A 55,941-nucleotide genomic window follows, 5' to 3' on the forward strand; every position below is an offset into this window, starting at 1 on the left:
GCCAGGGCAGGCGCTTCTTCACGCTCTCGAAAACGCCCTCGTTCAGGTCCTCTTCGCTGGTCAGACCGCCCAGTTTTGCGTAATCGTCGCCCATCTCGTCATCGACCAGTTCGACCACGTCGGACGAGGTGATGATGCCGACCAGCTTGCCTGCATCGTTCAGCACCGGGAGCGAGCGCTCTGCGTAGTCCACGATGCGGTCGATGCAGTCGCTGATCTTCTCGTGGTCGGTCACATAGGGGTACGACCGCGCGATGAGCTTTTCGAGCCGGTCGTCCGCGCGGGCAATGATGAGGTCTTTCAGGTCGATGGCACCATAGAACTTGTCGTTCTCGTCCACGACATACAGGGTGGAGATGTTGTCGTTCTCGCCCGCCTGCTTCACCAGCTCGCTCATCGCCTGCCGGATGGTCATATCCTTCCGGATGGAGATGTAGTTGGTGGTCATGCTGCTGCCGATCTCATCCTCGCCGTAGGAGAGCAGCATCCGGACGTCCTCAGCGGAGTCGCGATCCAGCTGGCCGACGATCTTGGCCTTGTCCTCTTCTTCGAGGTCATCCAGCGCGTCCACCGCATCGTCCGAGTCCATGTTGGAGACGACTTTCGCCGCCTTTTCCGAGGGCAGCTCTTTCAGATACGGCTCTGCATCGTCGAGGTAGGAGAAGATCTCGGCCACCCGCTCGATGCCCAGCACCGGGTACAGCTTCTGGCGCTCGTCCGGCGTCAGCGCCGTCAGCGCATCGGCCAGGTCATTTTCGTGGTAGTCGGAAAGCTTTTCCGCCAGCTCTGCCTGCGGCATACCGCTGTGGATGAGGTTCAGGATCTCTTCTTGGTAATTCTTCTTCTGCATCTTGGTTCCCTTCCTGCCCATTCCGGGCATAAAAAATACACCGCGTCGGTCAAGCTCGACTCCTGCGGTGTATCATGGGCACATGCAGTTCAGGACGCGGCAGACTCATTCGCCTGGCCCGCATCGCAGGAGAAACGTTGTTTGGGGTGATCCGTATGGTCACTGGACATGGAAATCAAACGCCTCCTGAAACTGAGATTTGCCGTTCGGCCTCGTTATGATACTACGGCCGGGCGGATTTTTCAAGCCCTTTTACAAAACTTTTACCGATTCTGAGCCGAATTTCAAGACATAATAAAACCGGAACGTATCGAAAGATACGTTCCGGTTTTTGTCACTTTTTGTATTTTCCGTACCACGCCACCGATACCCGCCACGACACGGCGTACAGCACCAGTGCCGCCGCCAGCAGCCCGCTCACAAGAACCGTCGCACTGGCACCGGAAAAGGCATCCATCAGGGCAATTCCTCCGCCCAGCATGGCCCCCATTCCTGCAAACATCAGCATGTACAGCATTCGGGCTTTTTCCGGACCAAAACGATAATACAGCGGAAGCATAATGCCATTCATCAGCAGTATCGCCAGCACGCCAAACTCCATCCAGATGCTAACCGGGGCATCTGGAAGCGGTTTTCCCAGCAGAACGATCACGCCGCATGACACGCCGCTCAGCCCAACGGAGACCGCTGCACAGATCACCCCGATAAGATATTTTTCCGCGACCTGAATTTTTCTGCTCATTGGCAAGGTCAGGCCGTACTCTGTCCACCCGCTGGAATGATCATATGCCAACAGGGAGACCGGCAGGATGCCCAGAAAAATGGCCGCATAGTTCATGGCAAAGGTAGACGCTCCCGATGCGCTCAGAGTCCAGATCACCAGAACAGCCAGAACTGTAAGGTACATCGTCTTCATGTTGCTTTTTATCTGGTACCAATCTTTTAATAATAAGCCCTTCATGCGTTCTTCTCCCCTTTCACCATCAATACAAACAGTTCCTCGATACTCACGGGCGTCAGGGCGCTTCCAGTGGGCACCCCGTCCCGTTTGACCAGCGCTTCGGCCCCGTAGGGTGTGACCCGCTGGCTGACCACGACGTCCGGAGCCAGCTCTTCCAGTTGAGCGGCGGTGCCGTGCCAGAGGGCGTACTCCTCCCGCAGCGTGTCCTTGTCCTCACAGAGCAGGAGCTTCCCCTTGTGCAGGAAGGCAATGGTGTCGCAGAGCTTTTCCAGATCACTGACAATGTGGGACGAGATAAGAATGGCGTGGTCTTCGTCCCGCACAAAATCCAGCAGCAGGTCGATGAGCTCATCCCGAACCACAGGGTCCAGGCCGCTGGTGGCTTCGTCCAGAAGCAGCAGCTTCGGATGGTGGGACAGTGCCACTGCAAGGCAGAGTTTCATCTTCATGCCGGTGGAGTATTCGTTATACTTTTTCTTAGCAGGCAGTTCAAAGCGCTTGCAAAATCCGGCATAGACCCCGGCGTCCCAATTGCGGTAGATGCCCGCCATCACCTTTCCCACCTGTTCGGCGGTCAGGCAGGTGGGGATGCCCTCGCCGCTCAGCACCACGCCGATGTCCTCCTTGGTGCAGGGGGATGCTTCCAGGTCGTCTTTCCCCAGCACCCGGATGGTGCCGGACTCCGGTGGAAGTATTCCCAAAATCAGCTTCAGGGTCGTGCTCTTGCCCGCACCGTTCTCGCCGATGAGGCCGCAGACCGTGCCGCCGGGCAGGGTCAAATCGATAGGGCCCAGGGTGAAACCCGGATACGTTTTCTGTACGCCGTGCAGTTCCAGTGCGTTCATCTTCATTCCTCCCACAGCAGTTCCAACATTTCGACAAGGTCGTTCTTTGCCAGCCCGCAGGGTGCCGCCAGCCGGACGGCTTCCGTCAGGTGTGCTTCGATTTTTTTCAGGTTCTCTTCCCGGAGCAGTTCCGTGTTTTTCGCCGCCACGAAGAAGCCTTTGGCCGGGATGGCATACAGAAAGCCCTCCTTTTCCAGCTCATCGTAGGCGCGTTTGGTCGTGATGACGCTGATGCGCAGGTCGCGCGCCAGCGCCCGGATGGACGGCAGCGCCTCGTCCGGCTGCAGATTACCGTTCAATATCTCATTTTTGATCTGGGTATAGATCTGGTCATAGATCGGTGCTCCGCTTTTGTTGTCGATAAAAAGATTCACGTTGCTCCCCCTCCGTCTTGTCTGTACATGTACAGTATATACAGATGGCACAGTGTTGTCAAGAGGTAACTGCAAAAAAGCAGCCGCTCCCAACGGGAACGGCTGCTTTTGGTTTTTCTTATGCAGTTCCTGCGAACGGCTCAGTAGGCCACGCCCCAATAGACCATAGCCTTGGCGGGCTTGCCGCAGCAGGGGCAGACATCGCTCAGGTGCTCCTGCGCGAAGGGCATACAGCGGCTGGACAGACCTGCTTCTTCCTTCATCTTCATCTCGCAGGCCAGGTCGCCGCACCACATGGTCTTGATATAGCCGGTGTTGGCCTTGGCCAGCTCCTTGACCTCGTCCATGGTGGTGGCTGCCCAGGTGCGCTTTTCGCGGTTGGCCAGAGCGCGCTCGTACAGGTCCTTGCGCAGGGCCTCCAGCTGGGCCGGGATGGCCGTTTCCAGCTCGTCCAGAGAGACGAAGACCTTCTCGCGGGTGTCGCGGCGGACCAGAACGCACTGGTTCTTCTCCAGATCCTTGGGGCCGATCTCCAGGCGGAGGGGCACACCCTTCATCTCCCACTGGGAGAACTTCCAGCCGGGGGCGTTGTCGCTGTCGTCCAGCTTGACGCGGGCGTACTTGCTGATCTTCTCAGCCAGCTCCGCGGCCTTCTCAGAAACACCGGGCTTGTGGGCGGCGATGGGCACGACCACGACCTGGATAGGAGCCACAGCGGGCGGCAGGATCAGGCCGTCGTCGTCGCCGTGGGTCATGATGATGGCACCCACCAGACGGGTCGAAACGCCCCAGCTGGTCTGGAACGGGTGGTGCAGCTGGTTGTCACGGCCGGTGAAGGTCACGTCATAGGCCTTGCTGAACTTGTCGCCGAAGTAGTGGCTGGTGCCGCTCTGCAGGGCCTTGCCGTCCTTCATCATCGCCTCGATGGTGTAGGTCGCCTCCGCACCGGCAAACTTCTCTTTATCGGTCTTGCGGCCCTTGACAACAGGGATGGCGAGATCCTGCTCGCAGACGTCTGCGTAGCAGTTCAGCTGCTGCTGGGTCTCAGCCTCAGCCTCGGCAGCGGTCTCGTGGATGGTGTGGCCCTCCTGCCACCAGAACTCGCGGCTGCGCAGGAAGGGACGGGTGGTCTTCTCCCAGCGCACGACGCTGCACCACTGGTTGTACTTCATGGGCAGTTCACGGTAGCTGTGCAGCACGCGGGACCAGTGGTCGCAAAACATGGTCTCGCTGGTGGGGCGCACCGCCAGACGCTCTTCCAGCTTGTCCGAGCCGCCCATCGTGACCCACGCCACCTCCGGCGCGAAGCCATTGACCAGCTCGCCTTCCTTCTGCAGCAGGCTTTCCGGGATCAGCACGGGCATGGCCACGTTCTCATGGCCGGTGGCCTTGAAGCGGGCATCCATGTCTTTCTGGATCAGCTCCCAGATGGCCTGGCCGTAGGGACGCAGGATGATAAAGCCCTTCACGCTGGAATACTCGACCAGCTCTGCCTTGACACAGATGTCGGTGTACCACTGTGCAAAGTTCTCTTCCTGGCTGGTGATCGCCTGCACGAGTTTCTTGTTGTCTTTTGCCATTTTCTTTTATCCTCCAAAGCCGTGCGCCAAACGCCCTGCTCCCAGGCCGTTCCGCACGAACTCATATTAAAAGCCCCGCCGCAGCACCGCCGTGTGCAGCGCCGGGAAACGGGGCCTTTTGCAACGTCCGGATCAGCCCTGATGGCTGTCCACAAAGTTCACCACGTCACCCACAGTGCGCAGCGTCTCGATGGCGTCATCCGGCACCTCGATGCCGAACTCATCCTCCAGCGTCATGACCATATCCACGATGTCCAGGCTGTCGGCCTCGAAATCGCTCATGATGTCGCTCTCCATCGTGATCTTGGCGGGGTCGATATCCAGCTGCTCCGCCAGCAGGGCACGAATTTTCTCAAAGGTATCCATTGTCACGGTCTCCTTTTGTCATCGATTCTTTGTTGTCCGCCCCGCGCAGCTGACCGGCCGCGCAAAGCACTCTCTATTTTTTATATCCCATGGGCCGCATCTTGTCAAGCCCTGTTTTGGATTCCGGCACGGATGCGGCGGAAATTTCCGATAAAAATTGCGGAAAGCACAGTTTTCCGCTTGACAGAATCCCGTTTGCTTCTTATGATAATAAGAGGTTCGTTATAACTACCGAAAGGATGAACGCGATGAAGTTCTCATTTACCAAAATGCAGGGCTGCGCCAACGACTATATCTATCTGGACTGCCGGGCTTCCGGCGTGCCGGAGAACATCGTTCCGCTGGCCCGGAAGCTCTCGGCGCGGCACTTCTCGGTGGGTGCCGACGGCATCATCTGCATCTGCGCCCCGGAAACGCCGGGCGCAGACGGCACCATGCGCATCTTCAACGCCGACGGCAGCGAGGCGCAGATGTGCGGCAACGGCATCCGCTGCGTGGCCGAGTGGCTGCATGTGCATGAACCGGCCTGCGCAGCAAAGCCCGTGCTGAAGATCGACACCCGCAGCGGCCGAAAGACGCTGACCCGGATGGGCGAGGAGCTGTGGCAGGTGGAGATGGGGGCCTATTCCACCCGCGCCGCCGACCTGCCCGCCGTGAACATGGGCGAAGGGCCGCTGGTCCGCTGCCCGCTGACGGTGGACGGCAAGACCTGGGAGGTCACCTGCATCAGCGTGGGCAACCCCCACTGCGTCACCCTTGTGCCGGAGGTGGACGGCCTCAAGCTGGAGGCCATCGGCCCGGCGTTCGAGTCCCACCCGAACTTCCCGGAGCGGATCAACACCGAGTTCGTCGAGTTTGTGGACCGCACCCACCTGAAGATGCGGGTGTGGGAGCGCGGCAGCGGCGAGACCTGGGCCTGCGGCACCGGCACCTGCGCCACGGTGGCCGCTCTGGTGGAGCAGGGCCTGTGCCCCGCGGGCGAGGACGTCCATGTGGCGCTGCGCGGCGGCGAGCTGACCATCCGGGTCCTGCCCGGCCGGCAGCTGCTCATGACCGGCGCGGCCTCCACCGTTTACGAAGCTGTTATCGAAGTCTAACGTTAGAAAGAATCGAGGGAACATACAATGAAAATGAATCATCATTACGGTGAGCTGAAGGCAAGCTATCTGTTCGTGGACATCGCCCACAAGGTCGCCGCCTATCAGGAAGCACACCCCGAAAAAGAGATCATCCGCCTGGGCATCGGCGATGTGACCCAGCCTCTGGCCAAGTGCGTCGTCACTGCCATGCAGGACGCCGCCGCCGAGATGGGCACCAAGGAAGGCTTCCACGGCTACGGCCCGGAGCAGGGCTACCCCTTCCTGAAGCAGGCCATCCAGGGCTACTATGCCGGCCGCGGCACCCGGCTGGACGAGGATGAGATCTTCATCTCCGACGGTGCCAAGAGCGACCTGGCCAACGTGCTGGGCCTGTTCGATGTGGACAACACCGTTCTGGTGCCGGACCCCGTCTACCCCACCTACGTGGACGACAACGTGACCGATGGCCGCAGGATCATCTACGGCCGCACCAGCCAGGAGAACGGCTTCCTGGGGATGCCCGATGAGAATGTGAAGGCAGACATCATCTATATTTGCAGCCCCAACAACCCCACCGGCGCCGCTTACACCCGCGAGCAGCTCAAGGAGTGGGTGGCCTATGCCCGCAAGAACAACGCCGTCATCCTCTACGATGCCGCCTACGAGTGCTTCATCACCGACGAGCACCTGGCCCGCAGCATCTTCGAGATCGAGGGTGCCCGCGAATGTGCCATCGAGATCTGCTCCTTCTCCAAGATCGCAGGCTTCACCGGCACCCGCTGCGGCTACACCATCGTGCCCAAGGAGCTGGAGCGCGAGGGCATGAACCTGAACAAGCTCTGGCTGCGCCGCCAGACCACCAAGTTCAACGGTGTGCCCTACGTCGTGCAGCGCGCCGCTGCCGCCGTCTTTACCGAGAGCGGCATGGCCGAGATCCAGCAGAACCTCGACTACTACCGCCAGAACGCCAAGGTCATCGCCGATGCGCTGGACGCATGCGGCGTGTGGTACTGCGGCGGCAAGAACAGCCCCTACATCTGGCTGCGCTGCCCCGGCAATATGAAGAGCTGGGAGTTCTTCGACTGGCTGCTGGAGAACTGCGGCGTCGTCGGCACCCCCGGCGTCGGCTTCGGTGCATGCGGCGAGGGCTATTTCCGCCTGACCGCTTTCGGCGATGCGGAGAAGACCCGGATCGCTGCTGAGCGCATCCAGACCGCCATCCAGGCCCTGTAATTTTTTGCAAGCAAAAAGGCGATGCAGTTTTTGTACGACTGCATCGCCTTTTCTGTTTTTTCCGGTCCGGTCTTATTTCCGGCCCGTCAGCCGGTTCAGCAGCATCACCGCCAGGACCAGCACACCGATGACGAGGATGATGCCGACCATTCCGATCACCATGATGGGCAGAGTGGTCATCCACGAAGAAAGATGAAGCATAAACACACCTCCGTTAAGCCATCAGAGTCAGGATCAGGCCGCCTGCAATGACGGACGCGATCTGCCCCGAAACGTTGACGCTGATGGAGTACATCAGCAGGAAATTCTGGTTGTCCTCTTCCAGGCCCATCTTGTTGACGACGCGGCCGCTCATGGGGAAGGCCGAGATGCCGGCAGCGCCGATCATCGGGTTCAGCTTTTTGCCCTCCGGCAGGAAGAGGTTCAGCAGCTTTGCAAACAGCACACCGCCTGCGGTATCGAAGACAAAGGCCACCAGACCCAGTGCGAGGATCAGCAGGGTGTCGGGCCGGACAAACTTGTCTGCGGTCATCTGCCCGGCCACGGTCAGGCCCAGCACGATGGTGATGAGGTTCGCCAGCACATTCTGCGCCGTTTCACTCAGCACATTCAGCACACCGCACTCCCGCAGCAGGTTGCCGAACATCAGGAAGCCCACCAGCGCCACACTGGCCGGGGCCACCATGCCCGCGATGATGGTCACAACGATCGGGAACAGGATCTTGGTCAGCTGGGAAACGCTGCCCTTCTCGTAGGACATCCGAATGCGGCGTTCCTTCCGGGTGGTCAGCAGCTTGATGACCGGCGGCTGCACGATGGGCACCAGCGCCATGTAGCTGTAGGCAGCCACCATGATGGCACCGAGGTACTGGGAATTGAGGGTGTTTGCCACGAAAATGGCGGTGGGGCCGTCGGCTGCACCGATCACGGCGATGGATGCGGCATCCTTCAGGTCAAAGAAGAAACCCGCCAGGAACAGCGTGAAAAAGATGCCGAACTGTGCTGCCGCACCAAAGAGCATGAGCCACGGCTTTTCCAGCAGGGGGCCAAAGTCGATCATGGCACCGATGCCGATGAAGAGCAGCAGCGGGAACAGCTCGTTGGACATGCCCGCCTCAAACAGGGCCGAAATGGGGCCGACGGTCTCGCCCTGGGTGATGGCACCCGACAGGGGCAGGTTGACCAGAATGGCACCAAAGCCCATGGGCAGCAGCAGGCTCGGCTCCATCTTTTTTGCGATGGCAAGGTAGATGAGCAGCGCACCGATGCCCCACATCACCACCATCTGCCAGGTCAGATTCCCGAAATTGGAAAAGAGCCCGGCGAACGTGTTCAGAAAGTTCATAGTTTTACCTCCTCGTGTTCCGGTGCCAAAGGCAAGAAAAAAGAGACTCCTGCCACAGCACCCTGTCTGTGACAAAAGTCTCAAGCGAACACATGACATCGGGCATTTCTGCCGTGATGACGCTGCCATGCAGCACCCCGCAGACCCTGCGGAGCGCCCCTTACTCCCTTTTATCGGGTCTTATTAAATCAGACTGCATCCCCGCTGTCAAGAGATTTTCCGGATTCTTTGCCAAATTTTGCTTCAGCGCTCGAATGTCGTGCTCAGGGTCGTGGCCCAGTGCTGGCCGGGAGCGAGGCAGGCGGCGGCAGCGCGTTCGGTCCAGGCCTGCGGGTCGTTCTCGGCACCGGGCAGGGACTGCCACGGCTCGATGCAGACGAAGCGGACCGGCTTTGCCGGGGCCGACCAGATGAGGGAATACGGGTAGCCCTCAACGTTGCAGACGATGTGGCGGCCGGTGTCCTTTTCGTAGATGCCCAGCGTCCTGGTGCGCAGGCCCGCCATGCAGAAGCTGTCGTTGGCGAAGAGGTCGTCCGTGAGCGGGATGGCGGAGACGTTTTTCCACCGGTAGCCGCACCTGCCAGTCAGCAGGCCGTTGGGATAAGCGTCCAGAATCATCGGGCTTTCGGGCTGGTCGAAACGGAACTCGTAATCGGTGGTGGTGTGGCTGGCATCAAAGGGGATGCGGAAGGCCGGGTGATAGCCGATGCCGAAGCGCAGCTCCTCTGCGGCGGTTTCGGGGTTCGCGACCGTCAGGGTGTGGTGGACGGTCTTCCCCTCCAGCCGGAAGGTGCTGGTGAGGACAAAATCAAAGGGGAAGCGCTCGGCCTTGATCGCATCGTTCGAGCGCAGTTCCAGCTCAATGGTGTCGCCCTCGGCGCGGAGCAGGGTGTGCTCCAGATCCCGCGCAAAGCCGTGCTGGCCGCCCTTGTAGGTCTTGCCGCCATGGGTGAAGGTGCCGCCGGGCAGTTTACCGGTCCAGGGGAAGAGGATGGGCGCATGACGCTTCCAGACCGCCGGGTCGGCCTGCCAGAGCAGCTCTTCGCCCGCTGCGTTCTTCAGGCTGACGGCCTCCGCGCCAAGGGTGTCCACGGTCAGGGTCAGAAATTCGTTGTGGATGGTTGCCTGCATGATTCGTTCTCCTTTTTTATTGTTATCGGTTGACGATGTGCTCGCCGTTTCCGTCCAGGAAGGTGCGCAGGTTCCGGGTGGTGATGTCCATCAGGTTCTGCAGCGCTTCCTTTGTCGTCCATGCAATGTGCGGGGTGAGGAGGGCGTGGGGCTCCTTCCGGAGCGGGCTGTCCGCCGGGAGGGGTTCGGTGGCAAAGGCATCGGCCCCGTAAAAGCCCAGCTGCCCGCTGCGGAGCGCCGCCGTGACCGCTGCTTCGTCCACAAGGGCACCGCGCGCGGTGTTCAGCAGGATGGCACCGGGCTTCATCTGCGCCAGCACCTCCGCACCGATGAGCCCCCGCGTCTGGGGCGTGGCCGGGCAGTGAAGGCTGAGGACGTCGCTCTCCTTCAGCAGGTCGGCAAACGGCACGAACTCCACACCGTCGGCGGCATATTCCGGCCGGACGGTCCGGGTGCAGACGAGCACCCGCATCCCGAATGCTCTGGCGATGCGGGCCGTCTGCCGCCCGATGCTGCCGTAGCCGTAGATGCCGAAGGTCTTGCCGTACAGCTCCATCTGGGGCAGCAGGCCGTAGCCTGCCGGGATGTCCAGCTGCCACAGGCCGTCCTTGACGGCGCGGTCATACCGCTCGGCACACTGGACGATGGCCAGGAGCAGGCTGAAGGTCATCTGCGCCACGCTGTAGGTCGAGTAGCCGGGCACATTCGCTACGGCCACGCCATGGCGGCGGCAGGCGTCCAGATCCAAATTGTCGGTGCCGGTGGCGATGATGCCCACGAACTTCAGGTTCGGGCACTGGGCCAGGATGGCTTCATCCATCCGGCATTTGTTGAGGAAGACGACCTCGGCATCCCCGATGCGGGGCGCGATCTCCTCATAGGCCGTGCGGACGTAGCTGGTGGTATCCGGGATGAGGGCCTTGACCCCCGACCAGTCGAGGTCGTCCTCGTGCATGACATAGCGTTCCAGAATGACGGCTTTCATCGCTTCTCCTCCAATTCCACGTCCTCGCGGAGCACCTGCCCGATGGGCTGGGCGATGCACAGGTCTGCGCTTTCGTCCGCTGGGGTGGGCTGCATGTTGATGACGACAAGATGTCGGCCCCGGAAATACCGCAGCAGCCCCGCCGCCGGGTAGACCACCAGACTGGTGCCGCCCACGATGAGGGTATCGGCCCGGCGGATGGCCTGCACGGCCCCGGAGACGACCTCGTCGTCCAGCCCCTCTTCGTAAAGGACCACGTCCGGCTTGACGATGCCGCCGCAGTCCGGGCAGCGGGGCACACCGGTGCTGTTGGCGATGAAGTCGATGTCGTAGAACTTGCCGCATCCGGTGCAGTAGTTGCGCAGGGTGCTGCCGTGCAGCTCATAGACCGTTTTGGACCCCGCCGCCTGGTGCAGGCCGTCGATGTTCTGGGTGACGACCGCTTTCAGCCTGCCCTCGCGTTCGAGTTTGGCCAGCCGCAGATGGGCTGCATTGGGCCTTGCCCCTTTCACGATGAGCTTATCGCGGTAAAAACGGTAAAATTCCTCTGGATTTTGTTCCCAGAAGGTGTGGCTCAGGATGGTTTCGGGCGGGTAATCGTATTTCTGATGATACAGCCCGTCCACGCTCCGGAAATCCGGGATGCCGCTCTCCGTGGAGACGCCTGCACCGCCGAAGAAGACGATGCTGTCGCTCTCCTGGATGATCTTTTCCAGCGCAGGAACCATAACAAAAAACGCCCCTTTCCAGCAGATTTGGTTACACGTCCAGTATAACACAAATCCGGCGGAAAGGAAGCGTTTCTTTTGGTTCTCTGGTTCAGCGGCCGTTCTCGGCAAACAGGGTGCCGAGGGCCGCAAAGAGGTCGTGCGGGAGCATCCCGGCCTCGCCGTGCACGGCGGCGGCGCGGTCGGCAGCGGCCCCGTGAAGGTAGACCGCGCAGACGGCGGCCTCAAAGGCAGGCAGCCCACAGGCCAGCAGGGCGCTGGTCATACCGGCCAGCACATCGCCGCTGCCCCCGCGCGACAGGCCGGGGTTACCGGTGGGGTTCACCGCGCACCGGCCATCCGGAGCCGCGATGACCGTCTGCGCCCCCTTGAGCACGACCACGGCGTTCCACGCTCTGGCAAACCGCAGAGCGGTGCCCTCCCGGTCGGCGTGGATGGCCGCAGCGGACAGCCCGGTCAGCCGGGCCATCTCACCGGGGTGGGGCGTTAAAATCAATTCACCCATCGGATGAAGCGTTTTTCCAACTTGCAGCAGGTCGGCGGCGGCGTTCAGGCCGTCGGCATCCAGCACGGCACTGCCCGCAAAACCGGGCAGGAGCGTTTGCACCAGCGTCCGGGTCTCGGCAGCGCGGGCCGCGCTCTGGGCCGTGTAGCCCAGCCCCGGCCCCAGCAGAAGGACGGTCGCCTTCTGGCGCTGGATGCGGGGGATGTTTTCCGGCGCGATGCCGCCTTCGGCCCCGGCCTCGCAGGGGCAGAGGCAGCACTCCGGCAGGCGGGCAGACACCGCCGCCAGCACCGGTTCCACGCTGGCCAGCGTGACGATGCCCGCACCGGTGCGCAGAGCGCCCTCCACCGCCAGCGCTGCCGCGCCCCGGTAGCTGGCGCTGCCTGCCACGGCCAGCACGGCCCCGAAGGTGCCCTTGTGGCTGTCCCGCGGGCGGGGGCGAAGACACGTCCAAACGTACGCGGCGTCTGTTTTCATAAGGTTTACACCTCTCCCTGCAAATAGTTCCGGATCTCCTTCTCGACCTCCTGCACTTCCTGATGGAACATGCGGGCCGAGACGCGGAGGGCACCGTGGCCCAGAATGATGATCTGTTCCATGCCGTCGGAGGTGGCTACGCGGACCCGCCGCCCCTTGCCGATCTCGTGGGTGACATGCTCGATGAACATATCCGCCGTCTCGGCCTCCTTGGTGTAGACAACGTGGATGTTGTGGTATTGCTCGATGACGCCGGGGCTGCCCGGCACACGGTAGGCATCGAACACGAGGATGAGTACACACTTTTTGAACCCCTGATAGTTGCACAGGATGTCCATCAGCTTCTTGCGGGCGGCATCAAGGCTCTGTTTGGAGAGCTCGTTCAGCTCATCCCACGCAAAGATGATGTTGTAACCATCCACCAACAGGTATTCGGGCGCGATCTCCCACTGCTCGGCGTCAAAATCCGGGCGCTCGGTCTTCCGGGTCGGGCGGAATGCGGCCAGCGGGTCCCGCTTGATGGGGCCATAGGTCTGCTCAAAGATCTTCAGCAGCTCGGCGTCCTCTTCCAGCGTGGCGCGGTAGGCGGCCATCCGGCGGGGCCGGGTGGCGGTCTCTTCCGCCGGGCGGGCGGTCTTGCCCCAGCCGCTGTCCACGTGCATGTGGCTGCGCACCTGTTCCCAGGGCACCACGAACCCGGACCCATGGGAGCAGAAGACCGAATCCGCCGGGTTGTCGAGGTCATGTTCCGGCTCGTAGCCAATGGCCGCCAGCACCTCGTCGGTGTTGTGGCAGGGGCGGTAGCCATCCAGCGTCAGACTCAGGTGCCCCCGGCCCCGCGTGTAGCCCACCACATCCATCGGATAGCTGCGCATCGTGGAGGCCGGGGCTGTGCCGGTCAGGGTGGCCGTCTGACCATCCGGGGTCGTCTGGGGCGGGTCGAAGCTGCCGCCCATCTGCTGGATGTCGTTCATCGCGCGGCCTACATTCTCGGCCGGAAGTTCCAGCCGGAAGGCGTACCACGGCTCCAGCAGCTGCACTTTGTGGATCTGCGCGGCCATCATCAGGCCCTGCCGCACGGCGCGGTAGGTCGCCTGCCGGAAGTCGCCGCCCTCGGTATGCTTCAGGTGGGCGCGGCCCGCGATGAGGGTGATCTTCACATCGGTCAGCGGGGCACCGGCCAGCACACCAAGGTGCTGTTTTTCTTCGAGATGGGTCAGCACCAGACGCTGCCAGTTCTTATCCAGCACCTCTTCGCGACAGTCGGCCGCAAACTGCATCCCGCTGCCGCGGGGCAGAGGTTCCAGCTTGAGGTGGACTTCGGCATAGTGGCGGAGCGGCTCATAGTGGCCCACGCCCTCGATGGCCTCGGTGATTGTCTCCTTATATAAAATGCCGCCGGGGCCGAAGCACACCTCCAGCCCATAGCGCTCTGCCAGCAGGCTCCGGAGCACCTCCAGCTGGATCTCGCCCATGAGCTGGACGTGGATCTCGCCCAGCGTCTCGTTCCAGACGACGTGGAGCTGGGGTTCCTCTTCTTCCAGCCGATGGAGCTTGCCGAGGGCTGCGTGGACGTCGGCCCCCTCCGGCAGAAGCACCTGATAGCTCAGCACCGGCTCCAGGACCGGCAGGTCGCCGTCCCGCTCTGCGCCCAGACCCTCGCCGGGGTGGGCTTTGGTCAGGCCGGTGACGGCGCAGACCTGCCCCGGCCCGATGCGCTCGGCCAGCGTATACTTGGCACCGGAGTAGAGGCGGAGCTGGTTGGCCTTTTCGGCCCAGGGCTCCCCGTCCACTTCGCCGGTGAGCTGGGCCTTGACCTTCAGTTCGCCGCCGGTCACGCGCAGCCAGGTCAGCCGGGCCCCCTGCTCATCCTGCGAGATCTTGAACACCCGTGCGCCGAAAGCTTCCAGCGCGGGAGCCGGGCGGGTGAAGCGGTCCAGCCCGGCCAGAAGTTCGTCCACACCCTCCAGCCTGAGCGCTGCGCCGAACCAGCACGGGAAGACATGCCGCCGGGCGATGGCCGGGAGAACGTCGGCATCGGTCAGCTCCCCTTTGTCGAGGACGGTTTCCATCAGCCGCTCGTCGCAGAGGGCCAGCGCTTCGTCGCGGGCGGCCGCATCGGCCCCGAAATCCACAAAGCCGTCCCCCAGCCGATGGTTGAGCTGTTCCAGCAGCGCCTCCCGGCCGGGGCCGGGCAGGTCCATCTTATTGAGGAAAACGAAGGTCGGGATGTGATACCGCCGCAGCAGACGCCAGAGCGTTTCGGTGTGGCTCTGGACGCCGTCGGTGCCGCTGATGACCAGCACCGCATAATCGAGCACCTGCAGGGTGCGCTCGGTCTCGGTGGAAAAGTCCACATGGCCGGGGGTATCCAGCAGGGTGAAGTCGGTGTTTCCTGCCGTCAGCAGGGCCTGTTTGGAAAAGATGGTGATGCCGCGCGCCTTTTCCAGCGCGTCGGTGTCGAGAAAGGCGTCCTTGTGGTCCACGCGGCCCAGCTTCCGGATGGCACCGGCGCGGTAGAGCATGGCTTCGGAAAGGGTGGTCTTGCCGGAGTCCACATGGGCGAGGATGCCCACCACCAGCTGCTTGTGCGGGTTCTCCATGGTCTGCACCCTTCCTTATAAAAAGCTGATGCAGAGCGCCACCACCACCAGCGGCACCCCCAGCACCAGATTGGAGAGCATACTGCAATAGGTACGCTCCTCCGGCTCCAGCTCCTCAAAGGAGACGATCTTCTCGTCGGCATAGTCCATGATGGAGCGGGTGGCGTGGAACTTTTTCTGCGGCTTGATCCCCTTGAACTCTTCGAGCAGGTGGTGGATGGTCAGGCCGTCCAGCCGCATATAGTCCACCCACGCCCAAATGAGCAGCACCACGCCGCACAGAAAGCCAGGTGCCTCCCACATGGAGAAGGTGCCGTCGCTGACATACCGCTCCCACAGCAGCATCAGCACAGCCACGATGGAAGTGCGGGTCACAGTTTTATATAAGATGGGATGAAGCATATAGCCTTTGTACATCGCGCGTAGTTTTTTCATGGTTTGCTCCTTATTCCGATACAGATACATTTTATTGTAGCATGTTTTTATGAAAAAAGATAGCAGAATCGTCCGTGGTGAAAAAACAGTCCACTTTTTTCTTTGGAAGCCTGCCGCTTCCCGCAGCCACCCGGCGCTTTGGATTCTTTTGCATTTTTCCACTGTTGCTTTTCATGCAAAAGCGGCTGTCACCCTTTTGTTTCCAATTCATTGCTTTAATCCATTGACTTCTTTTCAATACAGTGCTAAAATATCCGAAGTGCGACTTTTGCCCTTCCTGTGCATTTTTTCGTGGAGGACAGGCCACACTCGTTCAGGAATAGGAAAAAACGGCGCAGGAAGACCGCCTGTGCCAGAGATCTGGGAGGATCCATCCATGAGTATCAATTTTGAGTCTCACAAGCTCGACCGCCGCAGCTTCCTCAAGGGCGCAGGCATGGTCGGCGCAGCCAGCCTGCTGGCCGCATGCGGCGGCAAGTCCGACAACGGCAGCAGCGCTGCTTCCACCAGCGGTGCCGCAGCCCCCAACACCACCGGTGCCACCCCGCTGAAGGAGTTCATCTCTTTTGAGAGCGGCAACCGTGAGCTGGAAAGCTGGAACATGCTGTACACCCAGAAGGCTGAGGACGCCAACGTCATCACCAACCTGTGGGACGGCCTGCTGAGCTTCGACTGCTACGGCAAGGTCGTGCCCGCCATCGCTTCCAGCTGGGAGCACAACGACGATTCCACCGTCTGGACCTTCCACCTGCGCGATGACGTCGATTGGGTCGATGCCAACGGCGAGGTGAAGGATCACCTGACCAGCAAGGACTTCCTGGTCGGCTTCGAGTGGGTCATGAACTCCTACAAGAACGAGGCCAACAACACCTCCATGCCCAACGATACCGTCGTGGGCGCTGCCGATTACTACGAGCAGACCAAGGCAGCCGGCGACGCTGCCGCCGACATGACCTATGAGGACATGCTGGCTGCCGGTGTCGGCATCGAGGCTCCCGATGACTACACTCTGGTCTTCACCTGCAAGGATCCCTGCCCGTATTTCGACACCGTGGCGGCTTACAACAGCTTCTACCCCGTCGCTCCCGCCCTGCTCGACGAGCTAGGCATCGAGGGCTTCCGCGGCTGCGACAACACCACCATGTGGTACAATGGCCCGTACGTCGTCGAGGAGTATATCCAGGGCAACACCAAGAGCTATATCCCCAACCCCAGCTACTACGATGCAGCCAACGTCAGCCGCTTTGAGCGTCTGACCATCACCATGATCTCCGATGGCTCCATCAGCCTGCAGCTGTACGAGAATCGTGAGCTGGACGAGGTCGATCTGGGCGAGAGCAGCATCGCCACCATCCAGGCCGATCCTTCCAACGTGTTCAACCAGCAGCTGTGCGAGAAGCGCCCCAAGAAGTTCAGCTACTGCTTCATCTTCAACTACGACAAGCGCAAGGCCGACGGCACCGCCGATGAGAACTGGAACAAGGCCATCGCCAACAAGGCATTCCGCCAGTGCTTCTCCAAGGGTCTGGAGCTGTCCAAGTTCTACGCTCGCTACAACCCCATCAACCCGCTGAAGTGCGAGAACGACTTCTTTACCATGAGCGGCCTGTGCTACACCACCGACGGCACCGATTACACCAGCCTGGTCGCTAAGGAGCTGGGTCTGGACGGCGAGAAGTATGATGGCAAGACCATGAAGCGTCTGCGCGCCAACAACGGCGACATCACCGACCTGAAGAAGCAGGCCATGGACGAGCTGAGCGCCATCGGCGTCACCTTCCCGGTGCACTGCTCTTACTATATCCTGGCCGGTTCCACCACCGCTCTGGACAGCGCGACCGTCCTGAAGCAGTGCTTCACCGACAGCTTCGGCGATGACTTCATCGTGCTGGACATTGAGACCTTCGTCTCCTCCACCATGAAAGAGGTCGTGGCACCCAAGCTGCAGAGCTTCGTCCACATGGGCTGGGGCGCTGACTTCGGCGATCCCATCAACTTCCTGACCCAGATCGTCGTCCACGACGACAACGCTTACTACAGCTGCAACATGACCAACATCGAGGGCATCGCCGAGAACGGTGCCGCCGATTACCAGAAGGATCTGGTGGCTGCCTACGAGCAGTTCACCGACCTGGTCAACGAGGGCCGCGCCATCGTCAACGACACCGATGCACGCTACGCCGCCTTCGCAAAGGCTGAGGCCTACTTCCTGGAGGAGAACCTGATCTTCCCCACCGTCTACGATGTGACCTGGTGCCTGACCCACGCCAACGAGTACAGCAAGATCAACGCCATGTACGGCCCCTGCAACTACAAGGCGGTCAACTGGGAGACCAGCGAAGAGGCTTACACCACCGAGCAGTACGAGGAGTTCGCCGCTGCTTTCGATGCAGCCACCCAGGCCTGATCGGTTTTTGAGCGCATTCTAAGTTAAGCACTTTTCCCCCGGCGGGAGCTGTTCGCAAAGCGGATGGCTCCCGCTCTTTTATTATGTAAAGCGTTTCGCACCTGTTCGTTTGTGAAGAACAATTTCGGTTGTTTTGTGTTTCAAAAACAGTGTTAAACTTTTTGCATCCTTCGTCAGACAAAAACAAATATATTTCATCAATTTCCACAGTCTGTCTTTCTTTTTTGAAGAGGTTCCTGTCCATGCTCCATTGACAGCTTATTCTTTTAATGGTATAATAATCAGCGTGTTAAGGTTTTGCGGGAGGAGCACAGGCACAGACAGAGGGGTCTGTATCTGCGCTCTTTTGTATTCCTCAGCAGTACAGGAGATGCGAAGCTCCCGCAAAGGAGTGGGAAACAAGCAGGACAACGTGCCCTGCACCATGCACCGAAGCACGGAAAAAATTTTAGGGAGGATAACACAATGAACATCAATCACGAGTCTCATGCAATCAGCCGCCGCAGCTTTCTGAAGGCTTCCGGCGTTGTTGGTGCCGCCGGCATCCTGGCAGCCTGCGGCGGCGGCTCCAGCAGCTCCACCGCTGCTTCTGCTTCTTCCGGCGCAACCAGCGCCCCCAACACCACCGGCGCTGCCCCGCTGAAGGAGTTCATTTCCTGGGAGGCCACCAACCGTGAGCTGGAGAGCTGGAACATGCTGTACAGCCAGATGGCTTCCGACATGAATGTCACCACCAACCTGTGGGAGGGCCTGCTGAGCTTTGACTGCTACGGCAAAGCTGTGCCTTCCGTGGCCAAGGAGTGGAGCCACAACGAGGACTCCTCCGTCTGGACCTTCAACCTGCGCGACGATGTCGACTGGGTGGACGTCAACGGCGAGGTCAAGGCTCACCTGACCAGCAAGGACTTCCTCGTGGGTCTGGAGTGGGTGCTGAACGCAGCCAAGAACCAGGCCAACAACACCTCCATGCCCAACGAGACCCTGGTGGGCGCTGCGGACTACTACCAGAAGACCAGCGACATGGGCGACGCTGCTGCCGACCTGACCTACGAAGATATGCTGGCCGCCGGTGTGGGCGTTGAGGCTACCGATGATTACACCCTGGTCTTCACCTGCAAGGCTCCCTGCCCGTACTTCGATACCGTGGCTGCTTACACCAGCTTCTACCCCGTCTCTGAGGATCTGATCACCGAGCTGGGCGTTGAGGGCTTCCGTGCCTGCGACTACACCAACATGTGGTACAACGGCCCGTATGTGGTGGAGGAGTTCATCAGCCAGAACACCAAGAGCTACATCCCCAACCCCAACTACTTTGGTGCAAACGATGTGTCCCGCTTCGACCGCTTCACCGTTACCATGATCAGCGACGGTACCGTCACCTTCCAGCTGTATCAGAACCGTGAGCTGGACGAGATGGATGTGGGCGAGAGCACCCTGACCACCATCCAGGCCGATCCCAACAGCGAGTACAATGCTCAGCTGTGTGAGAAGCGTCCCAAGAAGTACAGCTACCAGATGCACTTCAACTACCAGAAGAACAACGAGGACGGCACCCCCGACGACAACTGGAATAAGGCCATCGCCAACACCGCCTTCCGTCAGTGCTTCTACAAGGGCCTGGAGCTGACCAACTGGTATGCACGTACCAACAAGATCAACCCCCTGAAGTGCGAGAACGACTACTACACCATGCCGGGCGTCTGCTACAACACCCAGGGCCAGGAGTACTCCACCCTGGTCGCCAAGGAGATGGGCTTCGACAAGGAGTCTTATGACGGCAAGACCATGATCCGTCTGCGCGCCAACAATGGCGACATCGCGGACCTGAAGAAGCAGGCTATGGACGAGCTGAGCGCCATCGGCGTCACCTTCCCCGTCCACGCTGCTTACCACATCATCGCCGGCAACTCCACCGCTCTGGACAGCGCAACCGTCCTGAAGCAGTGCTTCACCGACAGCTTCGGCGATGACTTCATCGTGCTGGACATCAAGACCTACGTTTCCTCCATCACCCAGGAAGTCCGCAATCCTCAGCTGCAGAGCTTCGTCATCAACGGCTGGGGCGCTGACTTCGGTGACCCCGTCAACTTCGTTGGTCAGGAGATCCTGCACGACGACAACGCCTACTACAGCTGGTACTACTCCAACATCGCCAAGGTCGTCGAGGCCGGCCCCGCTGACTGGCAGAAGGATCTGGTCGCTGCTTACGAGGAGTTCACCGATCTGGTCAACACCGCAAAGGCCATCGTCGATGATACCGATGCCCGCTATGCTGCCTTCGCAAAGGCTGAGGCCTGCATGCTGAACAACGTTCTGGCCTGCCCCTGCTACTTCGATGTGGCCTGGACTCTGACCCACGCCAACGAGTACAGCAAGATCAACGCCATGTACGGCCCCTGCAACTACAAGGCTGTCAACTGGGAGACCAGCGAAGAGGCTTACACCACCGAGCAGTACGAGGAGTTCGCTGCTGCATTCGATGCTGCCACCAAGGCCTGAGTTTTCCACCGCACCCCAAAATAAAAGTTAAAGGTTCGATAACATGTTAAAATACACGGTTAAGCGGCTGCTCCAGTCGCTTGTCACAATCTTTTTGATCGCAACAGCCGTCTTTTTGATGATGCGCTGTCTGCCGACGGACTACTACTTCACTGAGGAACAGCTCATGAAGTTCACCGATCAGCAGAAGACCGCTGCTCTGGAAGCAGCCGGCCTGACCGACCCCATCCCCACCCAGCTGATCAAGTTCTACAACGATCTGTTGCATCTGGACTTCGGCACATCCCGCCGCATCCAGAACGGTGCATCGGTGGTCAAGGTCATCGGCAAAAAGTTCGGCGTCTCGATGCGCCTGGGCCTCACCGCCTCCGGCATCTCTCTGGTGCTGGGTGTGCTGATGGGCATTCTGCAGGCGGCATTCAAGGACAAAGTGTTCGACTGGATCGGCACGGCTTACACCGTGTTCGTCAACGCAGTTCCTTCTCTGGTTTCGTATTCGCTGGTCCTGGTCTTCGGCTCCAAGTACCTGGGCTTCCCCACGCTGTACTCCACCCGCAATGTGAGTGCGTCCAGCGTGCTGCCCATCACCTGCCTGTCGCTGGCTTCCATTGCAGGCTATGCCCTGTGGACCCGCCGCTACATGGTCGATGAGCTCACCCGCGACTACATCAAACTGGCGCGTGTCAAGGGCCTGAGCTCCCGCGAGATCATGTTCAAGCACGTGCTGCGCAACGCCATGGTCCCCATGGTGCAGTATATCCCCCAGTCCATCCTGCTGACGGTCGGCGGCTCTCTGCTGATGGAGCGCTTCTTCTCCGTCCCCGGCATGGGCCCCCTGCTGACCGACGCCATCCAGCGTTATGACCTGAACGTCGTGCAGACGCTGGTCATCCTGTATGCCGTTCTGGGCATCGTGGGTGTTTTCCTGGGCGACGTGCTGATGATGGTGGTCGACCCGCGTATTACTCTGACCGGAAAGGAGGAAGCTCGCTGATGGCTAAGGCATCGGATTTTGAGGGCAAGAAGCAGGACGAACTGTTCTACTTCGTCGAATACTCTCCGGAAGAAGCCGAGCGCATCGGCTATTCCAACTATTCCTACTGGGGTTCCGTCATCCAGAACTTCCTCAAGCAGAAGGTCGCGGTCTTCTGCCTGATCCTGTTCCTGGCACTGAGCGTGTTCTCCTTCATCGCACTGGCCATTGGCAAGTACGATTACACCACCCTGATCTCGGATACGAGCAAGGCATTCATCAACCCGAACAGCGAATACTGGTTCGGCACCGACAACCTCGGCCGTGACTACTGGTGCCAGGTGTGGTACGCCACCCAGGTCTCCATCCGTCTGGCTCTGGTCGTTGCCGTTGGCGAGAGCATCGTCGGCGTCATCTTCGGCCTGATCTGGGGCTACGTCCGCAGCCTGGACCGCTTCTTCACGGAGCTGTACAACCTGATCGACAATGTGCCCTATATCATCTATATGACCCTGATCGCCCTGATGGTCGGTCAGAGCTTCTGGATCATGGCCATTTCGATGATCGCCATCAACTGGCTGTCCATGGCGCGCCGTGTCCGCAACATGGTCTTCATGTTCCGTGACCGCGAGTACAACCTCGCTTCCCGCTGCCTTGGCACCCCGCTGTGGCGTGTTCTGACCAAGAACATCCTGCCGTATCTGGTCTCTGTCATCATCCTGCGCATGGCGCTTTCCATCCCCGGCACCATCAACCTGGAGTCTACGCTGTCCTACCTGGGCCTGGGTCTTGGCATCGACACCCCGTCTCTGGGCCTGCTCCTGAGCAAGGTGCGCGGCTTCTTCCTGGATTACCCGTACCTGCTGGTCTTCCCTGCATCCATCGTGTCCATCATCTCGATCTCGTTCTACATCATGGGCAACGCTTTGTCGGATGCGGCAGACCCGCGCAACCACGTTTGATAGATTGGAGAGAGAAACGTAAATGGATAGAAAACCGATTATCTCTGCCAAAGACGTGGAGATCACTTTCAGCCTGCGCGGCCGCAAACTGAACGCCATCCGCAAGTGCTCGCTGGACCTGTATGAGGGCGAGACCCTCGCCATCGTCGGCGAGTCCGGCTCCGGCAAGTCCGTGTTTACCAAGACCTTTGTGGGTATGCTGGATGCCAACGGTACCATCACCGGCGGCTCCATCCTGTACGAAGGCCGCGATATGACCAAGTTTACCGAAAAGGACTGGCTTGGTGTTCGCGGTAAGAAGATCGCCATGGTCATGCAGGACCCGATGACCAGCCTGAACCCGCTGAAGAAGATCGGCAAGCAGATCCAGGAGAGCATCGAGCATCACCAGGGCCTGAAAGGCGAAGCCGCCAAGAAGGCCGCCATTGAGATGCTGGGCAAGGTCGGCATCCCCGACCCGGAGCGCCGCTACGAGCAGTATCCGCACGAGTTTTCCGGCGGTATGCGCCAGCGTGTCGTCATCGCCATTGCAGCGGCCTGCCGCCCGCAGATCCTGATCTGCGACGAGCCGACCACCGCACTGGATGTGACCATCCAGGCGCAGATCCTGCAGCTCATCCGCGATCTGCAGAAAGAGCTGGGCATGTCCGTCATCTACATCACCCATGACCTGGGTGTTGTGGCCAACGTGGCAGACCGCGTGGCCGTCATGTATGCCGGCCAGATCGTGGAATACGGCACCGTTCAGGAGATCTTCTACGACGCATGGCATCCCTACACCTGGGCGCTGCTGCAGGCTCTGCCGCAGCTGGGCACCAAGGGTGAGAGCCTGCCCACCGTGGATGGCACTCCCCCGAACCTGTTCAACGAGATCCATGGCGATGCTTTCGCCCCCCGCAACAAACACGCGCTGGCTATCGACTTCGTGGCAGAACCTCCGTTCTTCCAGGTGTCCGAGACCCATGCAGCAAAGACCTGGTATCTGGACCCGCGCGCGCCCAAGATCGAGCGCCCGCACTCCATCCAGAACCTTCGTGAGAAAATGGGAAAGATGGGAGGTTCCAACTTAAATGGCTGAGCGTGAAAAGCTGATTGAGCTGAAAGACCTTCAGATCACCTTTGGCTCTGGCAAAAAGAAATTTGTGGCTGTGGACCATGTCAATTTTGACATCTACAAGGGCGAGACCTTCTCGCTGGTCGGCGAGTCCGGCTCCGGCAAGACCACCATTGGCCGTGCCATCTGCCGCATCAACCCGACCTCCGGCGGCGACATCTTCTTCAAAGGCCAGAAGATCAACGGCAAGATCTCCAAAGAGCTGGACCAGGAGGTCATCCGCAAGATCCAGATGATCTTCCAGGACCCCATGGCATCCCTGAACGAGCGCGCCAAGGTCGAGTACATCGTGGCCGAGGGTCTGCTGAACCACCACCTGTACAAAGATCAGGACGACCTGCACAACAAGGTCATGGATGCGCTGCACGAAGTCGGCCTGCTGCCGGAGTTCGCTTCCCGCTTCCCGCACGAGTTCTCCGGCGGCCAGCGTCAGCGCATCGGCATCGCCCGTGCTCTGGTCATGCAGCCGGAGTTCATCGTGGCCGATGAGCCCATCTCGGCTCTGGACGTCTCCATCCGCGCACAGGTGCTGAACCTGCTGAACGAGATGAAGAAGAGCCGCGGCCTGACCTACCTGTTCATCGCACATGACCTGTCGGTCGTCCGGTTCATCTCGGACCGCATCGCCGTCATCAGCAAGGGCCGTATCGTGGAGCTGGCCGAGGCGGAAGAGCTGTTCCTCCATCCGCTGCACCCCTACACCAAAGCCCTGCTGAGTGCCGTTCCCATCCCCGACCCCGCTCTGGAGAAGAACAAGAAGCTGCTTGTTTATGATCCGTCCATCCACGATTACAGCGTGGAGAAGCCGGTCTGGGAAGAGATCGCCAACGGTCACTTCGTCTATGGCAACCAGCGCGAGCTGGAAGGCTACCGCAAGGAGTACGAAAGCCAGCTTTAAGCTGAACCGCTTTCCGGTATTTTAACACAAATGCCCCGCCGTTTGAGGGAGACCTCAGCGGCGGGGTTTTGTGTTTGACACAGCATCGTCAAAATGATATAATAGCAACGAGAAAGACGCATTCGTTGCGTCTGCATTCTCAACAAGAACCGAAAGAGGTGGAGATACGATGACAACTTTGAATATTCCGATTGACGAAAAAGTCGAAAAAGAAGCGGAAGAGCTGTTCTCTGATTTTGGTCTTGATATTCCTACGGCTGTCAACATCTTTCTGCGGCAGTCCATTCGTGAAAACTGTATTCCCTTCAACATTGAGCGGGAAGTTCCAAATGCCGACACGATTGCTGCCATGCGAGAAGCAGAAGATATGAAAAAACATCCTGAAAAGTATAAAGGCTATCACGATGTGGATGAAATGATGAAGGATCTGTTGGCATGAAATACGAGATTAAGCCTTCTTCACGATTCAAAAAGGATATGAAGCTGGTCAAAAAGCGTGGTTATGACCCCCGACTGATTGAAACTGTCATCAAAACACTTGCCAATGGGGAGCCGCTGGACAAAAAGTACAGAGACCATATCCTCGTCGGTGATTATTCCGGCTTTCATGAATGTCACATTACACCGGACTGGCTGCTCATCTACCAGATCTACGATGAGGAGCTCTATTTGCTTTTGTCCCGAACCGGAACACACAGCGATCTCTTTTAATGATGAAAACAGCAGCGCCCCGCAGGGACCTTCTCAGAAGGCTCTGCGGGGCGCTGCTATGTGATTCAGGAGATCTTCCCGAAAAAGAATGCTTACTCCACGATGATGCTCTTACCGGTCATCTCTGCGGGGACAGGCAGGCCGATATAGGGCAGCATGGTGGGCGCAATGTCGGCCAGGCAGCCGCCCTCGCGCAGCTTCACATCGCCGCAGCCAATGGCCACAAAGGGCACCACATTGGTGGTGTGTGCGGTGAAGGGAGTGCCGTCGGGGTTCTTCATCTTCTCCGCATTGCCGTGATCGGCGGTCAGGAAGGCGCAGCCGCCCGCATCCAGCACAGCGGTGACAACTTCCTTGACGGCAGCGTCCACGGCCTCTACGGCTTTCACAGCGGCCTCAAAGACGCCGGTGTGGCCGACCATGTCGCAGTTGGCGAAGTTCAGGATGATAACATCATACTTGCCGCTCTCGATCCGCTGCTTGCACTCTGCAGCGACCTCCGGAGCGCTCATCTCCGGCTGCAGGTCGTAGGTAGCCACCTTCGGGCTGGGGATGACGCAGCGGTCCTCCCCCGCGTAGGGAGCCTCGACACCGCCGTTGAAGAAGAAGGTGACGTGTGCGTACTTCTCGGTCTCGGCGATGCGCAGCTGGGTCTTGCCGTTCTCGGACAGATACTGGCCCAGAACGTTCTTCAGCTCCACGGGAGGATAGGCAACCTCGCAGTTGGGCATGGTGGCGTCATACTCGGCCATGCAGACGTAGTGGACCTGCTTGCGGCCGCCGCGGCGCTCAAAGCCGGTGAAGGCGTCGTCGCAGAAGATGCGGGTCATCTGGCGGGCACGGTCGGGGCGGAAGTTCATGAAGATGACGGTGTCGCCATCCTGCACACGGCCGCCCTCGCAGGTGACACAGGGCAGAACGAACTCGTCGGTCTTGTCGTTGGCATAGGATGCCTCGATCGCCTCTGCAGCGTTGGCATACCGCTCGCCCTCGCCATAGACGAATGCTGCGTAGGCCTTCTCCTCACGGTCCCAGTTGTTGTCGCGGTCCATGGCGTAGTAACGGCCGGAGACGCTGGCGATCTTGCCGATGCCCAGCGCATCGAGCTTGGCCTGCAGGTCGGCCAGGAAGCCCTTGCCGGAGTGCGGGTCGGTATCACGGCCGTCGGTGATGCAGTGGAGATAGACCTCCTTGGCACCCATGTGCTTGGCCATTTCCAGAACACCGAACCAGTGGTCAGCGTGGCTGTGGACGCCGCCGGTGCCGACCAGGCCCATCAGGTGGATGGCCTTCCCTGCATCGATGGCAGCTTTCATGTTCTTGACGAGGACCGGGTTCTTGAGCATCTCGCCATCCCGGATGGACTTGGTGATGAGGGTCAGCTGCTGATAAACGATGCGGCCTGCGCCCATGTTGGTGTGGCCGACCTCAGAGTTGCCCATCTGGCCGTCGGGCAGGCCGACTGCCATGCCGGAAGCGTCGATGGTGGTCATGGGGTACTTTGCCATCAGAGAGTCGATAAACGGCTTCTTTGCGGCGGCCACAGCGTTGCCATAGGTCTCGTTGGGGGTCCAGCCAAAGCCGTCCATGATGCAGAGCATTACGGGTTTCTTGGACATAAATGGTATCTCCTTTGATTTTGAACTAAAAAGCGCCCGGCTTCAGCGCTTGCAAACGGCGCGGCCGGGCGCTGGGGTGATTTGCAAAAGGCAGTGTGCGATGCGGGGAAGCTCTGTTTCTCAGCCCTTGGTCGCAGCGTTGACGATGACTGCAAAATCCGGAGCCTTCAGGGAAGCACCGCCGATCAGGCCGCCATCGACGTCCTTCTTGCTCAGCAGCTCTTCGCAGTTCTTTGCGTTCATGCTGCCGCCGTACTGCACGGTGGTCGCCTCGGCCACGGCCTCGCCGTATACCTCGCCGATGACCTTGCGGATTTGGCCGCAGACTTCCTCTGCCTGGTCTGCCGTAGCGGTCTTGCCGGTGCCGATGGCCCAGATGGGCTCATACGCGATGACGACGTTGGCCATCTGCTCTGCGGTGACATCACGCAGAGCGATCTTAGTCTGCATCCGGACCAGCTCCTCGGTCACGCCCTCTTCGCGCTGCTCCAGGCTCTCGCCCACGCAGATGATGACCTTCAGGCCCGCGTTCAGCGCAGCCAGAGCGCGCTTGTTGACGGTCTGATCGGTCTCTGCGAAGTACTGGCGGCGCTCCGAGTGGCCGACGATGACGTACTCCACGCCCAGATCCACCAGCATCTCTGCGCTGATCTCACCGGTGAACGCACCGGACTTCTCGAAGTGGACGTTCTCTGCACCGACATGGATGTTGGTGCCCTTGGTCTTTTCCACAGCCGTCACCAGATCGGTGAACGGAGTGCAGATGACGACCTCGCAGGAAGCATGCTTGACGGCGGGGATCAGCTCGTCCACCAGCTTGGCTGCTTCCGAAGCGGTCTTGTTCATCTTCCAGTTGCCTGCAATGATTGCCTTACGCTTTGCCTTATCCATGATCTCTATCTCCTTCTATTTACCTACGTACCAAAAAAGGTGCGGCGGCGCCATGCCGCCGCACCTCGATCCTGCTGTTGCGAGCGCGAATTATGCGTTCTGGATGACAGCGATGCCGGGCAGCTCCTTGCCCTCCAGATACTCCAGAGAAGCGCCGCCGCCGGTGGAGATGTGGGTCATCTTATCGCCCAGACCCATCTGCTGGACTGCTGCTGCGCTGTCGCCGCCGCCGATAACGGTGGTAGCGCCGCTCTCAGCCATAGCCTGTGCCACAGCCAGGGTGCCTGCTGCCAGAGTCGGGTTCTCGAAGACGCCCATGGGGCCGTTCCAGACAACGGTCTTGGAAGCCTTGACGGCCTCAGCAAACAGCTTGGTGCTCTCCGGGCCGATGTCGCAGCCTTCCATATCGGCAGGCATTGCGGTCACGGGCACAACGGTGGTCTCGACGGGTGCGTCGATGGGATCGGGGAAGTCCTTGATGCAGACGGCATCGACAGGCAGGAGCAGCTTGACGCCCTTCTCCTGAGCCTTTGCCATCATCTCCTTGCAGTAGTCCAGCTTGGAGTCATCGCACAGGCTCTTGCCGACTTCGTAGCCCTGTGCCTTGACGAAGGTATAAGCCATGCCGCCACCGATGATCAGAGTATCGACCTTCTCCAGCAGGTTGGAGATGACGTTCAGCTTATCGGCGACCTTTGCGCCGCCCAGGATGGCGGTGAAGGGACGCTCCGGGTCGTTGACGGCATTGCCCAGATACTTGATCTCCTTCTCCATCAGGTAACCGACAGCGGTATCCTTGACGTAGTCGGTGACACCGGCGGTGGAGCAGTGTGCACGATGGCAGCTACCGAAGGCGTCGTCCACGTATGCGTCCGCCAGAGAGGCCAGCTCCTCGGAGAACTCCGGCATGTTCTTGGTCTCTTCCTTGCGGAAACGGGTGTTCTGGAGCAGGACAACGTCGCCGTTGTTCATGGCAGCCACAGCAGCCTTTGCGTTCTCGCCCACGACGTTGTCGTCATCTGCGAACACAACGGTCTTGCCCAGCTTTGCGCTCAGGGCAGCTGCAACGGGAGCCAGGCTGAACTTTGCCTCAGGGCCGTTCTTGGGCTTGCCCAGGTGGCTGCACAGGATGACCTTTGCGCCATCATTGAGCAGCTTCTGGATGGTGGGCAGAGCTGCGTTGATGCGGTTCTCGTTGGTGATGACACCGTCCTTCATCGGGACGTTGAAGTCGCAGCGGACCAGAACCTTCTTGCCGCAGTAATTCTCGTCGTCGATCGTCTTCTTACCTAAACCCATGGTAATAAACTCCTCTCAAATTCTTTTCATCGGAATCGAATTTCACTCGTTATCGGGGCTTGCCTCCCCCGTACACTTCTATTATAAACAAAAACTGTGTGGTTTGCAAGGACAGGCAATAGATAATTTATTAACAAACTTTCCCCGTATCCCGGTGGAAATGTGTCTATTTTGACTGAAAGACGGAGCAACTCCCCTTTTTCATGAAAAAAAGAACCTCTGAAAAGCATTTTTTCCAAAGGTTCCCTTCTCTTATTTGAGATCCAGTTCCGGCGGCAGGTCGATCTCATCCGAGACATACTTGCCATTCTTCTTCCGTTGACGCACACACTCGGTGAGCAGATACTCGATCTGCCCGTTCACCGAGCGGAAATCATCTTCAGCCCATGCGGCAAGGGCTTCGTAGAGCTTTGCGTTCAGTCGGAGCGGGATCTGCTTTTTGGGTTCTGCTGCCATCAGTAGAGGCTGCCGCTGTTCACAATGGGCTGAGCGTCACGGTTGCCGCAGAGCACGACCAGCAGGTTGGAGACCATTGCTGCCTTGCGCTCATCGTCGAGCTCGACCACTTTGTTTTCATTCAGGCGTTCCAGTGCCATTTCCACCATGCCGACGGCACCGTCCACGATCATCTTACGGGCGTCGATGATGGCGCTGGCCTGCTGGCGCTGCAGCATGACGGCTGCGATCTCCGGCGCGTAGGCCAGGTAGGTGATGCGAGCTTCGATGATCTCGATGCCGGCCTCGGTCACATTTTTCTGGATCTCGTCCTGGATGCGCTTGGCCACGACCTCGGACGAACCGCGCAGGCTGCCTTCGTCGGCGATGCCGTCACCGGTGGTGTCCACATTGGGGGCCACATCGTAGGGGTAGACCCGCACGACGTTGCGCAGGGCGCTGTCGCACTGAAGGGACAGGTACTCTTTGTAGTTGTCCACGTTGAAGACGGCTTTCGCGGTATCGGTCACGCGCCAGATGACGGCAATGCCGATCTCGACCGGGTTGCCCAGGCAGTCGTTGATCTTCTGGCGGGAGTTGTTCAGGGTCATGATCTTGAGGGAGATCTTTTTGCCATCCTGCTCCCGGCTCGCCTGCACAACAGGCATCTTCTGGACGTCGCCGCTCTGGCTCAGCACTGTGCCCGCGGCTGGGTTGACGGAGGTGCAGAAGGGATTCACCCAATAGAAGCCCTCCCCTTTCAGGGTGCCGATGTAGTCGCCGAAGAGGGTCAGCACCAATGCTTCCTCCGGCTTCAGCACCTTCAGGCCGCAGAGCAGGAAAATGCCAACGATGCCATAGGCGATGCTCAGCACCAGCAAAATCACGCCCGGCACGTTATGTTCTGCCGTGAGCAGTATCCCACCCAGCACGAACACAATGATGGCCGCAACATAGCCGAGCAAGGTCAGCAGCAGCATCGTCATTCCGTTCTTCTTCGTTTGCAAGATCTTCTCTTCCATGTAAGATCCCTCCTTATCGGGTCTGGAAGTGTTTCTATCTGATATCAAAATCATATCATGTTGTGTTTTATCTGTCAAGAGGAAACAACAAAAAAGGCACCCTCGCCTTTCGACGAGAGTGCCTTTATTTCAAGAATCGAAATTCAAGAAAGAACGTTCAGGGGGATCAAATTACTTGATCTCGACCTTAGCGCCAGCCTCTTCCAGCTTCTTCTTGATGTCCTCAGCCTCAGCCTTGGAAGCCTTCTCCTTGACAGCCTTGGGAGCGCCGTCAACGATAGCCTTAGCCTCCTTCAGGCCCAGACCGGTGATTTCCTTGACCAGCTTGATGACCTGCATCTTGGTAGCGCCAGCCTCAGCCAGGATGACGTCGAACTCGGTCTTCTCTTCCTCAGCGGCAGCAGCAGCGCCAGCAGCAGCGGGAGCAGCAGCAGCAACAGCGGAAACACCGAACTCTTCGCAGTAAGCGTCGATCAGTTCCTTCAGCTCCAGGACGGACAGCTCCTTGACGGAGTCGATGATGGCAGTAATCTTCTCAGAAGCCATGGTAATAACCCTCCAATATAAATGGTTTTGTGTTTGTTGATTTCAGATTGTTAAGCAGCAGTCACGCAGCAATTAAGCAGCGGGCTCTTCCTGCTTGTCGGCATAAGCCTGCATTGCAACGGCCAGACCAGACAGAGTGCTGGTGAGGGCGCCTGCAAACATGGACAGCATGCCTTCGCGGTTGGGCAGCTTTGCGATGGCGTTGGTCTCGGCAGCGTCCATGACCTTGCCTTCCATGAAGCCAGCCTTGACGACGAACTTCTTGGACTTATCGCCATCCTGATACTTGCACAGGATGCGGGCAGCGGACATGGGGTCTTCCTCGTGAGCAAAAGCGATAGCGGTATCGCCCTTGAACTGCTCAGCCAGGCCCTCCAGAGAGGTACCCTTAACAGCCAGACGCAGCATGGTGTTCTTCACGACCATATAATCGACGCCTGCCTCACGCAGCTCCTTACGGAGCTTGGTGTCGTTCTCGACGTTAATGCCGCCGTAAGCGACGACGCAGCCGGAAACCGCACTCTCAAACTTTGCCTTCAGATCAGCGACATAAGCCTGCTTCTCAGAAAGAATCTTTGCACTGGGCATTCGGTTTCACCTCGTTTCAAAAACTTGTATCGAACACTGAAACTCAGGGATCAAAAAAGCCTCTTTCCCGCACTGTGTCCGAGAAAGAGGCATAAAACAACATTATGCGCGTTTCTCGGCAGGCGGCTTAGCCTTACGCTGGGTTCCAGCACCTGCTGTCTCAAAAACAGCATGATTATTTTACCGCAAACGCGCGGTGTTGTCAAGTGCTTTTTTGAAGATTTTTTATTTTCCTCTCTTTGGCTCCCCTAATAGGGGAGCTGGCTGCGCCAAAGCGCAGACTGAGAGGTTTTATTTCTTCAAATTAGACACCGTACTTCAGGGTGTTGAGACGGATGCCAGGGCCCATGGTGGTGGCGATGGTAGCGCTCTTGAAGTAAGTGCCCTTTGCAGCAGCAGGCTTTGCCTTTGCAATGGCGCTCATAACGGTATCCAGGTTGGTGTACAGCTTCTCTGCACCGAAGGAAGCCTTGCCCACGGGGACATGGATGATGTTCTGCTTGTCCAGACGATACTCGATCTTACCAGCCTTGGCCTCGGTGACTGCCTTGCCCAGATCGGGAGCAACAGTACCAGCCTTGGGGTTGGGCATCAGGCCGCGGGGGCCCAGCACCTTACCGAGACGGCCGACGCGGCCCATCATGTCGGGGGTGGTGACAACAACGTCGAAGTCCATGAAGCCGCCGGCGATGCGGGCGATCAGCTCATCATCACCAACGATGTCAGCGCCGGCTGCCTCAGCAGCAGCGGCAGCAGCGCCCTTTGCGATGGCGCAGACGCGGACGGTCTTGCCGGTGCCGTTGGGCAGAACGACAGCGCCGCGGACCTGCTGGTCAGCGTGGCGGCCGTCAACGCCCAGGCGGACGTGCAGCTCAACGGTCTCGTCGAACTTGGCAGAAGCGGTCTTGCAAGCCAGCTCCAGAGCCTCGTTCATTTCATACAGCTTAGAAAAATCGATCTGCTTCGCAGCATCGACATAGTGCTTGCCATGTTTCATTGTATATCCTCCTATGTGGTCATGCGGGCAGTTTTATGCCCTCCCACTGTTGTTGTCTCAGCCCTCGACGGTGACGCCCATGGAGCGGCAGGTGCCACGGACCATGCTGCATGCAGCTTCCAGAGAAGCAGCGTTCAGGTCGGGCATCTTGGTCTTCGCGATCTCTTCCACCTGAGCAGCGGTCAGAGAAGCAACCTTTTCCTTGTTGGGCTTGCCGGAAGCGGTGTTGATGCCAGCGGCCTTCTTGATCAGAACGGCTGCCGGAGGAGTCTTGGTGATGAAGCTGAAGGAGCGGTCAGCGTAAACGGTGATGACGACGGGGATGACATAACCCATCTGGTTCTTGGTACGCTCGTTGAACTCCTTGGTGAAGGCCATGATGTTGACGCCCTTCTGACCCAGAGCAGGGCCAACAGGGGGAGCCGGAGTCGCCTTGCCGGCCTCGATCTGCAGCTTAATGTAGCCAGTAACTTTCTGTGCCATGATAAATGCACCTCCAAAAATCTGTGGTGAGTTGCGGCGCCGTGTAGGCGCCTCCCACGAGCATGTGCGCGGTGCACACGCTCTATAAGAACCGCACTGCGGTCTTACCTTGGTAAACGGATGCCGGTTGGTTACGGCAGCTCGACCTGCGCGATGTCCACCTCAGCGGGCGTCTCGCGGCCAAACATGTTGACCTTGAGCTTGACTTTGAAGCTCTCGGTGTCGATGCCCTCCACAAGGCCCATAAAGCCTTCCAGGGGGCCGGCAGTGATCTGCACGGTGTCGCCGACTTTGAAATCGACGGTCAGCGGAGCTGCCTTCTCGACGCCCATCTTCTCGACCTCCTCAGCGGAGAGCGGGACGGGCTTGGATGCGGGGCCGACGAAACCGGTGCAGCCGCGCGTGTTGCGCACCACATACCAGGTATCGTCGTTCATGACCATCTTGACCAGAACGTAACCGGGGAACAGCTTGTGCTCCACCATACGCTCCTTGCCGTCCTTGATCTCAGGGACCATCTCGGTGGGGACCTTGATGTCACAGATCAGGTCTTGCAGACGGCGGTTCTCGACCATGGTCTGCAGGTCCGTTGCAACCTTATTCTCGTAACCGGAATAGGTATGGACTACATACCAGAGGGCTTCATTGGACTGATCTTCCATTTTTTCAAACCTCCGTTTCAAGATGTTCATGCGCCGATGATCAGGCCCAGGATGCCGCCGAAAATGGCATCCAGCGCGATCATGACAACGGCAGCGATCGCCACGGTGACGAGCACGACGACGGTGTTGGTCTTGGTGTCCTCTTTGGACGGCCACACGACCTTCTTCAGCTCGCTCTTCGTGTCGCGGAAGAACTTCGCAACGCGGTTGCAAAAGCCCTTCACGGCGGCCTTCATTCTGGCCACAAAGCCCGGCTTTTTCTCGGTTTTGTCTGCCATGATGTCGTCCGCCTTTCTTACTTGGTTTCGCGATGAACGGTGTGCTTCTTGCAGAAGCGGCAGTACTTCTTCATCTCAAGACGATCGGGGTTGTTCTTCTTGTTCTTCGTGGTGTTGTAGTTGCGCTGCTTGCACTCGGTGCAGGCCAGAGTGATTTTAACGGTCATTTGTTGACACCTCCATTATAACGGTTGTTTTGAACCTCCCTCGGCTTGCGGGAGCGCCTTCAAAACAGGGCGCACTTAATAACCCCGCAAAAGAGGTGTTATCATTATATCACGTCTTTTTCCATCCGTCAAGCGGATTTTCTGCGGTTTTTCAACTTTTTTGAAAAATTTTTCTTTTGCTTCTTTCTGGTTCTGCCCGCTTGCATCCCGCGCATAGATATTGTATAATAACAGCGTCTATACCTATATAGAGAAATTCCGGCCTTCCGGCCGTACGATCAGGAGAGATCATGATGCAATCTGAAGAGAAACTCTGTGTCGTCGTGTTGTTCGGCGGCATGTCCAGCGAGCACGAGGTCAGCTGCGTGTCCGCCGGGACCTTCGTTGACAACCTCGACCCCAGCCGCTACGAAGTGCTGACCGTGGGCATCACCAAAGAGGGCCGCTGGCTGTGCACCGAGGCTTCCAGCGCCCAGATGGCCGACGGCAGCTGGGAAGAGCTGCCCGGCAACATGCCCTGTGTCATCAGCCCGGACCGTGCCGACCACGGCATGATCCTGTTCGCTCCTTCCGGCCAGGTGGAAAAGCTGCACGTGGATGTCGTCATCCCGGCCCTGCACGGCCTGTGGGGCGAGGACGGCACGGTGCAGGGCCTGCTGGAGCTGGCCGGCATCCCCTACGTGGGCTGCGGCGTTCTGGCCAGCGCAGTCTGCATGGATAAGGCGGTGGCCAACGCCCTGTTCGACGCCGCCGGCATCCCCCACACCCGGTGGCTGGCTGCCAACCGCTGGGAGATCGAATCCGACCTCGAAGGCGTCTGCGACGGTGCCATCGCGAAGCTGGGCTGGCCCATCTTCGTCAAGCCCGCCAACGCCGGTTCCAGCGTCGGCATCACCAAGGCACACGACCGCGCCGAGCTGAAGGACGCCATCCGGCTGGCTCTGGAGAACGACCGCAAGGTCGTCTTTGAGGCCTTCGTGGACGGCCATGAGGTCGAGTGTGCCGTCATCGGCTCCGACCCCGCTGTGGCCACCCGCCCCGGCGAGATCCTGGCCGGTGCCGAGTTCTACACCTACGACGACAAGTACAAGAACGGTGTGAGCCAGGTGGTCATCCCGGCCCGGCTCGACGAGGCCAAGCTCGATGAGGTGAAGACCTACGCCGCCATGGCCTACACGGCCCTGAACTGCGAGGGCCTGGCCCGCTGCGACTTCTTCGTGGAGCATGGCACCAACCGGGTGATGATCAACGAGATCAACACCTTCCCCGGCTTCACCCCCATCAGCATGTACCCCAAGCTCATGGAGCACGAGGGCACCCCTGTGCCCGCCCTGATCGACCACCTGATCGAACTGGCGCTGGAAAGGACGGAAAAGCAGCATGGATAACCGCCCCATCGGCGTATTTGACAGCGGCCTCGGCGGCCTGACCGGCGTGAAGGAGCTGCGCAAGCGGCTCCCCCACGAGAACATCGTCTACTTCGGCGACACCGGCCGTGTGCCCTACGGCAGCCGCAGCCCGGAGACCATCCTGCAGTATGCCCGGCAGGACATCGCGTTCCTGCTGTCCCAGAATGTCAAGTGCATCATGGCCGCCTGCGGCACGGTGTCCAGCACCTACCCCGCCGCCGAGGCGGCGCTGCTGCCCGTGCCCTACCTGGGCGTCGTGGATGCGGCTGCGCGGGAGGCTGCGTTTTCCACCCGCAACCGCCGCATCGGCGTCATCGGCACCGCGGCCACCATCCGCTCCCGCAGTTATGAGATCCTGCTGCGCAAACTGGTGCCGGGCGTGGAGATCACAGCCCGCCCCTGCCCGCTCTTCGTGCCGCTGGTGGAGGCCGGTTACGTGGACCACAGCGCGGAAGACAAGCAGGAAGTGACCCGGCTCGTCATCGCCCAGTACCTGACCGAGGTGCGGGATGCCGGGGTTGACACCCTCATTCTGGGCTGCACCCACTATCCCCTCATCAAGACCATGATCGGCGAATTTATGGGCCGGGACGTCGTGCTGGTGGACCCGGCCAAGACCGCCGCCCACCATCTGGAACGCACCCTCAGCGAGCGCGGCCTGCGGGCCAACCACCCCGCCGGGCAGGCGCATTTCTACGTCAGCGACACGCCGGACAGTTTTTCGCAGACGGCAGACCTCTTTCTCGGCGAGTACAAGGGAGGGCCGGTGGAGCAGATCGCCATCGACAAATACTAAAGCGAAGGACAAACGAACGTGAAGGAAGATTTCATCATCCGCATCAAGAGCCGCTCGGAGCAGTTCGAGCACACCCAGCCCGTCCGGGTGGACGAGGATGACCGCATCGAACTGATGACCTACGGCAGCTTCGTGAAAAAGGGCGACACCTACTATATCACTTATAAAGAGACCGAGACCATCGGCTTTGCCGGCTGCACCACCACCATCAAGATCGCAGCCGACGGCAGCCGGGTGGGCCTGCTCCGGTTCGGCCCGGCCAACGCCCAGCTCATCATCGAGCGGGACCGCCGGAGCATCTGCCACTATGAGACCGAGGTCGGCTCCCTGACGCTGGGCGTGACCGGCGACGGCATCGAGTGCAGCTTGACCGAAACGGGCGGCACGGCCCGATTCAGCTATCTGCTGGACGCCGACGACCCCATCTCCATCATCAACCGCAACACGCTGGAAATTTCCGTGCAAAAGCCAAATTAAAGCGGTTCACCCTCTCCGTCCGTGCTTTCGAGTGCAAAGTTTCTCTCGTTTGCTAACAGCGCTCTCCTTTGGGAGAGCCGGACGCGAAGCGGCCTGAGAGGGTCAGCCCGTGAAAGGATAAAACAATGACTGAATTCGAAAAGACCTACCAGAACTACAACCCCCGCTCGGCTGCCCTGAGCGAGGCCCGCGCTCTGCTGACCGCCGCGGCCAATGCCGCCATGGCCGACGGCACCCTGCCCGAAGCCGAGCTGCCCGCTTTCATCGTGGAGATCCCCGCCGACACCAAGAACGGCGACATCGCCTCCAACCTGGCCATGGCCGGTGCCCGCACCTGGCGCAAGGCTCCCAAGATGATCGCCGACGCCCTCATCGCCCACCTGCCCTCCATCGAGGGCGGCGTCTTCGCCAAGGTGGAGGTGGCCGGCCCTGGCTTCATCAACCTGTTCCTGGCTCCGGCCTTCTGGGCCAGCGTCGTGCTGGGCGCAGCCGCCAACAAGGACTACGGCCGCACCGACTACGGCAAGGGTGCCAAGTACAACGTGGAGTTCGTCTCTGCCAACCCCACCGGCCCCATGCACATGGGCAACGCCCGCGGCGGCGCTCTGGGCGACTGCCTGGCCGCCGTGCTGGACTGGGCCGGTTACGATGTGACCCGCGAGTTCTACATCAACGACGCAGGCAACCAGATCCAGAAATTCGGCAAGAGCCTGGCCGTCCGCTATTTGCAGAAGTTCTGCGGCGAGGAGGCCTATCCCCTGCCCGCTGAGTGCTACCAGGGCGGCGACATCAAGGTGCTGGCCGGGGAGTTTGCCGACCTGCACGGCGACTGCTATGTGGCCGCCTGCCAGGGCATGAACGAAGAGACCCTGTTTGCCAGCGAAGCGTTCGAGACCCTGAAGAACGCCCTCGTGGATTACGCACTGCCCAAGAACATCGCGGCCCTCAAGCGCGACCTGGGCAAGTACCGCATCGACTACGATGTCTGGTTCCACGAGAGCACCCTGCACGAGTCCGGCGCCGTCAAGGCCGTGGTCGAAAAGCTGCTAGAGCTGGGTGCCTGCTACAAGGCCGAGGATGGCGCCGTCATGTACTGCAGCGCCCAGTACGCCGCCAAGTACGGCACCGTCAACAAGAAGAAGACCGAGGACGGCACCGAGGAAGAGGCCAAGGACGAAGTTCTGGTCCGCGCCAACGGCATCCCCACCTACTTTGCCGCCGACATCGCCTACCACTACAACAAGCTGGCCACCCGCGGCTTTGCCAAGGCCATCGACGTCTGGGGTGCAGACCACCACGGCCACGTCGCCCGCATGAAGGGTGCCATGGACGCCATCGGCCTGAACGGCAACGACCTCGACGTCGTGCTGATGCAGATGGTCAACCTGATGCGCGACGGTCAGCCCGTCCGCATGTCCAAGCGCACCGGCAACGCCATCACCCTGACCGACCTGCTGGAAGAGGTGCCCATCGACAGCGCCCGCTTCCTGTTCAACATGCACGACGCCGGAAGCGGCATCGACTTCGACCTCGACCAGGCCGTCAAGACCGACAACGACAACCCGGTCTACTACGTCCAGTATGCACACGCCCGCATCTGCTCCATCCTCAAGAAGATGGAGAGCGAGGGTGTCGCTTTCGCGGGTGCCGACCAGGTGGATGCCACCCTGCTGACCGAGCCTTCCGAGATGGACCTCATCCGGATGCTGGCCGCCTTCCCGCAGGAGATCGTCATGGCCGCTGAGAAGTATGACCCCAGCCGGATCAACCGCTTCGTCATCGACCTCGCCAGCGCCTTCCACCGCTTCTACGGCAGCTGCCGCATCCAGGGCGCAGACCCCGCCGTCCAGCAGGCCCGCCTGGCCCTCTGCATCGGCGTCAAGAACGTCATCTGCAACGTGCTGACCATGTTCAAGATCAACGTTCCGGAGAAGATGTAACCGGAAGTTTTCCAGCACAAGAAAAGACCCGCTCATCCGACACTTCATCGGGTGGGCGGGTCTTCGTTTGTCCCTTAATATTGGAAGTAGAGCCTCACTTCGCCGATCTTCTTTTTCCGCAGCAGGATCGCCGCCGGGATGAGGTAGACCAGCACCGACAGCAGCATCGAGGCATCATAGCTGCTCACGCTCTCGGCCACGCTCTCAGTGCCGTAGAGCCCGCCGACGAGCATGGAGATGATGTCCATGCCGCCATGTAAGAACACCGTGACCCAGAGGTTGCCGGTGCGGAAGTAGATGGCCGCATACAGCACCCCCAGCGACGCTGCGAAGATACACTGCATCAGCACCCCCAGCGGCGCACTGGACAGCAGATTCGTCAGGTGGGCGCAGCCAAACAGCAGACCCGACAGCAGGCAGGCCTTCCAGATGCCGCCCCGGCTCGTGCCGAAGTGCTCCAGCAGCGTCTCCGCGACGACGCCACGGAACAAAAACTCCTCCGCGATGCCCACCAGCATCATATTGGCCAGAAAGCTCAGGATGCGCCAGAGCGGCAGCAGTGTGCCGTCTTCCGGCAGGCCGAACAGGATCTTTGTGTAGAGCGTGTACGCCAGCAGGGCCAGCGGATACATTCCCACCAGCAGGCCATTGAAGAAGCCGCAGCCCCGCTTTCGCAGCAGCTGCGCCTTGCCAGTGCGCTTCAGCAGCAGCACGGCCACGCCGACGCCGACCAGCTCCTGGATGCAGCCCAGCAGATAGTCGTCCGCATAGGCCAAATCAAAGCGGAACAGCATCAGCAAAAACACCACAAGGATCGACGTTAGGATCAGACTTCCCAGAAACAGCACCTCCGCCCCGACACAGTAGCCGAGCGGATGGTTTTTGCGCAGACGTTTGAGCATCGAATTTTCCTCCGTTGCAGATAGTGACTCTATTGTAACATATTGGGGGGAATTGTTCAAATCCCGCTGCGGAAGCGGAACTACAGCAGCAGTCCCCTTGTTCGACATTCCTACTGGTCCAGGACCCGCGGGCTAAGCAACAGCCCTCAGGGCTGATTGCTTGCCTTGCTTCGCAAGGCCGCCCTGTTCAAATCCCGCTGCAAAGATAAAAAAGACCAGACGGATTTTTATCCGTCTGGTCTTTTTTGGTCGGAGCAGCGGGATTTGAACCCACGGCCTCTTCGTCCCGAACGAAGCGCGCTACCAACTGCGCTATGCCCCGAAAATACCGCAGCTTTTCGGCTGCGGTCTGGTTGGGGATGAGAGAATCGAACTCCCACAAGTAGAGTCAGAGTCTACCGCACTACCACTATGCAAATCCCCAATATTTTGTTTTGTCAGGAGCGTTGCTCGCCGCTGACAAGGGATATTATACTATCAAACCACCTTCTTGTCAACACTTTTTCAGAACTTTTTTGCCGAAGTTTTTCCGGCAAATTCTCTGCGCGATTTCACGTGATTTTTACGTTCCAACTCTTGACACCGCCCCGCTTTGGGAATACTCTTATAGTACAAACTTCTCCTGCACGAGTGGGAAATTCAGAGAAAACGAGGGATATTACGAGATGAAAAAACGTGTTGGCATCCTGACCTCCGGCGGCGACTGCCCCGGCCTGAACGCCACCATCCGCGGCGTGGCAAAAGCTCTGTATGCCCGGATGGGCGACAGCGTCGAGATCGTGGGCATCCTGAACGGCTACCATGGCCTGATCACCGGCGACTACAAGGAGATGACGGAAGACGACTTCCGGGGCATCCTGACGCTGGGCGGCACCATTCTGGGCACCAAGCGCACCCCCTTCAAGCTGATGCGCGTTGTGGAAGAAGACAAGATCGACAAGGTCGCAGCCATGAAGAAGACCTATAAGGACGCAAAGCTCGACTGTCTGCTCTGCCTGGGCGGCAACGGCACCCACAAGACCGCCAACCTCCTCTCTCAGGAGGGGCTGAACATCATCGGCCTGCCCAAGACCATCGACAACGACATCTACGGCACCGACGTCACCTTCGGCTTCCATACCGCTGTGGACATCGCCACCGACGTCATCGACCGCATCCACACCACCGCAGGCAGCCACAGCCGCGTGATGTGCATCGAGATCATGGGCAACAAGGCTGGCTGGCTGACCCTCTATTCCGGCATCGCCGGCGGCGCGGACATCATCCTGCTGCCCGAAATGCCCTACGACATCGACCGCGTCTGCGGTGCGGTAGAGCGCCGCGCCAAGAAGGGCTCCAACTTCTCCATCATCGCCGTGGCAGAGGGTGCCCTGAACGAGGAAGAGGCCAAGCTGAAGCGGAAGGAATGGACCGCCAAGCGCGCCGAGGCGGGCTACACCACCGCCACCAGCCGCATCGCCGCCGCCGTCCAGAAAAAGACCGGCATGGAGACCCGCGTCTGCATCCCCGGCCACATGCAGCGCGGCGGCAGCCCCAGCGCCTATGACCGTGTGCTGGCCACCCAGTTCGGCAGCTACGCCGCCAAGCTGGTGGAGATCGAGCGCTACGGCGTGACCGTCGCTCTGGTCAACGGCCATGTCACCGCCAACCGTCTGGAGGACATCGCCGGCAAGACCCGCAATGTCCCCGAAGGCTGTGAGCTGCTCACCGTCGCCCGCCGGATGGGCGTGAGCCTGGGCTGAGGTTTTCCTGAACCAACCAAAAAAGGAGCACTCCCCTGCATCATGCAGAGGGGTGCTCCTTTTGGTTTTGCGATTCCGAGGCCTTACAAGTGCTTACTTATTCTTGTACATTTCCTCGTAGTACTTCTGGTAGTTGCCGCTGGTGATGTGCTCCATCCACTCCTCGTGGTCGAGGTACCAGTCGATGGTCAGGACGATGCCCTTCTCGAACGGGGTCTCCGGATACCAGCCCAGATCGTTCTTGATCTTGGTGGGGTCGATGCCATAGCGGCGGTCATGGCCCAGACGGTCGGCAACGTGCTTGATGAGGTCTTCGCTGATGCCGTCATCCTTCAGACGGTCGTGCAGCTGCTCGATGATGGTCTTGACGATGAAGATGTTGGGGCGCTCGTTGTGGCCGCCGACGTTGTAGACCTCGCCGATCTTGCCGCCGTTGCAGACCATATCAATGGCCTTGCAGTGGTCTTCCACGTACAGCCAGTCGCGGATCTGCATTCCGTCGCCGTAGACGGGCAGCTGCTTGTGGTGCTTGACGTTGTTGATCATCAGGGGGATCAGCTTCTCCGGGAACTGATAGGGGCCGTAGTTGTTGGAGCAGCGGGTAATGTTGATAGGCATCCCGTAGGTATCGTGGAATGCCATGACGAACATATCGGCACTGGCCTTGGAGGAAGAGTAGGGGCTGTGGGGGCACAGCGGGGTGGTCTCCATGAAGAAGCCCTCGGCACCCAGAGCGCCATAGACCTCGTCGGTCGAGACCTGCAGGTACTTCTTGCCCTCTTTCCAGGTCTTGGCCTCGGCGTCATACCAGGCCTCCTTGGCGCGCTGCAGCAGGTTCACCGTGCCCATGACGTTGCTCTGGACGAAGATCTCCGGGTTCTTGATGGAGCGGTCCACGTGGCTCTCTGCGGCAAAGTTGATGACGTAGTCGAAATCGTACTTTGCGAACAGACCCTCGACCAGCTCCTTATCGCAGATATCGCCCTGCACGAAGACGTGGCGGGGGTCGCCCTCGACGTCCTTCAGGTTTTCCAGATTGCCCGCATAGGTCAGCTTATCCAGGTTGACCAGCAGGATCTCCGGGTACTTCTTGAGCATATAATGCACAAAGTTCGAGCCAATAAAGCCGGCGCAGCCGGTGATCAGATATTTTTTCATAGTTTGATTCTTTCCTCAAAACAATTTGTTTCTCTTTTTTCGTTTTTTTGATGCAACCTCTCAGTCTCGCATCCGCTCGACAGCTCCCCTTGTAGGGGAGCCTCTGGCGAAGAGAGAAAGCTTCCCGCAATGCCAAGGCCTCTCCTACAAGGAGAGGTGGCAATGCGAAGCATTGACGGAGAGGTTGTACAAAGACGGGCGTACCCTCTCCGTCACCTGCGGTGACAGCTCTCCCTTCGGGGGAGCTGGACGCAAAGCGGCCTGAGAAGGTTTACTTCATGCCGTTGTCGCCGTCCCAATGCTCGAAGAAGCAGGCAAGGGCAGCTTTCCAATCCCGCACCTCGTTGCCGACGGTGCAGCGCAGCATCCGGTTGTCCAGAGCGCTCCACTTGGGGCGGTCGGCGCTTTCGGGGTGCTTGGCCTTGTACTCCTCGCTGGTGCAGGGGGCCACGGTTGCGTTCACGCCGGACAGGCGGATGATCTCGGAGGCGAAATCGTACCAGGAGCAGATGCCCTCACCGGTGCAGTGATACAGGCCGTACTCATGGGTGACGCAGAGCTGCAGGATCTCGTGGGCCAGATCCACCGCGTTGGTGGGGTTGCCGCACTGGTCGTTGACGACTTCCAGCTTGCCAAACTTTTTGCCCGCGTTCACGATGGTCTTGACGAAGTTCTTGCCATAGTAGCTGTACAGCCAGGCCGTGCGGACGATGAAGTGGCGGTGGCAGAACTGCTCCACGTACTTCTCGCCCATGAGCTTGGTGGAGCCGTAGGCGCTGATGGGGCCGGGAAGGGTGGCCTCATCCTGTGCGATGCCGCCGTTCTCGCGGCCGGAGAAGACGTAGTCGGTGGAGACATGGACCAGACGGGCACCGGTCTTGGTGGCAGCCTGTGCCAGGTTGCGGGGGCCGAGGGCGTTTGCCTTGAAGGCAGCGTCGTGGTTCACCTCGCAGCCGTCCACGTTGGTGTAGGCAGCGCAGTTGATGATGACATCCGGGCGCTGACGGCGGATGAAGTCATCCACCATCTTGTAGTTGGAGATGTCCAGTTCGGGCAGGTCCACAGGGATGACGGTCGCGCTCTGCAGCTTTTCGGGGATGGGGCCGATCTCGCTGCGGCCCTCGCGGAGCTGCTTGATGATCTCGGTGCCCAGCTGACCCTTGCAGCCAGTAACGATGATTTTCATGTGCGGTCTCCTCTTAGTATCTCAGTTTTCCGTCGGCCACGTTCTTCAGGTGCTGGCCATAGGGGCTCTTGCCATAGCGCTTTGCGCTCTCCAGCAGCGTGTCGCGGTCGATCCAGCCATACTTGAAAGCGATCTCCTCCGGAGCGCTGATCTTGATGCCCTGCCGCTTCTCGATCATCCGCACGAAGTCGGCGGCATCCACCAGGCTGTCCATCGTGCCGGTATCCAGCCAGGCAAAGCCGCGGCCCAGCAGCTGGACATCCAGCTCGCCCTTCTTGAGGTACATGTCGTTCAGGGTGGTGATCTCCAGCTCGCCGCGGGCAGAGGGCTTGACCTGCTTTGCCATCTGGACAACTTCCTTGTTGTAGAAGTACAGGCCGGTGATGGCGTAGTTGGACTTCGGGTGCTCCGGCTTTTCCTCCACGCTCAGGACCTTGCCGTTGGCGTCGAACTCGACGATGCCAAAGCGCTCCGGATCCGGTACGTAGTAGCCGAACACGGTGCAGCGGCCCTTGGTCTCGGCGTTGGAGGCAGCGGTCTTCAGGATCTTAGAGAAGCCGTTGCCGTAGAAGATGTTGTCGCCCAGGATCATGGCGCAGCAGTCGTCGCCGATGAACTCCTCACCCAGAATGAATGCCTGTGCCAGGCCATCGGGAGAGGGCTGGACCTTATATTGCAGATGGATGCCGTACTGGCTGCCATCGCCCAGCAGCGCCTCGAAACGGGGCGTGTCAGTGGGGGTCGAAATGATAAGGATATCCTGGATGCCCGCCAGCATGAGGGTGGACAGAGGATAGTAGATCATCGGCTTGTCGTAGACAGGCAGCAACTGTTTGCTGGTGACCATGGTCAACGGGTAAAGCCGGGTGCCGGCGCCGCCGGCGAGAATAATACCTTTCATCGTTTGTGCACTCCTTTAATTAAAATGAAAAAAGTTGTGCAGCTATACGAAGCCTTCGTTTCCTCCGGCCTCGTAATATTCAAAGCGGAGCTGCGTCCGCTGTCAACAAAGTTGCAGAAAAACCGCTCTGCCGGGGGTGCTCCGACCACCGCAGATAGTTTTACACTTTATTTTACTATCAAATCGAAAAAAAAGCAAGAAAGAACGGCCCTTTACAGAAATTTTTCTGCAAAGGGGCCGTTCTCCTGATGTCATTTGCGGTTTTCTGGGGGATGAACCTCTCAGTCATCGCTTCGCGATGATGGAGAGGGTTCGAGGGTTCACCACTGGAATCCCCACTTGGAGAAGTACCGCAGCAGGTTGCCGGTCTGCCAGAGGGCAGGCTTGAGGCTGCGGTGGGCAGCGCGGTGCCAGGCGTGGATGGCCGTGAACTGCGGCACAAGATATGCCTTGCCCTGCGTGCGCATCTTCTGGGTGAGGTCGGCGTCTTCCACGTACATGAAGTACTTCTCGTCGAAGCCGCCCACTGCCCGGAAAGTGCGGGTGCGCACCGCCGAGAAGCTGCCGGTGCAGAACTCGATCTCGGTGGGGCGGGTCAGGTCTTTGTCCTTCATAAGGTAGGCATCGTTGTACTTTGCCCAGAACCTGAGCGCCGGCAACTGGCGGTAGACCATGGGGCGGAGCGCACACCGGCGCAGCGGCAGCTGCTGGGGGCGGCCATCCGGGAAGACAAGCGCAGGCCGGGCCATGACGACGTCCGGGTGCTGGTCCATCCAGTCGGCCAGGTCGCTCAGGGTGTCCGCCGTCAGCTGGATGTCCGGGTTGAGGATGAAGTGATAGTCGCTGTCCAGTTCCGGCAGGACCATATTGTGGCCGGTGCCAAAGCCGCCGTTCTCGGTGCGGCAGCGGACGACGACCTGCTGCCCCTCCCCTGCTGCCAGCAGGCCGCTGTGCAGCGCTGCTTCCAGCTTTTGGCCGCTGCCGTCCGGGCTGGCGTTGTCCACCAGATAGAGGGTCAGCGGGTGGCGGCGGGTGAACCGCAAAACGGTCTGTGCCGCCTTCAGCGCTTCGTCGTACCCGTTATAGACTACAATACAAGCTGATAGTTTCAAATGGATTCTCCTCTTCTCTGTCGCGGCGCTCGACAAGCTCCGAACGGAACAGCCTGCGCCATCCTGCTCCGGCCTTGACGGACACGCGAAGCATGACCGGGAGGGTCATTCCAGCGGCAGGATCTTCAGCGCGAAATCCTCCCGCTGGATGTCAAAGTTGGGGTTGGTGCAGGGGTCGCCCTTGGCCAGCAGGTCGCCCCAGCGGGCCTGGAAGCGGAGCACCTCACCCTGGAAGCGCTTCTGCTTTTCGGGGTTGTCCTCCATGCCGCGGCTCTTGCTCTCGTAGTGGTAGAGCTGGGCGAACGGAGTAAAGACGTTGGTATAACCCGCCTCGCGGACGCGGACGCAGAAGTCCACATCGTTGAAGGCCACCGCATAGCTCTCATCCAGGCCGTTCAGTTCCTGATAGATCTCACGGCGGATGAGCAGGCAGGCAGCGGTGTCGCCGTAGACGTCCTGCACATAGTTCAGGCGGCCCATGTAGCCATCGGATGCCGCCGGGAAGTATTTGTGCAGGTGGCCCGCCACGCCGCCAATGCCAAAGCCGATACCGGCATGCTGGATGGTGTCGTCCGGATAGAGCAGCTTGGCGCCTACGCAGCCCACCCGCTTTTGCTGGGCGTACATGACCATCTCTTCCAGCCAGTTGGGGGTGATGACCTCGGTGTCGTTGTTCAGCAGCAGCAGATATTCGCCGGTGGCGAACTTCTCGCCGAAGTTGTTCAGGGCGCTGTAGTTGAAGCCCTTGCCCTGCCAGGTGACGACGTGCAGGTTGGCATGCTCCTGCTCCATCCGCTTGTAAGCACGGAACGTCTCCGGCTGCCTGCTGTTGTTCTCGATGATGATGAGTTCAAAATCCGGGTAGGTGGTGCGGTCGTAGATGGACTCCACACACAGCTCCAGATCCTTGATGTGGTCGCAGGTGGGGATCAGGATGCTGACCCGGCCCGGATGCGCGATGGTGTAATCGGTCTTGTAATAACCGGGTGTACCGGGGATGAGGGTCACATCATCCACCGCCACGCCGCAGCGCTCGTAATGCGCCTTGAGCGCCGCAATGCCCGCTTCAATGCAGTAGGTCTTGGCGGAGATGTCCGCCGCCGTGCTGCCAGGGCTGGAGCGCCAGTAGTACAGCGCATGGGGGATGTGGACGATCTTCTCAGCCTGTTCGGTCAGGCGGAGGAAGAGGTCGTAATCCTGACTGCCGTTGTATTCCATCCGCTCACCGCCGCCGCTGCGCTCCATCAGGGCGCGGCTGAAGACGGACAGATGACAAATATAGTTGTTGGAGCGGAGGTTGTCCAGCATGAAGTCCGGCTTGAAGTGGTAAAGCACCACATTCTCCACCTCGCCCTCAAAGGTGGCCTCGTCGGTATAGACGAAGTCCGCCTTCTGCTCGGCGATGGCTTTGGCCGCATACCACAGCGCACAGGGGTGCAGGATGTCATCATGGTCCAGCAGGGCGATGTACGCGCCGGTGGCCATCGCAAAGCCGTGGTTGGTGTTGCCGGGGATCAGCTCGTTCTTTTCCAGCTTCTGGTAGCGGATGCGCGGGTCGGATGCAGCGCGGGCCTGAACCTTCTGGCCCACGGCGGGGTCCTGCCCGGCGTCCACGCAGCACAGCTCCCAGTTGCGGTAGGTCTGGTTCACGACGGAATCCAGCAGCTCTTCCAGAAAGTTCAGCGGGGTGTTGTACAGCGGCACCACGATGCTGATCTTCGGCCCGGCGGGCTGGTCGTTTGCCTGCCGGACCAGCAGCTCCACCGGGGCAAAGCGGTCGGCCCGCATCGTCATGCCGGGGAAGAGCGCCGCATACACACGGCAGGCACGGGCCTTTTCCAGCATACCGGAAACGCCCTCGGTGCGCAGCTCGTGCAGGAAGACAAAGAGCGGGAAGGTGTGCCAGAGCTGGCGGCTCTTGCTGACCGCATAGCGGGCGGGCCAGGTCATCTTCCAGAAGGTGGAGCCTGTGACCTCGTTCAGGGTCTGCTCCAGCTGCTTTTCGTGGCTGCGGCTCAGGGAGAGGTCGCTGCGCAGCCGCTCGATGAGGGCTGCTTCCTCGCCGCAGGTGCGCTCTGCACGGACCATCCGATCCCGCAGGATGTCGAGTTCTTCCTCGTAGCCGCGGACCATCCCCATGGCGCTGGGCTGGACAGTGCAGAACAGCGCCGCCTGCTGGGCACGGCCCCGGCTGCGCCACTGCAGATCACGGTAGTAGCCGCGCTCGGCCAGCTTTTCCGCCCATGCGGACAGGGCGGTGGCATCGGTGCACACCAGCAGGACCTGTTCGGCCAGCTGGGCGGGCAGTTCGACCCAGACCGGGTCTTCCACCACCAACAGCTCCGGCTGGGCCGTGGCGGCCGCCGTCCAGGGGTTGGTCCGGATACCCGCACGGCGCAGCGCCTTTTCCAGCAGCGCACCGGACTCCTCATCGGCTGCAAGCACCGCAGCCGCCTCCGGTGCCAGCTCCTCCGCGATGCGCTGTGCCAGCAGGCGGCAGCGCTCTGCAGCCTCTCTCGTTTCCTTTTCTTTCTCCAACTGCATTTCTGATTTCTCCACTTCTCCGCAGGACGCAGATCCCGCGCTTCGCTTTCCTACAAACTAATATAGTATACCAGATTCCGCCCCGTTTGAGAAGCGCTTTTGCCCATTTTCCTGCGGATGCCAGTTCTTTAGCCGAACAGACCGCTCAGCCAGCCGAACAGGCCGGAAGTGCCGCGGCCCGCCTTGCCGATGGAGGTGCCGGGATAATAGTGCTTGAGGATCTTTTTATAATTCATTCCACGCTCGTTGGCATAGCCCACCGCGCCGCACTGGCTCATGCCCACACCGTGGCCGTAGCCGTAGTAGTACATCACCGGGGTGCCGTTGGCATCGGTACCGAAATCGAAGCAGTAGCGGGAGCTGACGAACTGGCCGAGGTACCGGTAGCTGCTGCCATCGACCGTCAGGGTGTTGTACTGCACATAGCCGCCCAGATCCTTGTGGGTGGTGTCGGCGCTCTGGTAAGCCTGCCCTGTCTTGCTGTTGGTGTATTCGGTGTAGCGGTAATCCCGGCCGATGATGCGGCGCATCAGGTTATGATACTGCTCCTCGTAGGGGCTTTCCACGCTCTGCAAATAAGGCACATCGCTGCCCCAGGCATCCTGACCGGAACAGGTGCCGTAGGTGCCGGTCTGGGTGTTGTAGCCTGCGCTGGCCGACCACACCGCGTCAATGACCGAACCATTGTAAGTCACGACCTCGTCTTTGACCGGCTCGATGGCCTTGCGCAGAGCCTCCCGCGTGGAGGACGGGATCTCATCCACCGGGGTATAGATCAGGGCGTTGGCCGAAGAGCCGTACTGTTTATGGTACAGCAGATAGGAGTGGATGGCCACCGCCTGCGCCTTCCAGGCCTGCTGCGCCGCCGACGCGCTGACGAAGCTGCCAATGGAGCCAAGCTCGGTGTAGGTGATGCCCACCAGACAGTCCACCAGATCGAGCGTCACGTTCCGGCGCAGGCCCTTGCCCTTGATGTTCAGGTAAGGCAACGTGATCTTATTCCGCGAGCCGAACAGCCAGCTCAGGCAGTTTTCTTCCTCCGCCGGGATCAGAGTCGTGTCCGCGCCGCCCATGGTGGTGGGGTGGGCCGTCTCGCCCTCGGCAAATGCGGCAGGGGCCGCCGTGCACAGCAGCACCACTGCCAGTACCAGCGCCGCAATGCGGCGTGCAACCATCGAAATACGCTTCAAAGTCGGTTTCCTCCCAGAATGCACCTCATCAGTGCAATTTTTTCTTCCAGTTTAACACACCCGGCGGGCCTGGGCAAGAACCGGACTTTGGTTTTCACATTTGCCTTCTTCCCGCACGGCCCTGAAAAAGTTTCCACAAAACAGAAAATCCAGTACCCGGTTCGGATACTGGATCTCTTGGTGGGTTCGGGTGGATGTCGCGAGCCGCGCATCTAAAAAAGCCCCACTGGGGCTTTTTTCCCCGCCGGACTGTACGGCGGGCCGATGCTGTTCGAATCCGCCCGCTCTGCCCTGAAAAAGTTTCTACAAAATAGAAGATCCAGCACCCGGTTCGGATGCTGGACCTCTTGGTGGGCGCGGGTGGATGTCGCGAGCCGCGCTGCTAAAAACAGCCCACCGGGCTGTTTTTGCGCTGTCTTCTGCGACAGCGCCGCAGCTGTTCGAATCCACCCGCATTCGTGAGTTTCACGCACACACAAAACAAAAAGCTCCAACGTAATAGTTACGTTGAAGCTTTTTTGGTGGAGCGAAGCAACCCAAATCCGAACCATTGCCCTCTGGGGCATCTTTGGCGGCGATTTCATCGAAAGTGATGGTTTTTGTGCCGTCTTTGTAGTTGAATGTAATCAAAACTTTTTCATCATAGAGATAAACAGCGTTCACAAACGTATTGATAAGCGTCTCACGGTGGCTTTTCACGTTCGGGTCGAGCTTGCGGAACCGGGTCAGCCAGAAACGAACCTGATTTTCACTCAACCGAGGCCGAGCGATTTTTTCTTCGGCAATCCGAACTTCAAGTTCTTTCTGCTGGGCTTCCAGCTTTTCCAAACGCGATTTGGTGGAGTTGGTCAGCACACCTGCTTGAATGGCGTTCAGCATATTTTCAATGCCGTTCTCTACCTCGCGCATCTGCTTTTCCAGCAAAGGGAGCGTGGTGTTTTCCTGATCCTGCAACTCCATCACTTCCGCAACGATGGCATCAATCACGGCATCGTCCTGAATCAGCTTCATGGTTTCAGCTATGACCAAATCTTCCAGCCACTCTTTACGGACGGTCTTTTTCTTGCAGGTCTTGAAACGCTTCGCGGTGGCGCACTTATAATAATGATGAACGACCTTGTTTCTACCCGTACCGCACTCACCGAACATCATCGCGCCGCACATTCCGCAGAACAGCTTGGTGGTGAGCAGATAATCATCCTCGGCCTTGTGACGGGCAGGAGCGCGGCTGTTCTTCTTGATTTTTTGCTGCACTTCTTCAAACAAGTCCTTGTCCACGATGGCCGGGATGCTGTCGGGCATCACAATGTCCTTGAAGTGGTTTTCTCCGATGTACCGTTTGTTCGTCAGCAGCGTCTGAACACTGTTGTAGGTGAACTTCTGGTTGCGGTTGGTGGTCACGCCACTGTCGTTCAGCCAGTTCATCAGTTCTTTCATAGTTGCGCCATCGTTGTACCGCTGAAAGGCTTCTACCACAAAGGGAGCTTTCAGCGGGTCGACTTGAAAGAACTTCTCCTCATCCACCTTAAAACCAATGGGAATCGTGCCGCCGTTGTACTTGCCCTTCAGAACATTCTCGGTCATGCCGCGCACGACTTTTTCAGAAAGCTCTGCCGAGTAGTATTCAGCCATGCCGGTGAGCATACTCTTGACCATGATACCCGCAGGGCTGTCAGAGATGGGCTCCGTGGCAGACACCAGCTTGACATGATTCCGCTCTAACTGGTACTCATAGTGGGCCGAATCATAGCGGTTCCGGGCAAAGCGGTCAAGTTTCCAAACCAACACAATGTCAAATAGCCGCTTTTCGCTGTCCTTGATCATCTGCTGGAAGTCCGGGCGGTTATCGGTTTTGGCGGAAAGGGCGCGGTCAATGTAGTGCTTGACCACGGTAATGCCGTTCTTTTCGGCGTAGGCCGTACATTCACGAATCTGGCCTTCGATGGATTCCTCACGCTGGTTATCGCTGGAATAGCGGGCGTAAATCACGGCGGTCATGCAAACACCCCTTTCACTTCATTCTCCGCAGGCGGCGCACAAGGTCGGATGCACTGTACAGCACACGAGCCACAGACACGGTATTCTCGCCCACGATGTAGAACACCGAGTAGTTATCCACCAGCATCTGCCGCAGCCCTTGGGTGCGCTCCGGCTCGCTTTCCACCAGCGCGCAGCGTTCCGGCAGGATGTTCAGTGACTGGATGGCTTCTGCAATGCGGTTATACTGCCCCATAGCCGTGTCAGGTTCCAGCAGACGGTCAGCAATGTAGCTGTAAATCTGCTCCATATCGCTGAGGGCTGTATGGGAAATTTTCACGTCATACTGCTTCATCTGTGTTGTTCCCTGAACTGTGCGAATGCGCTTGCAGCATCCACGGTATCACCGTTCTGAATCTCCTTAATACCCACCTGCAAGGCTGCGTGAAGCTGATCATCGGTCATGGTGTCAGTGTTCAGAGCCGCAGGAGCCTTCGGCAGGGACAGAGAGAAGGGAATACCGCCCGTCAGCGTGATTTGGCGCAGGTACATATCAATGGCGGTTGCCATCGGGATGCCAAGCTGCTTCAGCACATCCTCGGCTTGCTGCTTAACGGTCGGGTTGACACGGAGATTGAGTGTCATCGTTTTTTCCATGGTTATCACCTCAGTCTCATTGTAACGCATTTTGCGTTGCAAGTCAATTCGAGGTGAACGCGCAAATGAAATTCTCCATATCGCACAATATATTCATCGTTAAATTGTTCAAAGCGCGGGATATTCACCCTCTATAATAAATTCTTGGAGTGTGCCTAGCTTTTGCTGAGTAGTAAGTTTGAATATTATCTCTCTTGGCTGCGACCATGGCAGACTGGAAGTTTAACCTTCAATAAACTATTTACTGTACAATTCTTTTAGAATACACCAAAGATTCATTATCACACCAACGCCACCAACAAGTGCAATGAGAATCCCTGCAACTACTGTAAGGCGAACATTTTGATTAAAGGCATACCATAAAAAATTAGTGTCCGCACAAAGTATAAGCAAAATTCCAACAATAAATATGCTTACCGATACGATTGCTGTAAGAATTTTTTTCATGTTACACTCTCCTTTGTGTATCACTGTTATTCTCCGAGAAAGTTCGACTCACATCCCTATGATAGTGAACACATCATTCGTTTCAAAACACTTTGCTGCCCAAGGAACTGCTTCTGCAATAATCTCTTTGCAAGTACATCCATCCGATTGACTTTTTGTTAAAATATTATCCCATTGTACTTTTGTAACGATTGTTATTCCATAAAAGTCAAACTCTGGAATCACTTCAAGAATCAGATCTGAAACATGGCGGCTATTCCATACTTCATCACTGATGCTAATAGATGTGTCAAGCCAGCACTTGTCATGATACTGCCCTTGTTGAAATTCCAAATAGCAGCTGCTGTGTGAGGCTTTTCTTTGATCTTCGTCAATAAAATACTTCAAATTAGTTCACCCGTATTAGCAGATAGCTGTGGTCATCGCTATGTACTACAAGCGGAAAAGTTATATCAAATCCCATTGATCGTTAGCAATTCAACCCATCACAGTAACCATCTGGAAGTATTGATACTGATATTCGTCTTCTAATACAGCCTGCATTTCTTCCATGTATAGCGGGTCTTTCAACAGTTTGGGATGAAATGCTCGCTCTCTCCAGAGTCGGACTCCAATTTCGGGAAAAAAATATTCCGTTCCCAGTTGCAAGTCCTTTTCGTTGCAAATAACGTTGTCCTTTTTCATTAAGCTATCAATAATACACTCGGCGGCTGTATTAAACATATCCATTCCGAACAATTTTATTGATGCCACTTTAGACAAATCACGCTGGATGCCGATTTCAGCAGCTTTTCCGTTCCGATACTGCACAAGAAAGAACGAATCATTATCCATATATCGTCCGGTTATCAAATTAGGGTCATCGGTTTCCGCACAACATTCCATTTGCATTGCTTCATCAGAAGAATTCGACCACTGTTTCTTCATTTGTAGAAGAGCATTTTCTAATTCATCTGATGTCATGCCTAATTTTAATTGTCCAATTCCAATATGTGGTTCAATAATTATCTCTTTCATAACAAAACCTTATACCAAAAAGTGAGCCATACAAATGCAGCAGTTGCACATATCATCCGAACCAGTAGTATCGTACTTGCAAGTTTTTTCTCAATGGAAACTTTCTGATTTTCGCACAAGACAATTTGCTGAAGATTGTGAAATTCGGCTTCGCTGACATTTCCATTTAACGCTTTCCATGTATTGCGGCGTTCTGTAACCAGCAAGAAATCAGACAGCATTTCCATAAAAATGACGGCGAAAAATGCCAGAGAAAAGAACCACATACCGCTCCATTGGCTTGCTGTCAAAGTATCTCGGAGCGTTGCCGGTTTCAAGGACTGTACCGCAATGACATAAAGTACGGTACTTTGTTCACAGTTGTTCTCCTTAATCTGCTGGCACCTATACACCGTTATTCCCATCATGTCTAAAAGCGAATTGATTTTGCAATTTCCAATGCCTGGCTTTCCGACACAGAACTTGCTTCAAGTTCAATTGCAACAAAGCATTCTTTCTCGTTATCATAAGCGAGAACGCCTAAATTGTTTACTGGTTCTGAATTTGCACCATCTTGAAAAATTACCGTTGTAAGTGCAGTCGTTCCGCGTTCCGTGGTTTGTATCACATCGTATTTATTATCCGTGTCAAACCTGTAAACCGATCCTAGCCGAAGTGCAGAGTAAACAATCTGCACGGAATCTCTATCACCTTCATATGGTTCATAGGTACTGTATCCAACCGCGCCAACCAACACATGATTTTTGTCATAAATATCATATACTGGATAAGACGGATTCAGGCTTGCAAGAGCAAGTGGTTTATTTTCAGCACGTTGCGTTTGTTCTCTCTTTTGAATTTTCCACCCTTGCGGAAGTTCGATTGAAATAACACTGCTCGCTTGTCCTAATTCTTCAGTTTGAAATTCAATTTGCCGATTTGGTTTCTCCTTGTTTTCAGCTTGTTCTCCTAAAATATCTGATGCGATTTGTCCATATTCTTTATCAGTAGTGATGGATTCCAGATACTGATAAAGCGTATTTCTTTCTTCATCCGATCCTCTATAGGGAAGCTCTGTTTTTATGCCGGATAAAACAAGCTGCTGAAAGTCTTTATCATTCATCAGTTTGTCATATTTCAACACATACAGTGTGTCTTGAGGGAATTTGATAAGACGATTTGTCAACACCGAAAAGCAATCTTCTGTATACCCACCATCCGATTCTTTAAGCTTTTGCAGTATTTGGCTTGTGCTGGCGTTTTCAAGATTAGATAAAAATTCCTGCTCGCTTGTCACCGATGTCGATATAGGAGAGTTCATAGAAGTTGAAGAGGATACTTTTGTTGCGCAAGCTGACAATCCTATGATTGTCGCAACCGAAATTGCAATGAAGCTCCTTTTCATATAGAGCATACACCTCCCGTTTGTTTCCATCAGAAGCTTTTACTTAGACAACGCAGCAACCAACACATTTGTTGCAAGATTTCCCAAATTTGTTTACTTAAACAAAAATCCATCCTCACATTTGTGCTCATCTACAAATATCTAGGCATTTTGCCGTTAATAAATACTTTCTGCAACCTTCATCAACTCATCCAATGAACCATCGCCCATAATTGTGCAGGAAACACCAGCATCCTCCCAAACCAAAATATAACAGGTGACTTGCCCCGGAATCTCACTTGTTCCAAGTGTTGCTTCCTTATCTCCAATCTTTACAGTTGTATAAACGGTATGTTCATTATCGAATGTTTCAATCTGTCCGTATGCGGTTATAATTGAACAATCCACAAAATAGATTTCTCCGGCAGCATTAACATACGCATGAGAGAATGTTTCCTTTTTATCATAGCCTTGCATATAGTCACGCCAAAATCCGACTTGTACATAATGTTCACTATACGCATCGGGAAGCTGCTCTAATGGTTCTCCCTCAACTTTATAAGTGACTTGCATCTCAATTGGTAAGAACTTCTGAATCATCGTATAGACTGTCTTGCGGAAGTCTGCGCTTACTGCAAGCGCACCGAGAGTTAAAATTACCAGCGTCAGGGCTGCAACAAGCACCCGTTTCAGCATAGGGCGGCGTTTATGCAATGCCGCTTGCAGGCGAGCATCCCATCGGGAAGTATCCGGGTAGCGTTCCTTAAGCTGTGCTGGAGTTGGCAGTTCGTCCAGTTCTTTTTGTGCATCTGCACGGAGTGCCATCATCAATGCAGCGTCAAAAGAAACTTCTGTCCGCTCACTCATGGCTGTTTAGCTCCTTCCACAATAGTTTTCTTCCACGGAAAAGCCGCATCCGAACCACTTCATCCGTCAGTCCAAGCGATTCGGCAATCTCCCGGTTGGTGTAGCCCATTGCTAAAAGGCGCAGTGGGTCACGGTACATCGGTTTCATCTGTCCAATCAATTCTGTCAGGTGTTGGATGTTATCGGTGCTGACTACTGCATCGTCCGG

At 58.1% G+C, this 55,941-nt stretch carries 58 protein-coding genes, 2 tRNA genes and 1 other annotated feature (2 of these 61 running past the window's edge); of the genes, 15 read left to right on the forward strand and 45 right to left on the reverse strand.

Annotated features, from left to right (window positions below; translation table 11 throughout):
- From mgtE to acpP, 6 genes are all read right to left on the reverse strand, one after another.
- Positions 1-850, reverse strand: partial view of a magnesium transporter gene (gene mgtE, locus J3350_RS01750; RefSeq protein ID WP_242700083.1) — the 5' portion only. It extends 530 nt beyond the left edge of the window; only the first 850 of its 1,380 coding nucleotides appear in the window; it begins with the start codon at positions 848-850; its stop codon lies off the left edge, out of view.
- 334 nt (positions 851-1,184) lie between these two features.
- Complete coding sequence (locus J3350_RS01755; RefSeq protein WP_207685489.1) at positions 1,185-1,811, reverse strand: ABC-2 transporter permease; 627 nt, start codon at positions 1,809-1,811, stop codon at positions 1,185-1,187.
- Positions 1,808-2,656 carry an ABC transporter ATP-binding protein gene (locus J3350_RS01760; RefSeq protein WP_207685490.1) on the reverse strand — a complete coding sequence of 283 codons (849 nt, stop codon included), beginning with the start codon at positions 2,654-2,656 and terminating at the stop codon, positions 1,808-1,810. The genes J3350_RS01755 and J3350_RS01760 overlap by 4 nt, the downstream gene beginning before the upstream one ends.
- 2 nt (positions 2,657-2,658) lie before the next feature.
- Positions 2,659-3,030: a GntR family transcriptional regulator gene (locus tag J3350_RS01765; RefSeq protein WP_207685491.1), complete on the reverse strand. Its 372-nt coding sequence runs from the start codon at positions 3,028-3,030 to the stop codon at positions 2,659-2,661.
- A 140-nt stretch (positions 3,031-3,170) separates the two neighbouring features.
- Entirely contained in the window at positions 3,171-4,610 is a 1,440-nt protein-coding gene (gene proS, locus J3350_RS01770) for a proline--tRNA ligase (RefSeq protein ID WP_207685492.1), read from the reverse strand.
- 132 nt (positions 4,611-4,742) lie between these two features.
- Entirely contained in the window at positions 4,743-4,976 is a 234-nt protein-coding gene (acpP, locus tag J3350_RS01775) for an acyl carrier protein (RefSeq protein WP_097792621.1), read from the reverse strand.
- Between the two features lie 248 nt (positions 4,977-5,224).
- Here acpP and dapF point away from each other — a divergent pair, with 248 nt between their 5' ends.
- Together dapF and J3350_RS01785 are read left to right on the forward strand one after the other, a co-directional pair.
- The gene (dapF, locus tag J3350_RS01780) at positions 5,225-6,073 is read left to right on the forward strand and encodes a diaminopimelate epimerase (protein ID WP_207685493.1); all 849 of its coding nucleotides are present in this window, start codon (positions 5,225-5,227) and stop codon (positions 6,071-6,073) included.
- A 27-nt stretch (positions 6,074-6,100) separates the two neighbouring features.
- Entirely contained in the window at positions 6,101-7,288 is a 1,188-nt protein-coding gene (locus J3350_RS01785) for an LL-diaminopimelate aminotransferase (protein ID WP_207685494.1), read from the forward strand.
- A gap of 72 nt (positions 7,289-7,360) precedes the next feature.
- Here J3350_RS01785 and J3350_RS01790 read toward each other — a convergent pair whose 3' ends face one another.
- The 8 genes from J3350_RS01790 to J3350_RS01825 all read right to left on the reverse strand — a co-directional run bounded on the left by J3350_RS01790 (position 7,361) and on the right by J3350_RS01825 (position 15,497).
- The gene (locus tag J3350_RS01790) at positions 7,361-7,489 is read right to left on the reverse strand and encodes an oxaloacetate decarboxylase (RefSeq protein ID WP_097792624.1); all 129 of its coding nucleotides are present in this window, start codon (positions 7,487-7,489) and stop codon (positions 7,361-7,363) included.
- Positions 7,490-7,502: 13 nt separating this feature from the next.
- A complete protein-coding gene (locus J3350_RS01795) occupies positions 7,503-8,633 on the reverse strand; it encodes a sodium ion-translocating decarboxylase subunit beta (RefSeq protein WP_097792625.1) in 1,131 nt (376 codons plus the stop codon).
- A 243-nt stretch (positions 8,634-8,876) separates the two neighbouring features.
- Complete coding sequence (locus tag J3350_RS01800; protein WP_207685495.1) at positions 8,877-9,764, reverse strand: aldose 1-epimerase family protein; 888 nt, start codon at positions 9,762-9,764, stop codon at positions 8,877-8,879.
- Between the two features lie 22 nt (positions 9,765-9,786).
- The gene (locus tag J3350_RS01805; RefSeq protein ID WP_207685496.1) at positions 9,787-10,749 is read right to left on the reverse strand and encodes a D-2-hydroxyacid dehydrogenase; all 963 of its coding nucleotides are present in this window, start codon (positions 10,747-10,749) and stop codon (positions 9,787-9,789) included.
- Positions 10,746-11,477 (reverse strand): NAD-dependent protein deacylase, encoded by a 732-nt coding sequence (locus tag J3350_RS01810; protein ID WP_118551739.1) that lies wholly within the window; start codon positions 11,475-11,477, stop codon positions 10,746-10,748. Before J3350_RS01810 ends, J3350_RS01805 begins: the two co-directional genes overlap by 4 nt.
- A gap of 91 nt (positions 11,478-11,568) precedes the next feature.
- Positions 11,569-12,459 carry an NAD(P)H-hydrate dehydratase gene (locus J3350_RS01815; RefSeq protein WP_207685497.1) on the reverse strand — a complete coding sequence of 297 codons (891 nt, stop codon included), beginning with the start codon at positions 12,457-12,459 and terminating at the stop codon, positions 11,569-11,571.
- Between the two features lie 5 nt (positions 12,460-12,464).
- Positions 12,465-15,062: a translation factor GTPase family protein gene (locus J3350_RS01820; protein ID WP_207685498.1), complete on the reverse strand. Its 2,598-nt coding sequence runs from the start codon at positions 15,060-15,062 to the stop codon at positions 12,465-12,467.
- 15 nt (positions 15,063-15,077) lie between these two features.
- The gene (locus J3350_RS01825; RefSeq protein WP_097792631.1) at positions 15,078-15,497 is read right to left on the reverse strand and encodes a hypothetical protein; all 420 of its coding nucleotides are present in this window, start codon (positions 15,495-15,497) and stop codon (positions 15,078-15,080) included.
- Positions 15,498-15,873: 376 nt separating this feature from the next.
- On the opposite strand from J3350_RS01825, the gene J3350_RS01830 reads away from it, so the two are divergent.
- The 8 genes from J3350_RS01830 (at position 15,874) to J3350_RS01865 (ending at position 25,061) form a co-directional block, all read left to right on the forward strand.
- On the forward strand, positions 15,874-17,904 hold the full coding sequence (locus tag J3350_RS01830; protein WP_207685499.1) for an ABC transporter substrate-binding protein: 2,031 nt from the start codon (positions 15,874-15,876) through the stop codon (positions 17,902-17,904).
- Between the two features lie 465 nt (positions 17,905-18,369).
- The gene (locus J3350_RS01835; RefSeq protein WP_207685500.1) at positions 18,370-20,403 is read left to right on the forward strand and encodes an ABC transporter substrate-binding protein; all 2,034 of its coding nucleotides are present in this window, start codon (positions 18,370-18,372) and stop codon (positions 20,401-20,403) included.
- A gap of 43 nt (positions 20,404-20,446) precedes the next feature.
- Positions 20,447-21,397 (forward strand): ABC transporter permease, encoded by a 951-nt coding sequence (locus tag J3350_RS01840; RefSeq protein ID WP_097792634.1) that lies wholly within the window; start codon positions 20,447-20,449, stop codon positions 21,395-21,397.
- On the forward strand, positions 21,397-22,338 hold the full coding sequence (locus J3350_RS01845; protein WP_097792635.1) for an ABC transporter permease: 942 nt from the start codon (positions 21,397-21,399) through the stop codon (positions 22,336-22,338). The genes J3350_RS01840 and J3350_RS01845 overlap by 1 nt, the downstream gene beginning before the upstream one ends.
- A 22-nt stretch (positions 22,339-22,360) precedes the next feature.
- Positions 22,361-23,416, forward strand: a complete 1,056-nt coding sequence (locus tag J3350_RS01850) for an ABC transporter ATP-binding protein (RefSeq protein ID WP_097792636.1) — start codon at positions 22,361-22,363, stop codon at positions 23,414-23,416.
- The gene (locus tag J3350_RS01855) at positions 23,409-24,350 is read left to right on the forward strand and encodes an ATP-binding cassette domain-containing protein (protein ID WP_097792637.1); all 942 of its coding nucleotides are present in this window, start codon (positions 23,409-23,411) and stop codon (positions 24,348-24,350) included. The genes J3350_RS01850 and J3350_RS01855 overlap by 8 nt, the downstream gene beginning before the upstream one ends.
- A gap of 169 nt (positions 24,351-24,519) precedes the next feature.
- Complete coding sequence (locus tag J3350_RS01860; protein WP_207685501.1) at positions 24,520-24,789, forward strand: type II toxin-antitoxin system RelB/DinJ family antitoxin; 270 nt, start codon at positions 24,520-24,522, stop codon at positions 24,787-24,789.
- Entirely contained in the window at positions 24,786-25,061 is a 276-nt protein-coding gene (locus J3350_RS01865; protein WP_118551719.1) for a type II toxin-antitoxin system YafQ family toxin, read from the forward strand. The genes J3350_RS01860 and J3350_RS01865 overlap by 4 nt, the downstream gene beginning before the upstream one ends.
- 92 nt (positions 25,062-25,153) lie before the next feature.
- On the opposite strand, the gene gpmI is transcribed toward J3350_RS01865, so the two are convergent.
- From gpmI to rpmG, 12 genes are all read right to left on the reverse strand, one after another.
- Positions 25,154-26,680 (reverse strand): 2,3-bisphosphoglycerate-independent phosphoglycerate mutase, encoded by a 1,527-nt coding sequence (gpmI, locus tag J3350_RS01870; RefSeq protein ID WP_207685502.1) that lies wholly within the window; start codon positions 26,678-26,680, stop codon positions 25,154-25,156.
- Between the two features lie 120 nt (positions 26,681-26,800).
- The gene (gene tpiA, locus J3350_RS01875) at positions 26,801-27,571 is read right to left on the reverse strand and encodes a triose-phosphate isomerase (RefSeq protein ID WP_207685503.1); all 771 of its coding nucleotides are present in this window, start codon (positions 27,569-27,571) and stop codon (positions 26,801-26,803) included.
- Between the two features lie 90 nt (positions 27,572-27,661).
- Complete coding sequence (gene pgk / locus J3350_RS01880; RefSeq protein ID WP_207685504.1) at positions 27,662-28,870, reverse strand: phosphoglycerate kinase; 1,209 nt, start codon at positions 28,868-28,870, stop codon at positions 27,662-27,664.
- A gap of 252 nt (positions 28,871-29,122) precedes the next feature.
- Entirely contained in the window at positions 29,123-29,326 is a 204-nt protein-coding gene (locus J3350_RS01885; protein WP_097792641.1) for a PTS ascorbate transporter subunit IIC, read from the reverse strand.
- Positions 29,326-30,327, reverse strand: coding sequence for an SPFH domain-containing protein (locus J3350_RS01890; protein WP_207685505.1), 1,002 nt, complete (start codon positions 30,325-30,327; stop codon positions 29,326-29,328). The genes J3350_RS01885 and J3350_RS01890 overlap by 1 nt, the downstream gene beginning before the upstream one ends.
- 171 nt (positions 30,328-30,498) lie before the next feature.
- The gene (gene rplL / locus J3350_RS01895; protein ID WP_055189512.1) at positions 30,499-30,873 is read right to left on the reverse strand and encodes a 50S ribosomal protein L7/L12; all 375 of its coding nucleotides are present in this window, start codon (positions 30,871-30,873) and stop codon (positions 30,499-30,501) included.
- A 72-nt stretch (positions 30,874-30,945) separates the two neighbouring features.
- Positions 30,946-31,461, reverse strand: coding sequence for a 50S ribosomal protein L10 (gene rplJ / locus J3350_RS01900; protein ID WP_097792643.1), 516 nt, complete (start codon positions 31,459-31,461; stop codon positions 30,946-30,948).
- Between the two features lie 43 nt (positions 31,462-31,504).
- Positions 31,505-31,644 (reverse strand) — a sequence feature (ribosomal protein L10 leader region).
- 121 nt (positions 31,645-31,765) lie between these two features.
- Positions 31,766-32,458, reverse strand: a complete 693-nt coding sequence (gene rplA, locus J3350_RS01905; RefSeq protein WP_097792644.1) for a 50S ribosomal protein L1 — start codon at positions 32,456-32,458, stop codon at positions 31,766-31,768.
- Between the two features lie 57 nt (positions 32,459-32,515).
- On the reverse strand, positions 32,516-32,941 hold the full coding sequence (rplK, locus tag J3350_RS01910) for a 50S ribosomal protein L11 (RefSeq protein ID WP_005920496.1): 426 nt from the start codon (positions 32,939-32,941) through the stop codon (positions 32,516-32,518).
- Between the two features lie 131 nt (positions 32,942-33,072).
- Entirely contained in the window at positions 33,073-33,603 is a 531-nt protein-coding gene (gene nusG / locus J3350_RS01915) for a transcription termination/antitermination protein NusG (RefSeq protein WP_097792645.1), read from the reverse strand.
- A gap of 26 nt (positions 33,604-33,629) precedes the next feature.
- Positions 33,630-33,881 (reverse strand): preprotein translocase subunit SecE, encoded by a 252-nt coding sequence (gene secE / locus J3350_RS01920; protein WP_097792646.1) that lies wholly within the window; start codon positions 33,879-33,881, stop codon positions 33,630-33,632.
- Positions 33,882-33,898: 17 nt separating this feature from the next.
- Positions 33,899-34,048 carry a 50S ribosomal protein L33 gene (rpmG, locus tag J3350_RS01925; protein ID WP_005920501.1) on the reverse strand — a complete coding sequence of 50 codons (150 nt, stop codon included), beginning with the start codon at positions 34,046-34,048 and terminating at the stop codon, positions 33,899-33,901.
- A 293-nt stretch (positions 34,049-34,341) separates the two neighbouring features.
- Here rpmG and J3350_RS01930 point away from each other — a divergent pair, with 293 nt between their 5' ends.
- The 4 genes from J3350_RS01930 (at position 34,342) to argS (ending at position 38,670) form a co-directional block, all read left to right on the forward strand.
- Positions 34,342-35,436 (forward strand): D-alanine--D-alanine ligase family protein, encoded by a 1,095-nt coding sequence (locus J3350_RS01930; RefSeq protein ID WP_097792647.1) that lies wholly within the window; start codon positions 34,342-34,344, stop codon positions 35,434-35,436.
- Positions 35,429-36,253 (forward strand): glutamate racemase, encoded by an 825-nt coding sequence (gene murI / locus J3350_RS01935; RefSeq protein ID WP_207685506.1) that lies wholly within the window; start codon positions 35,429-35,431, stop codon positions 36,251-36,253. The genes J3350_RS01930 and murI overlap by 8 nt, the downstream gene beginning before the upstream one ends.
- An 18-nt stretch (positions 36,254-36,271) precedes the next feature.
- A complete protein-coding gene (locus tag J3350_RS01940) occupies positions 36,272-36,730 on the forward strand; it encodes a DUF1934 domain-containing protein (protein ID WP_118551707.1) in 459 nt (152 codons plus the stop codon).
- A gap of 125 nt (positions 36,731-36,855) precedes the next feature.
- Positions 36,856-38,670, forward strand: a complete 1,815-nt coding sequence (argS, locus tag J3350_RS01945; RefSeq protein ID WP_207685507.1) for an arginine--tRNA ligase — start codon at positions 36,856-36,858, stop codon at positions 38,668-38,670.
- A 74-nt stretch (positions 38,671-38,744) separates the two neighbouring features.
- Here the strand turns inward: argS and J3350_RS01950 are convergent, their stop codons facing one another.
- The 3 genes from J3350_RS01950 to J3350_RS01960 all read right to left on the reverse strand — a co-directional run bounded on the left by J3350_RS01950 (position 38,745) and on the right by J3350_RS01960 (position 39,996).
- The gene (locus J3350_RS01950; protein ID WP_207685508.1) at positions 38,745-39,572 is read right to left on the reverse strand and encodes a CPBP family intramembrane glutamic endopeptidase; all 828 of its coding nucleotides are present in this window, start codon (positions 39,570-39,572) and stop codon (positions 38,745-38,747) included.
- Between the two features lie 246 nt (positions 39,573-39,818).
- A tRNA-Pro gene (locus tag J3350_RS01955) sits at positions 39,819-39,894 on the reverse strand.
- A 28-nt stretch (positions 39,895-39,922) separates the two neighbouring features.
- A tRNA-Gln gene (locus J3350_RS01960) sits at positions 39,923-39,996 on the reverse strand.
- Positions 39,997-40,237: 241 nt separating this feature from the next.
- On the opposite strand from J3350_RS01960, the gene J3350_RS01965 reads away from it, so the two are divergent.
- Entirely contained in the window at positions 40,238-41,314 is a 1,077-nt protein-coding gene (locus tag J3350_RS01965) for a 6-phosphofructokinase (RefSeq protein WP_097792652.1), read from the forward strand.
- Positions 41,315-41,407: 93 nt separating this feature from the next.
- Here the strand turns inward: J3350_RS01965 and rfbB are convergent, their stop codons facing one another.
- The 16 genes from rfbB to J3350_RS02045 all read right to left on the reverse strand — a co-directional run.
- On the reverse strand, positions 41,408-42,472 hold the full coding sequence (rfbB, locus tag J3350_RS01970; protein WP_097792653.1) for a dTDP-glucose 4,6-dehydratase: 1,065 nt from the start codon (positions 42,470-42,472) through the stop codon (positions 41,408-41,410).
- 271 nt (positions 42,473-42,743) lie between these two features.
- Complete coding sequence (gene rfbD, locus J3350_RS01975) at positions 42,744-43,658, reverse strand: dTDP-4-dehydrorhamnose reductase (protein ID WP_207685509.1); 915 nt, start codon at positions 43,656-43,658, stop codon at positions 42,744-42,746.
- A gap of 13 nt (positions 43,659-43,671) precedes the next feature.
- A complete protein-coding gene (rfbA, locus tag J3350_RS01980; RefSeq protein ID WP_118551699.1) occupies positions 43,672-44,559 on the reverse strand; it encodes a glucose-1-phosphate thymidylyltransferase RfbA in 888 nt (295 codons plus the stop codon).
- A gap of 320 nt (positions 44,560-44,879) precedes the next feature.
- Positions 44,880-45,671, reverse strand: a complete 792-nt coding sequence (locus tag J3350_RS01985; RefSeq protein ID WP_207685510.1) for a glycosyltransferase — start codon at positions 45,669-45,671, stop codon at positions 44,880-44,882.
- 105 nt (positions 45,672-45,776) lie between these two features.
- Entirely contained in the window at positions 45,777-48,215 is a 2,439-nt protein-coding gene (locus J3350_RS01990) for a glycosyltransferase (protein ID WP_207685511.1), read from the reverse strand.
- Between the two features lie 128 nt (positions 48,216-48,343).
- Positions 48,344-49,405 carry a SpoIID/LytB domain-containing protein gene (locus tag J3350_RS01995; RefSeq protein ID WP_242700084.1) on the reverse strand — a complete coding sequence of 354 codons (1,062 nt, stop codon included), beginning with the start codon at positions 49,403-49,405 and terminating at the stop codon, positions 48,344-48,346.
- 465 nt (positions 49,406-49,870) lie between these two features.
- Entirely contained in the window at positions 49,871-51,403 is a 1,533-nt protein-coding gene (locus tag J3350_RS02000; protein ID WP_207685512.1) for a recombinase family protein, read from the reverse strand.
- A 13-nt stretch (positions 51,404-51,416) separates the two neighbouring features.
- Positions 51,417-51,737, reverse strand: a complete 321-nt coding sequence (locus tag J3350_RS02005; RefSeq protein WP_097781601.1) for a type II toxin-antitoxin system RelE/ParE family toxin — start codon at positions 51,735-51,737, stop codon at positions 51,417-51,419.
- The gene (locus J3350_RS02010) at positions 51,734-52,039 is read right to left on the reverse strand and encodes a type II toxin-antitoxin system RelB/DinJ family antitoxin (RefSeq protein WP_207685513.1); all 306 of its coding nucleotides are present in this window, start codon (positions 52,037-52,039) and stop codon (positions 51,734-51,736) included. The genes J3350_RS02005 and J3350_RS02010 overlap by 4 nt, the downstream gene beginning before the upstream one ends.
- Positions 52,040-52,276: 237 nt before the next feature.
- The gene (locus J3350_RS02015; RefSeq protein ID WP_097775234.1) at positions 52,277-52,486 is read right to left on the reverse strand and encodes a hypothetical protein; all 210 of its coding nucleotides are present in this window, start codon (positions 52,484-52,486) and stop codon (positions 52,277-52,279) included.
- 48 nt (positions 52,487-52,534) lie between these two features.
- The gene (locus J3350_RS02020; RefSeq protein WP_133300805.1) at positions 52,535-52,873 is read right to left on the reverse strand and encodes a hypothetical protein; all 339 of its coding nucleotides are present in this window, start codon (positions 52,871-52,873) and stop codon (positions 52,535-52,537) included.
- Positions 52,874-52,963: 90 nt separating this feature from the next.
- Entirely contained in the window at positions 52,964-53,503 is a 540-nt protein-coding gene (locus J3350_RS02025) for a hypothetical protein (protein WP_149794785.1), read from the reverse strand.
- On the reverse strand, positions 53,500-53,820 hold the full coding sequence (locus J3350_RS02030) for a hypothetical protein (protein WP_242700085.1): 321 nt from the start codon (positions 53,818-53,820) through the stop codon (positions 53,500-53,502). Before J3350_RS02030 ends, J3350_RS02025 begins: the two co-directional genes overlap by 4 nt.
- 92 nt (positions 53,821-53,912) lie before the next feature.
- Positions 53,913-54,896, reverse strand: coding sequence for a hypothetical protein (locus J3350_RS02035; RefSeq protein ID WP_242700086.1), 984 nt, complete (start codon positions 54,894-54,896; stop codon positions 53,913-53,915).
- A 147-nt stretch (positions 54,897-55,043) separates the two neighbouring features.
- Entirely contained in the window at positions 55,044-55,733 is a 690-nt protein-coding gene (locus J3350_RS02040) for a DUF4367 domain-containing protein (RefSeq protein WP_113621607.1), read from the reverse strand.
- On the reverse strand, positions 55,726-55,941 hold the 3' portion of the coding sequence (locus J3350_RS02045; protein ID WP_097791711.1) for an RNA polymerase sigma factor. 315 nt of this gene lie beyond the right edge of the window; the window shows 216 of its 531 coding nt (coding positions 316-531); its start codon lies off the right edge, out of view — the gene reads right to left on this strand; it ends in the stop codon at positions 55,726-55,728. Before J3350_RS02045 ends, J3350_RS02040 begins: the two co-directional genes overlap by 8 nt.

Origin of the sequence: Faecalibacterium sp. Marseille-Q3530 (assembly GCF_017377625.1) — a bacterium.
GTDB lineage: Bacteria > Bacillota > Clostridia > Oscillospirales > Ruminococcaceae > Faecalibacterium > Faecalibacterium prausnitzii_E.

Coding starts and splice junctions, on each gene's coding strand:
- J3350_RS01800 (WP_207685495.1), bottom strand. CDS start 9,764: ATGCAGGCAACCATCCACAACGAATTTCTGACCCTGACCGTGGACACC.
- acpP (WP_097792621.1), bottom strand. CDS start 4,976: ATGGATACCTTTGAGAAAATTCGTGCCCTGCTGGCGGAGCAGCTGGAT.
- J3350_RS01785 (WP_207685494.1), top strand. CDS start 6,101: ATGAAAATGAATCATCATTACGGTGAGCTGAAGGCAAGCTATCTGTTC.
- rfbA (WP_118551699.1), bottom strand. CDS start 44,559: ATGAAAGGTATTATTCTCGCCGGCGGCGCCGGCACCCGGCTTTACCCG.
- murI (WP_207685506.1), top strand. CDS start 35,429: ATGGATAACCGCCCCATCGGCGTATTTGACAGCGGCCTCGGCGGCCTG.
- tpiA (WP_207685503.1), bottom strand. CDS start 27,571: ATGGATAAGGCAAAGCGTAAGGCAATCATTGCAGGCAACTGGAAGATG.
- rplA (WP_097792644.1), bottom strand. CDS start 32,458: ATGAAACATGGCAAGCACTATGTCGATGCTGCGAAGCAGATCGATTTT.
- J3350_RS02000 (WP_207685512.1), bottom strand. CDS start 51,403: ATGACCGCCGTGATTTACGCCCGCTATTCCAGCGATAACCAGCGTGAG.
- J3350_RS01825 (WP_097792631.1), bottom strand. CDS start 15,497: ATGAAAAAACTACGCGCGATGTACAAAGGCTATATGCTTCATCCCATC.
- J3350_RS01830 (WP_207685499.1), top strand. CDS start 15,874: ATGAGTATCAATTTTGAGTCTCACAAGCTCGACCGCCGCAGCTTCCTC.
- J3350_RS01810 (WP_118551739.1), bottom strand. CDS start 11,477: ATGGTTCCTGCGCTGGAAAAGATCATCCAGGAGAGCGACAGCATCGTC.
- J3350_RS02040 (WP_113621607.1), bottom strand. CDS start 55,733: ATGAGTGAGCGGACAGAAGTTTCTTTTGACGCTGCATTGATGATGGCA.
- J3350_RS01890 (WP_207685505.1), bottom strand. CDS start 30,327: ATGGAAGAGAAGATCTTGCAAACGAAGAAGAACGGAATGACGATGCTG.
- rpmG (WP_005920501.1), bottom strand. CDS start 34,048: ATGACCGTTAAAATCACTCTGGCCTGCACCGAGTGCAAGCAGCGCAAC.
- J3350_RS01795 (WP_097792625.1), bottom strand. CDS start 8,633: ATGAACTTTCTGAACACGTTCGCCGGGCTCTTTTCCAATTTCGGGAAT.
- J3350_RS01820 (WP_207685498.1), bottom strand. CDS start 15,062: ATGGAGAACCCGCACAAGCAGCTGGTGGTGGGCATCCTCGCCCATGTG.
- rfbB (WP_097792653.1), bottom strand. CDS start 42,472: ATGAAAAAATATCTGATCACCGGCTGCGCCGGCTTTATTGGCTCGAAC.
- pgk (WP_207685504.1), bottom strand. CDS start 28,870: ATGGGTTTAGGTAAGAAGACGATCGACGACGAGAATTACTGCGGCAAG.
- J3350_RS01840 (WP_097792634.1), top strand. CDS start 20,447: ATGTTAAAATACACGGTTAAGCGGCTGCTCCAGTCGCTTGTCACAATC.
- nusG (WP_097792645.1), bottom strand. CDS start 33,603: ATGGAAGATCAGTCCAATGAAGCCCTCTGGTATGTAGTCCATACCTAT.
- J3350_RS01805 (WP_207685496.1), bottom strand. CDS start 10,749: ATGAAAGCCGTCATTCTGGAACGCTATGTCATGCACGAGGACGACCTC.
- J3350_RS01850 (WP_097792636.1), top strand. CDS start 22,361: ATGGATAGAAAACCGATTATCTCTGCCAAAGACGTGGAGATCACTTTC.
- J3350_RS02005 (WP_097781601.1), bottom strand. CDS start 51,737: ATGAAGCAGTATGACGTGAAAATTTCCCATACAGCCCTCAGCGATATG.
- J3350_RS01790 (WP_097792624.1), bottom strand. CDS start 7,489: ATGCTTCATCTTTCTTCGTGGATGACCACTCTGCCCATCATGGTGATC.
- J3350_RS01845 (WP_097792635.1), top strand. CDS start 21,397: ATGGCTAAGGCATCGGATTTTGAGGGCAAGAAGCAGGACGAACTGTTC.
- J3350_RS01835 (WP_207685500.1), top strand. CDS start 18,370: ATGAACATCAATCACGAGTCTCATGCAATCAGCCGCCGCAGCTTTCTG.
- J3350_RS01855 (WP_097792637.1), top strand. CDS start 23,409: ATGGCTGAGCGTGAAAAGCTGATTGAGCTGAAAGACCTTCAGATCACC.
- J3350_RS02025 (WP_149794785.1), bottom strand. CDS start 53,503: ATGAAAGAGATAATTATTGAACCACATATTGGAATTGGACAATTAAAA.
- J3350_RS01865 (WP_118551719.1), top strand. CDS start 24,786: ATGAAATACGAGATTAAGCCTTCTTCACGATTCAAAAAGGATATGAAG.
- J3350_RS01760 (WP_207685490.1), bottom strand. CDS start 2,656: ATGAACGCACTGGAACTGCACGGCGTACAGAAAACGTATCCGGGTTTC.
- J3350_RS02035 (WP_242700086.1), bottom strand. CDS start 54,896: ATGCTCTATATGAAAAGGAGCTTCATTGCAATTTCGGTTGCGACAATC.
- rplL (WP_055189512.1), bottom strand. CDS start 30,873: ATGGCTTCTGAGAAGATTACTGCCATCATCGACTCCGTCAAGGAGCTG.
- rplK (WP_005920496.1), bottom strand. CDS start 32,941: ATGGCACAGAAAGTTACTGGCTACATTAAGCTGCAGATCGAGGCCGGC.
- proS (WP_207685492.1), bottom strand. CDS start 4,610: ATGGCAAAAGACAACAAGAAACTCGTGCAGGCGATCACCAGCCAGGAA.
- argS (WP_207685507.1), top strand. CDS start 36,856: ATGACTGAATTCGAAAAGACCTACCAGAACTACAACCCCCGCTCGGCT.
- J3350_RS02015 (WP_097775234.1), bottom strand. CDS start 52,486: ATGAAAAAAATTCTTACAGCAATCGTATCGGTAAGCATATTTATTGTT.
- rplJ (WP_097792643.1), bottom strand. CDS start 31,461: ATGCCCAGTGCAAAGATTCTTTCTGAGAAGCAGGCTTATGTCGCTGAT.
- J3350_RS01930 (WP_097792647.1), top strand. CDS start 34,342: ATGCAATCTGAAGAGAAACTCTGTGTCGTCGTGTTGTTCGGCGGCATG.
- secE (WP_097792646.1), bottom strand. CDS start 33,881: ATGGCAGACAAAACCGAGAAAAAGCCGGGCTTTGTGGCCAGAATGAAG.
- J3350_RS01755 (WP_207685489.1), bottom strand. CDS start 1,811: ATGAAGGGCTTATTATTAAAAGATTGGTACCAGATAAAAAGCAACATG.
- J3350_RS01990 (WP_207685511.1), bottom strand. CDS start 48,215: ATGCAGTTGGAGAAAGAAAAGGAAACGAGAGAGGCTGCAGAGCGCTGC.
- J3350_RS01860 (WP_207685501.1), top strand. CDS start 24,520: ATGACAACTTTGAATATTCCGATTGACGAAAAAGTCGAAAAAGAAGCG.
- J3350_RS01950 (WP_207685508.1), bottom strand. CDS start 39,572: ATGCTCAAACGTCTGCGCAAAAACCATCCGCTCGGCTACTGTGTCGGG.
- dapF (WP_207685493.1), top strand. CDS start 5,225: ATGAAGTTCTCATTTACCAAAATGCAGGGCTGCGCCAACGACTATATC.
- J3350_RS01815 (WP_207685497.1), bottom strand. CDS start 12,459: ATGAAAACAGACGCCGCGTACGTTTGGACGTGTCTTCGCCCCCGCCCG.
- rfbD (WP_207685509.1), bottom strand. CDS start 43,658: ATGAAAATCATCGTTACTGGCTGCAAGGGTCAGCTGGGCACCGAGATC.
- J3350_RS01965 (WP_097792652.1), top strand. CDS start 40,238: ATGAAAAAACGTGTTGGCATCCTGACCTCCGGCGGCGACTGCCCCGGC.
- J3350_RS01885 (WP_097792641.1), bottom strand. CDS start 29,326: ATGGCAGCAGAACCCAAAAAGCAGATCCCGCTCCGACTGAACGCAAAG.
- J3350_RS02010 (WP_207685513.1), bottom strand. CDS start 52,039: ATGGAAAAAACGATGACACTCAATCTCCGTGTCAACCCGACCGTTAAG.
- gpmI (WP_207685502.1), bottom strand. CDS start 26,680: ATGTCCAAGAAACCCGTAATGCTCTGCATCATGGACGGCTTTGGCTGG.